Source organism: Nocardioides sp. CCNWLW216 (genome assembly GCF_037120545.1).
GTDB lineage: Bacteria > Actinomycetota > Actinomycetes > Propionibacteriales > Nocardioidaceae > Nocardioides > Nocardioides lianchengensis.
In genome coordinates, this window is record NZ_JBBBBJ010000013.1 from 57,672 (window position 1) to 107,749 (window position 50,078).

A 50,078-nucleotide genomic window follows, 5' to 3' on the forward strand; every position below is an offset into this window, starting at 1 on the left:
GAGGGACCTCCTTCAGGGGTCAGGGTGGGTACACGACAATTGTCGGGCCGCTGCTCTCATAGGGGTAGCCTCACTTGCCTGCAGAACCCATAGGCTTTCCCTATGCTTTCGTTGCACCAGCTGACCTGCTTCCTCGCGACCTACGAGCACCGGTCGCTGACCCGGGCCGCCGAGGAGCTCGGCTACTCGCAGCCGAGCGTCTCCGAGCAGATCCGCACCCTCGAGAAGTCGCTCGGCGTCCAGCTCTTCCGGCGGGTCGGCCGCGGCGTCATCCCCACGACCGTCGCCGACACCTTGCGCCCGCACGCCGAGCGGACGCTGGCCGCGGCGGACGAGACCCGGCGCGCAGTGCAGTCGGTGAAGGCGTTCGAGACCGGGACCATCCGGTTCGGGATGTTCGGCATCGCCCGCCTGTACGCCGGCGCCGGGCTGATCGCCGACGTACTCGCTCGGTATCCCGGCGTCCGGGTCGAGCTGGTCGGCCAGAACTCGACCGAGGTCGCCGAGGACCTGCGGCGTGGCCGGCTGGAGGCGGCGATGCTCGCCCTCTCGACGGTGGGCAGCGAGGGGCTGACCCTCACCCCGGTCGCCCGCGAGGAGCTGGTCTACGTCAGCGCCGATCCCGCCCACGTGGCCGCGCCGGTCACGGCGCACCGGCTCTCCCTCGCCTCGCTGGTGATGGCGGAGACCACCTTCCGCTCGGTCGACTCGACCCGGCACACCCTGCGTCAGATGCTGCACGAGACCGGCCGCAATCCGCAGACCCGGATCGAGGTCGAGGACATCGAGACCGCCGTCGAGCTGGTCGGGATGGGCTACGCCGACACCGTCATCCCGCTCGGCGCCGCGCGCCAGCTGATCCCCCGCCTCGCCCCCGGCGCGACGTGGGCGTCCCTGCGGCCGCGGCAGTACGACACCTTCGCCGTCGTGCACCGCAAGGACGCGGTCCTCTCCCCCGCCGCCCGGCTGATGATCGAGCTGGCCACCCGCCGCATCCAGGCGATCGCCGAGCCGGTCTGAGACGCCAGGCTGCGAGGGACCCCGGTTCGGTCCCGACACGCTCCGTCGCGACCTCGGCCCTCGTTCCTCGGGCCGCGTCGATCAACAGCTGAGCCCGTCCTCCGGCACCGTGCCGTCGACCAGGAAGTCCTCGACCGCGTCGTCGACGCACGGGTTGTCGGAGCCGTAGCCGGTGTGGCCGTCGCCGTCGCGGCTCACCAGCACGCCCGACTCGAGCTGCTCGGCCAGCGCCACCGACCACTCGTACGGCGTCGCCGGGTCCCGGGTCGTGCCGACGACGACGATCGGCGCGGCCCCTTCGGCCCGGATCGTCGGGGGTGGCTCGGCCGTGCGCGGCTCGAAGCCGAGGCAGCCGACCTGGCTCCAGACGAACTGGGGCGCCAGGGTCGGGGCCGCCTCCTCGAAGGCCGGCAGCTGGTCGAGCACCCGGTCGACCGGGGTGGTGGCCGGGTCGTCGAGGCAGTTGATCGGGACGATCGCCTCGACGCTGTTGTTGAGGAAGCTGCCGTCAGGTCCCCGCGACGCGTAGGCGTCGGCCAGCAGGGCCAGCACCGACCCGTCGCCGTCGAAAGCCGACTCCAGCCCGCGGTCCAGCAGCGTCCAGTAGTCGCGGACGTAGAGCGGGGTGATGATCCCGGTGAAGGCCAGCCCCTCGGTGAGCTCGCGGTCGCCGCCGGCGGGCAGCGGCTCCTCGTCGACCGTCCGGAGGAAGGACGCGATCCGGGCCAGACCCTCGTCGAGGGAACGACCCAGGAAGCAGTCGCCGCCGTCGACGCAGTCGGTGACGTAGGAGCGCAGCGCGGTCTCGAACCCGCCGGCCTGGGCCAGCGACTGCTCGAGGGCGGAGAGGGTTGGGTCGACCGCCCCGTCGAGGACCAGCCGGCCGGCCCGGTCGGGGAAGAGCTCGGCGTACGTCGCCCCGAGGAAGGTGCCGTACGACGCCCCCAGGTAGAGCAGCTCCGGCTCGCCCAGGGCCGCACGCAGCACGTCCATGTCGCGAGCCGCCTCGACGGTCGAGACATGGGCCGCCAGCTCGCCCGACAGCTCGGAGCAGCCGCGGGTCATGGCGGTGACGTCGGCGGCCGTCGCCTCGATCTCGGCCTGGTCGTCCGGCGACGGGTCGGCCGCGAGGTAGGCCTCCAGGTCGTCGTCGGACAGGCAGTCGACCGGGGCGCTCTGGCCGGTGCCGCGGGGGTCGAAGCCCACGATGTCGAAGCCCTCGGCCAGCCGCTCGCCGAACTGGCCGCTGGCGGCGTAGTCGGTGCCGGGCGCGCCCGGGCCGCCCGGGTTGACCACCAGCGAGCCGACCCGGCCGTCGGGGTCGCCCGCCGGCACCCGCAGCAGCGCGAGGTCGATCGTCTCGCCCGTCGGCCGGTCGTAGTCGAGCGGCACGGTCAGGGTGGCGCACTCGTACTGCTCGCGGCAGACGTCCCAGCTCAGCTGCTGGGAGTAGTACGGCGCCAGCGCCGGCTCGGGGGCGCCGGTGGCGCCGGCGGGCGGTGGCGTGGGCGGGTTGGCCCGGGCCGGACCGTCGCTGCGCCCGGCGCCACCACCACCGCCGTCGTCGGAGGCCAGGGTGGAGATCGCCGCCCCCAGCGCACCGAGGACCAGCAGGGCGACCAGCACCAGCACCACGACCCGGACCGCGCGCGGCCCCATCATCCGTGCACGCTGTCCGGCGACTGCAGGGCCACCATCATCGACTCCAGGGCGAGGGCGGGCGGCACGTTGAACTCCAGCATCTGCTCGCGGGCCTCGAAGATCCAGCCGATCCGGCGCAGGTTGAGCTCGGGCGACGCACTGGCGGCGACCTTCTCGACGTCGGCGCGGATCTCGGCGTTGACCAGCTCGCCCGGCGCCCCGGTCGCGAGGGCGACCGCGTCGCGATAGACCGAGACCAGGTCCATCAGGCTGCGGTCGACGACATCGAGATGGCGGCGCTTGGCCCGCGACTTCTGCTCCTTCAGCAGGGTCGCCAGGGCCGGCGCGTACTCCCGCGGACGACGGCCGCGCTCGACCACGCCGTACGCCGAGTCGAGGTCGACCTTCTCGCGGGCGTCGAGGTCGCCGGTCACGACGTCGGCCTCCTCCTTGGTGACCTCGGCGAGCCGCTGGGCGGCCTTCATGCACCGCCCGAGGCTGGTCAGCCCGGCCGGGATCGAGACGACGTCGCGGCGGCGGTTGCGGGTCGCCTCGTCGCGCGCCAGCGCCCGGGCCCGACCGATGTGGCCCTGGCTGGCGCGGGCGGCGTACGACGCCAGCGCGTCCGGGACGTCGTCGACCCGGGTCAGGAAGGCCGCGACGTCGGCGGCGGTCGGCGTGGTGAGCGTGACGAGCCGGCAGCGGGAGCGGATCGTCGGCAGCACGTCCTCGACGGTCGGGGTGCAGAGCATCCACACGGTGCGCTCGGCCGGCTCCTCGATGGCCTTGAGCAGGGCGTTGACCGCCCGCTCGGTGAGCCGGTCGGCGTCCTCGACGATGATGATCTGCCAGCCCCGGCCGACCGGCGAGAGGGCCGACGCCCGGACCAGGTCGCGGATGAAGTCGACCCCGAGCGAGAGGCCCTCGGTGCTGACCCGCTTGACGTCGGCGTGGGACCCGGCGAGCACGGTGTGGCAGGCGTGGCAGACCCCGCAGCCGGCCTCGGCCTCGGTGCACTGGAGCGCGGCCGCGAAGGCGACGGCGGCGTTGGAGCGCCCCGACCCGGGAGGTCCGGTGAACAGCCAGGCGTGGCTCATGCCGTGACCGGCGGCGGCCTCGCGCAGGGCCACGGCGGCGCGGTGCTGGCCGACCAGGTCGTCCCAGACGGTCACGGCGCCACCGCCCGGTCGAGCAGCGGGCGGACCCGGTCGAGCACCTGGCCGGCGATCTCGTCGACCGGCAGCCGGGCGTCGACCACGAGGTAGTGGTCGGGGGCGGCGGCGGCCATCCGCTGGAAGGCCGTGCGCACTCGCTGATGGAACTCCAGGGACTCGCCCTCGATCCGGTCGCGCCCCTCGAACCGACCCAGCCCGGCGTCGGGCTCCAGGTCGAGGACCACGGTGAGGTGGGGCCGCAGGTCACCGGTCGCCCAGCGCATGACCTGCTCGACCTCAGCGACGTCGAGCGCGCGCCCGGCCCCCTGGTAGGCCAACGCCGAGTCGACGTAGCGGTCGGTGACGACCACCTCGCCCCGCTCGAGCGCCGGGCGGACGACGGTGTCGACGTGCTCGGCCTTGTCGGCGGCGTAGAGGAGCGACTCGGTCCGGTCGGACAGCTCGCCGGTCTCGGGGCTGAGCACGATCTCGCGCAGCGTCCGCCCGACCGGGGTGTCCCCGGGCTCGAAGGTCAGCAGCACCGTGTGGCCGCCCGCCTCCAGGGCCTCGCGCAGCCGCCGCGACTGGGTGGACTTGCCCGACCCCTCGCCGCCCTCGAAGCACACGAAGACGCCGGTGTCGGCGTACACCCCGGAGCTGCTCACGCAGAGAACCTACGGGGGGCCGCCGACACCGACCAAGACGGGTCGCCTCAGAGGGAGAGCTCGTTCCAGTCCATCTCGGCGACGGTGGTGGCGTTGCACCGCAGCCGGGGGCTGGCCAGCACCAGGTCGGTGTTCGGGGCGTCGGCCACCATCACCTCACCGAACCCGTAGCGCTGCCCGGTCAGATCGAGGCTCACCCGGACGGCCGGGCCCACGGGGGTCGAGAACGACACCTGGGACTGGGCCGGTCCGCCGTACCCTCCGAGGCCGCCGTTCTGGCGGGCCGTGGCTGCCAGCCCGGAACGCTGGCTGTCCAGGAACCCGGTCCAGAACTCGAGCGAGGTGCAGAGCCCGTTGGTCTTGACCGCCAGGCCGCCGTTGCCCTGGGGGAGCTGGATGCTGTTCGGGAAGGCGCGGCCGCCGATCCTCGCCACCCGCCGTATCTCCACCGCGCCGCCGCCCACGAGGAAGGGCACGTCGACCAGGTTCAGCCACTGGTAGACCGCCAGCGAGTCAGCCGCGGTCGTGCCACCGCCGGCCCGCTTGACCCGGAACGACGTCGTCCCGCCCCGGGTCAGCGCGACCTTGACGGCGTACTTCCCCTTCTTGTTGGTCCGCGCCGTGGCGACCTTCTGCCACGAACCGTCGGCGTAGAGCCGCTCGACGGTGACCTTGACCTTCTTGCCCTTCCGAGCCAACTTCGCGGTGCCCGCGAGGGTGACCTTCCTCCCCACCTCGGAGGAGGCCGGCAGGTCCTTCAGCGTCACCTTCGCGGCACGGTGGGCAGGGGCGGCGGCGTGGGCCGACGTCATGGCGAGACCGGGGAGCAGCACCGCGAGCGAGGCCGCGGCGGCGAGGGAACGGAAGCGCATGGACCGACGCTAGTCACCGGGTACGGCGGCCGCTGGCGAATCCTGGAGACCGTGACAACCTGACGGCGTGGGTCGGAGTTCTGGGGGGTGTGACAAGACGGAGCCACCAGTGATCAGCAGGGCCGACCAGCGCTCGTTCGAGACCTTCGTGCACGACGCGTCCGACCGACTGCTGCGCACGGCGTACCTCCTGACCGGGGACCGCGGCCACGCCGAGGACCTCGTGCAGACCGCCCTGCTGCGGACCGCCCGCCGATGGTCCACCGCCCGGCGCGACCCGGCGGCGTACGCCCGCCGGGTCGTGGTCAATCTCGCCAAGGACCGGTGGCGCGACCTGCGCCGTCGACCCGGCGAGGCGCCCCTCGAGGTCGATGTGGCCGTCCCGGTGACTGACGGGGTCGCCGACCGCGACCGCCTCCTGCGCGCGGCCCGGCAGCTGCCGGCCGGGCAGCGGGCGGTGCTGGTGCTGCGGTACTTCGACGACCTCGGCGTCGCCGACACCGCGGCGGCCCTCGGCTGCTCCGAGGGGACCGTCAAGTCGCAGACCGCCCGCGCGCTGGACCGCCTCCGGTCCGTGCTCGCCCCGACCAAGGAGAACGCCGATGCTGACCGACGCTGACCTCACCCGCGACCTGCGGGTCGCCTTCCACGACGCCGCTGCCGACCTGACGTACGACGGCCCGGTGCCGACCGTGCGCGCGACCCCGCTGTGGGGCCGGATCGGCATGGTCACGCTGCCCGCCGCGGCCGCCGTCGCCGCCGCGGCCGTCGTGGTCGGCGGCTCGGCCCCCGATGCCCCCACCCCGCCACCCTCGGCCGCGCCGTCCGCCCCTCCCTCGACCGCCCCATCCTCCGCCGGGGAGGTCGTGACCGAGGAGTTCCAGGTGATGGGGATGACCCTGTCGTACGAGCGCGGCCTCAGCGAGCAGCCGATCAGCTTCACGCTGGCCTCGCCGGCATCGGTGCCCGAGGGCGCGAGCGAGGTCGACTTCCCGGAGATGGACCCGGCCCGGGCCTGGGTCACCACCGACGGGTCGGGCGAGGCGGTGCTCTACCTGAAGGCGCCCACCCGCAACGAGGGCCGGCTGATGTCACTCACCGCTCCCGGTGCGGGACTCAGCGAGCAGGACATGGTCGATCTCCTGAAGGGCGTCGGCTGACGCCCTCCGGCGCCGGCGAGAGTTTCATCGGCTGGCCGACAAAACTCACGCCGGGACGACAAAGCTTCATCGTCCCGGCAGGAGCTTCATCGGCCAGCCGATGAAACTCTCCCGAGGCCGCTGCGGCGGCCCCGGCCACCGCGGCCCGGTCTAGCTCTTCTTGGCCGCGGCCTTCTTGGTCGTCTTCTTGGCGGTCGTCTTCTTGGCCGCGGCCTTCTTGGCGGTCGTCTTCTTGGCCGGCGCCTTCTTCGCGCCCTTCTTGGCCGCCTTCTTGGCCGGACCCTTCGCGCGCCGCTCCTCGAGCAGCTCGGCCGCACGCTCGATGGTGATCGACTCGACGCTGTCCTCCTTGCGGAGGGTGGCGTTGTACTCGCCGTCGGTGACGTACTCGCCGAACCGGCCGGCCTTCACGACCACCGGCTGCCCGGAGACCGGGTCGTTGCCGAGCTCCTTCAACGGCGCGGCGGCCGCGGCCCGGCCGCGCTGCTTGGGCTGGGCGTAGATGCGCAGCGCCTCGTCGAGACCGATCGTCAGCAGCTGGTCCTCGGAGGTGAGGGAGCGCGAGTCGGTGCCCTTCTTCAGGTAGGGCCCGTAGCGCCCGTTCTGGGCCGTGATCTCCTCGCCGTCCTCGCCGGCGCCGACCACACGGGGCAGCGACAGCAGCTTGACGGCGTCCTCGAGCGAGACCGTGTCGAGGGTCATCGACTTGAAGAGCGAGCCGGTGCGCGGCTTGGCCGACTTCGGCGCGTCGTCGGGCAGCACCTCGGTGACGTAGGGCCCGAACCGGCCGTTCTTGGCGACCACGTGCAGCCCGCTCTCGGGGTGCACGCCGAGCTCGATCTCCTCGCCCGCCGGGTTGGCGAACAGCTCGGTCGCCTTCTCCAGGGTCAGCTCGTCGGGCGGCAGGTCGTCGGGGACGTTGGCGCGCTTGCCGATCGGGTTGCCCTCGTCGTCCGGGCCCTCGAGGTAGGGCCCGTAGCGGCCGACCCGCAGGTTGATGCCGGAGTCGGGACCGCCGACCGGGAAGGTCGCCAGCTCGCGGGCATCGATGTCGCCCAGCTCGTCGACCAGCTTCTTGAGGCCCTCGACGTCGCCGGAGCCGAAGTAGAACTCCGCCAGCTCCTCCGCGCGGGTCTTGCGACCGGCCGCGATCTCGTCGAGCACGTCCTCCATCTGCGCGGTGAACTCATAGGAGATCTGCCGCGGGAAGTGCTCCTCGAGCAGCCGGGTGACCGAGAAGGCCAGCCAGGCCGGCACCAGCGCGGTGCCCTTCTTGTAGACGTAGCCGCGGTTGAGGATCGTCCCGATGATCGAGGCGTACGTCGAGGGCCGCCCGATCTCGCGCTCCTCGAGCTCCTTGATCAGCGTGGCCTCGGTGTAGCGCGCCGGCGGCTTGGTCTCGTGGCCGTTCGCGGCCACCGAGGCGGCGGAGACGGCGTCGCCCTGGGTGAGGTTCGGCAGCCGGGTCTGGGCGTCGTCCTTGGCGGCGTCGTCGTCGGTGCCCTCGACGTAGGCCTTCAGGAAGCCGTGGAAGGTGATGACGCGACCGCTGGCCGAGAACACGACGTCCTCGCCGGTGGCCGCGGCGCCGCCGAGGCGGATGGTGACCGAGTTGCCGACGGCGTCCTTCATCTGGGACGCGACCGTGCGCATCCAGATCAGCTCGTAGAGCCGGAACTGGTCACCGGTCAGGCCGGTCTGCGCCGGGGTGCGGAAGGTGTCGCCGGCGGGCCGGATCGCCTCGTGCGCCTCCTGAGCGTTCTTGACCTTCGAGGCGTAGACGCGGGGGCTGTCGGGGACGTACTCGGCGCCGTACAGCTCGCGGACCTGCGCCCGGGCCGCGCCGACGGCGCTGTCCGACAGCGTCGTCGAGTCCGTACGCATGTAGGTGATGAAGCCGTTCTCGTAGAGCCGCTGCGCGACCGACATCGCCACCGACGCGCTCATCCCGAGCTTGCGGCCGGCCTCCTGCTGCAGGGTGGTCGTGCGGAACGGCGCGTACGGCGAACGCCGGTAGGGCTTCGACTCCACCGAGCGGACGTCGTACGTCGTGTCCTGCAGCGCGGAGGCCAGCGCCTCGGCGCGGGTGCGGTCGAGGTGGACGACGTTCGCGCTGCCCTTCAGCTGCCCGTCCTGGCCGAAGTCGGAGCCGCGGGCGACCCGCACGTCGTCGACGGAGTGCAGCTTGGCCGGGAACATCCGCTGCTCGTGCTTGCTGCCGGCGTCGAAGGTGCCCTCGAGGTCCCAGTACGACGCGACGCGGAAGGCCATCCGCTCGCGCTCCTTGTCGACGACCAGCCGGGTCGCGACCGACTGGACGCGACCGGCGGACAGGCCGGACATGACCTTCTTCCACAGCACCGGGCTGACCTCGTAGCCGTAGAGGCGGTCGAGGATCCGGCGCGCCTCCTGGGCCTCGACGAGGTCGTCGTTGATCTGGCGCGGGTTCTCGACGGCGGCCAGGATCGCCGGCTTGGTGATCTCGTGGAAGACCATCCGGTGGACCGGGACGCCCTTCTTGGGCTTCAGCTCGTCGAGGAGGTGCCAGGCGATCGCCTCGCCCTCGCGGTCCTCATCGGTGGCGAGGTAGAGCTCGTCGGCGTCCTTGAGCAGGGTCTTGAGCTTGGCGATGTGGGCCTTCTTGTCGCGCGGCACCACGTAGTAGGGCTCGAAGCCGTGGTCGACGTCGACCGCCAGCCGACCCCACGGCTTGTCCTTGATCTTGGCCGGGGTGTCCGCCGCGCTCTGCGGGAGGTCCCGGATGTGGCCGATGGAGGACTCGACGACGTACCCCTGACCGAGGTACCCGCCGATCGTGCGGGCCTTCGCCGGGGACTCGACGATCACCAACTTGTGTGCCACTGCTGCTCTTTCCTCGAACGTCCTGGATCCCCACGAGGGGGCTCACGGCCAGTCACGGTAGCGCGTGCCGGCGACGGAGCATGCCGCGAGACCGTTCGACGACTGGTCTAGTCCTCCCTGGGCAACTCCTCCAGGATGGGCTCGCGGGCCCGAAGGTGTCGCCAGCATGGGTCAGTCCGTGCCACGACCGAGGAGACCCCCTCCATGCCTTCCCCCCGCCGCTCCCTCCGCGCCCTGGTGCTCCTGCTGGCCACCGTGCTCGCCGTCCCTCTGACCTCCCTCGTCGGCGTCGCACCCGCCCACGCCGTCCCCGGCGCCGCGAGCGGCTCGGTGTCCGACAGCCTCGGCGACGCGCTGAACGGCGTCACCGTGACCGCGCTGGCGGCGCCGGCGTTCACCACCAGCGCCGGCCAGACCACCACCGCGGGCGGCGGCGCCTACACGCTGCCGCTGGCCGAGGGCAGCTACCGGCTGCAGTTCGCCAAGACGGGCTACACCACCGCCCTGTACGGCGGCAGCGAGGAGCCGCTGCAGGTCGACGTGGACGACGAGGGCCAGCTCTCGGTCGACGGCGAGCCGCTCGAGGGCAACGAGCTCGAGGAGGTCCAGCTCTCCAGCACCCAGACCTACTCCGTCACGGGCGTCGTCCAGAACGCGGGCAGCACTCCGCTCACGGGGATCCACGTCGCGGCGTACCACCCGGGCGACGAGGAGGACGCGGTCGCGACGGCGACCACCAACGGCAGCGGCGCCTACACCCTGACCCTGTCCCCCGGCGTCTACCACGTCCGCTACACCGACCCCGGCAGCACCTACGTCCCCGCCTGGTACGACGGCACCGGCACCGAGCCGGACGACGTCACCGTCACCGGCAACCGCACGCTCACGACGGTCCGGCTCGCCACCCCGCCCGCCGACGCCGAGTTCCCCATCGCCGGTGCGGTCGTGGACGCCAACGGCGACCCGGTCAGCGGCGTCGACGTCAGCGTCACCCCGATCGGCGGCAGCACCGACTCCGGCACCGGCACCACGGCCCCCGAGGGCGACGACGCCGGTCGCTACACCGTCTCGGTGAAGCCCGGCACCTACCGGGTCGCCTTCGCCAAGACCGGCTGGGTCTCGACCCGGTACGGCGGCCAGACCACGCCTGCGACCGTCACCGTCGGCCCAACCGGCGCCCTCTCCGCCAGCGCCGGCGAGCCGCTGGTCGCCAACCAGCTCAACGACGTCCTCCTGGTGAGCAACCCGTACGCCGTGACCGGCCTGGTCCAGGTCTCCGGCGACACCACCCCGATCGCCGACATCACCGTCCGCGCCTTCCCGACCGGCTCGACCGACGCCGGCGACGTGGTCGACACCGACACCACCGACAGCACCGGCTCCTACACGCTGAACCTGCCCGTCGGCACCTACGACCTCGAGTACGTCGACGACGTCCCGACGCCCACGACGTACTCCTCCACCTCGCTGGTCGAGGTGCAGGTCGGCCAGGGCGGCGCCCTGAAGGTCGGCGGCACGGCGGTCGACGCGCTCGACCCGGTCAAGCTCTCGCTCTCCAGCGCCGACACCACCCACCCCGTGCTCGGCTCGGTGATCGACGTCAACGGCGCCGAGATCGACGGCCTCTCCGTCAGCGCCGTACCCCAGGGTGCCGGCACCGGAGACGTCGACGAGAGCGGCGACGACGGCGCGGCCGGCGCGCACGGCCGCTACCGGCTGCAGCTGAAGCCGGGCAGCTACGAGATCCACGTCGCCGGCGGGGCCGACTGGGAGAACGCGACGTACCAGGGCGGCGGGGACGCCACCGCCGTCGTCACCGTCGCCGCCAACGGCACGATCTCGGTCAACGCGACCCCGATCGCCGGCCGCGACCTCGGCGAGACCGAGGTCGCCGGCAAGACCGAGTACGCGCTGAGCGGCACCGTCACCGACGGCACCACCGGCCTGCCCGGCATCACCGTCAAGGCCTACCGCGAGGGTGACCTGACCACCGCGGTCGCCAGCACCACCAGCACCGGCGCGACCGGCGCCTGGTCGCTCAGCGGCGTCGACGGCCTGGTCGTCGGCACCTACGTCGTCGAGTTCTCCGGCGCCTCGGGCGCCAACACCTACGACAAGGCCTGGTACGGCGGCGCCACCGCCACCCCGGTCGAGATCGCCCAGGGCGGCGTGGCCAAGGTCGCCGGTGTCCCGGTGGCCGAGAACAGGCTGGGCGCGATCACCGTGTCCCGCTCCTCCGCCGACACCCCGCACCCGGTGACCGGTGAGGTCACCGACGCCAACGACGACCCGCTCGACGGCGTCACCGTCACCGCCAAGCCCCAGACCGGCACGCCGTCCGGCAACCAGGTCGCCGTCCAGACTGGCGCCGACGGCGAGCTCGGCGACCACGGTCGCTACCGGCTGCTGCTCAAGCCCGGCACCTACCGCGTCACCTACACCCGTTCGGGGTTCACCGACGCGACCTACCCCGGCGGTGACCAGACCCCGGTCGACGTGAAGGTCAACCTCGACGGCACCGTCCTGATCGGGACCACCCCGTCCCCCGAGGCCGAGCTGGCCCCGGTCGAGCTGGCCGACGCCACCGGCGACGCGGTCCTCTCCGGGCGCGTCGTGTCCGGCGGGGCCGGCGTCAACGGCATCACCGTCGAGGTCTTCCCGTACGGCGACGTTTCCGGCACCCCGGTCGCCACGACGACGACCGCGACCAACGCCGGCACGCTCGGTGCCTGGTCGGTCAACACCCTGAAGATCGGCACCTACACGGTCCGGTTCACCGACAAGGTGGCGGACGCGAACACCTACATCCAGACCTTCCTCGGCGGCAGCGAGCTCGGGACGGCAGCGCCGGTCAAGGTCGGCCAGGGCAACGCGGTCACGGTCGCCACCGTCCCCGCCCCCGGCGGGACCGTGGGCGAGACCGAGATGGCCAAGGAGGGCACGGACACGACGTACCCGGTCGTGGGCGAGCTGCTCGACGAGGCCGGCGACCCGATCGACGGCGCGACCGTCACCGCGACGCCGCAGAACGGATCCGGCACCCTCGCCAGCGCCGTCACCGGCGCGGACGGCGAGCTCGGCGACCACGGTCGCTACCGGCTGCTGCTGAAGGTCGGCACCTACCGCCTCACCTTCGCCAAGACCGGGTTCACGACGGCCGTCTACCCCGGCGCCGGCGAGCCCGAGGTCCTGGTGACCGTCGCCTCGGGCGGCATCGTCACCCCGGCCACCCTGGAGTCGATGACCCTCGCCGACGCCGTCGGTGACGCCACCATCAGCGGCCGCGTCGTGACCGGGTCCACGCCCACCGGAGTCGCCGGCATCGTGGCCGAGGTCTTCCCCGCGGGCGACCTCGCCCCGGAGAGCCGGGTCGGCTTCTCCGCCGCGACCACCGCCAGCGGTGCCTGGTCGGTCTCCGGCCTGAGGATCGGCGAGTACACGGTCCGGTTCACCGACAACGGTGCGGCCGCTCCGGCCTACGTCCAGACCTACTACGGCGGCGCGACGCTCGCGGAGTCCACCCCGGTCAAGGTCGGCCAGGGCAACGCCGTCTCCGTCAACGACGTCCCGAAGGCGGGCGGCGCGCTCGGCGACACCACCCTCAGCGTGGCGACCGCCGACACGACGTACCCGCTCTCGGGCGACGTCGCGGACGCCAACGGCGACCCGCTCAGCGGCGTCAGCGTCTCGGTCGAGGTCGTCACCCCCGGCGCCGCCGTCACCCCGGTCCTCACCGACGACGAGGGCGCGTACGCGCTGGCCCTGCGGGCCGGCACGTACCGGATCAAGTTCACCCGCACCGGCTTCGCCACGGCGTACCTGCTCAACGGCGACGGCGCGACCGCCCAGGTCGTGGTCGCCGTCGGAGGCGCGGTCAGCATCGTCGGGGGCGACCCCGTCCCCGGTGGAGCGCTGGAGGGCGTGACGCTGCGCGGCACGACCACCTACGACCTGACCGGTCGGGTGCTCGGCGCCGGCAACCCGCTCGCCGGCATCACCGTGCGGGCGAGGAACACGGACACCGAGGTGCCGGCGATCGCCACGACCACGGCGGCCAACGGCACCTTCACCCTGAAGCTGCCCGTCGGGACCTACACGATCGAGTACGTCGGCCGCGCCGTCGGCGGCACCACCTGGGACGGCACCTTCTACGGCGGCACGACCACGCCGACCTCGATCAAGGTGGCGAACGACGGCACCCTCTCCGAGGTGGACGGTGAGGTCCTGACCTCGGGCCTCGAGGACGTCGTGCTGGCGAAGTCGACCGGCGTCTACGCGATCCGTGGCACGGTGAGCGACCAGACCGGGGAGCCGCTGGCCGGTGCGGTGGTCCGGGCCTTCAAGGCCGGGACCGGCACCCAGGCCGGGGTCGGCACCTCGGACGCCGAGGGGGCCTTCACCATCAACGTCCCGGTCGGCCGCTACAACCTGCGCTACGAGAAGGCCGGCAAGGCCACGACGTGGCTGCTGAACGCCGACGCCGACACCCCGACGTACGCCGTCGTGACGGTCGCCGCGGGCGGCGCCATCACCGCACCGGGCGTGGGGATCGAGGCCGGTGTCCTGGAGGACGTGCAGCTGCTGCTCCCGGCCCCGCGGATGGTCGCGGCACCGAAGGTGAGCGGCAAGGTACTGGTCGGCAGGACCATCACCACGAGCCTCGGCACCTGGAGCCCGGACTTCCGGTCCACCCCCGGGTGGCAGGACTACGTCACCATCGAGTGGTTCATCGACGGCCGGCCCGCCGACGACTACAGCGACGGCGACCTCTTCGAGAAGTTCGCGATCCCGGCCGTCGCCGGCGGGCGCACGGTCAGCTACCGGATCACCATCGAGGACCCGAACCCCGACGGCGCGACCCGGGCCCCGATCGTCTTCACGAGCAAGGGGATCAAGGTCCCGAAGGCCAAGCCCAAGCTGGTCGCCACCTACAAGGGCGGCAAGCTCACCGTCGTCGTCAAGGTCCCGGGCCTGAAGCGGCCGCTGGGCTCGATCGTGGTCAAGGACGGCAAGAAGAAGGTCGGCGCGACCACGCTGAAGGCCAAGAACAAGGGCAAGGTCGTCGTCAAGCTGAAGAAGCTCAAGAAGGGCAAGCGGAAGCTGACGATCACCTACAGCGGCGACGCCAACGTCGCGCCGGTGAAGGCGACGGTGAAGATCAAGGTCTGATCCTTCAGGCCTGTGGAGGAGCTCCACGCGTCAGGGGCGGGTCGTGCCACGGTGGCACGGCCCGCCCCTGCCCTTTCCCCCTGCTCCTTCTCGGAGGCTCCCGTGCACGACTGGTACGACGACCGCTACGACCCCTACCCCTCCCCCTACGCCGAGCCGCCGATCGACCTCGCCGACCGCGTCACCCACCTGGTCTACGTCGGCGGCCGGCTCGTCGAGACCCGCCACGAGCACGCCCGCGACACCGCGTGGGAGCAGTACGTCGAGCGACCGGCCCCGCCGCCCCCGCCGCCCGAGCCGCCCCAGCACGTGCGCGTCCTCGACTGGCTGACCTACCTCTGCGGCGGAGCGGCCGCCGTGGATGCGCTGGACGCCGAACCCCTGGGCGACGAGACGACCGACCTCCCCACGGACTTCCCGGACGAGAGGTCGCGGCAGTGGGTCGAGACCACCGCCACGCTCCTCGACGTCGTGGCCGACCGGTGGTTCGACCCCGAGACGTCCGTCGCGCTCCGGCACGCGCTGCTCGCCCTGTGGGTCGAGGACCCGACCCGGGTCACGCGGCCCAAGTCCGCCGCGCACCTGGCCGGTGGCCTGGTCTGGGCGGTCGGCAAGGCCAACGGTCTCTTCCAGCCCACCGGTCCACGCCGGATCGGCACCGTGCAGGACACGCTGGGTCTGAGCGGCGGCCTGTCGACCGCGGGCAACGAGGTCGCCGCGGCGCTGCGCGGCTTCCGCGGCCAACCGTGGAGCGGTCGGCCCGCCGGCGTGCCCGACCTGCTGCCGCTCGGACGCGCCGACGTCCTGCTGGGCGCGACCCGCGAGCAGCTGGTCCGGCTGCGCGACCGCGCCCGAGCGGCCGCCGACTAGTCGTCCTAGGCCGGCTCGAGGAAGCCCTGGGCGACCAGCTCGCGCACGGCCGGGAGGTAGGTCGCCCGGGTCTCCTCGGCGTCGCGCTCGAGCAGCTGGGCGACCGCGTCGAGGATCTGGCCGACGGCGAGCTCGCCGTCGCACGCACCGACCAGCGCCGCCTCCACGGTGTCGGCCTGACGGGCCCGGCGCAGCCCGCGCTGCTGGCGCAGCACGACCGCCTCGGGGTCCTCGGCGCCGGGGGCGCCGACGGTCTCCTGACGGACGTCGTTGCGCACGACCAGCCGCGAGTCGGGTCCGACCCCGTCGGCCAGGGCGTCCACGGCGTCGCCCCAGGCGCCCAGCGCGGGCGCGATCGGCTGCTCGACGTCGTACGGCCAGTCGAGGAGCTCGCGAGCCGGAGCCCCGGTGTCGGATCCGGAGCGCTTGCGGAGGTTGACCCAGCCGAAGCCGACCGCCTCGATGCCCTGCTCGTCGAACCAGGACAGCCAGGTGTCGTAGCGGTGCGCGTAGTCGGGTCCCCCGTGGTGGCCCGCGTCCTTGAGCCAGAGCTCGACGTACCGGGCCGGGTCGACGACTTCGCGCTGCACCACGAGCGCGTCGCAGTCGTCGGCCAGCCAGCCGGTGAGCCGCTCGTCCCACGGCCGGTCGCGGTCGATGACCCAGTTGGCCAGCACCTGGCACCAGCCACCGGGCGTGAGGTGGTCCGGGGCGGCCCGCACGATGTCCTCGACCACCCGGTCGCCGGGCAGCCCGGAGTCGCGGTAGACCAGGCGCTCCCCCGTCGCCGGCGAGATCACGAACGGCGGGTTGGTGGCGATCAGGTCGTACCGCTCACCCCGCACCGGCTCGAAGAACGACCCGTCGCGCACCTCGACCTTCTCGGCGACGTCGTTGAGCGCGGTGTTGAACCGGGTGACCCACAGGGCGCGCGGGTTGACGTCGGTCGCCACGACCGAGGTGCTGTGCGCGGCCAGGTGCAGCGCCTGCACGCCGCAGCCGGTGCCGAGGTCGAGGGCCCGGGCGACCGGGTCGCGCAGCGTCAGCTGGGCCAGCGACGTCGACGCCGGGCTGATGCCCAGCACGTGCTCGGGCCCGACCCGCTGCGGTCCGCCGTCCAGCCCGGGGGTCAGGTCGCTGACCACCCAGAGATCGAGCCCCTCCGTCGCGTACGGGCGTACGTCGAGCCGCGCGGCCACCTCGCCGATCGACTGCTCGAGGATCCCCTCGACGGCCAGCCGGTCGACCAGCCCCGGGAGCGCGGCCTCGGCCTGGCTCGCGGACACCGGTCGCTGCAGCAGGAACAGCCGCACCAGCGTCTCCAGCGGCGACCCGCCCGCGGTCCGTCGTACCCCGGGACGGGTCTCGTTGCGCGCAAGCGCGTCGTGGGCCAGCGGGCCCAGGAGCTCGGCGACCGCGTCGTAGGTGAAGGACGCCGCGGTCAGCGCGTCGCGGAGCCGATGGGGCAGGTCGCTGGAGGTCACCCGCACAGCCTAGGAGCCGGTCCGTGCGGCCCGACTATCCGGGAAACCCGGCGGACAGGGGCCCGGCCGACTTAAGGTCCTCCGGAACAGAAGAGAGGTCCCATGTCTCCGGCCGCTGGCGCGCGCACGCGCACTGCCACCACCCTCGTCGCCCTCGCAGCCCTGCTGCTCGGCACCCTCGTCGCCGTCCTGGGCACGCACACCCCCGCGGACGCGGCGGACCCGCCCGCGCCGGGTGGGTCCGAGCGGCGCTACGCCCCCGGCATCGACCCCACGCTCCCCGCCGACGCGACCGTCCGCGGCACGGTGCTCGGCCCCGACGGTCAGTTGCGCGACTACGTGCTCGTCGAGGCCTTCTCCGTGCTCGACCCCGGCGGTGAGCCGGTGGCCAGCGACCTCACCTACGAGGTCGGCGACCTCGCCTCGCACGGCGCCTACACGCTGCACGTCCCGGCCGGCGACTACCTCGTCCGCTTCTCCTCGCCCGACGGGGTGGCGCCCGCCCTCGAACCCGCCTACTACGGCAACGGCGCCGGTACGACGGTCACCGTCGCGCCCGCGCAGGACCTGCTCCTGGACCCCGTCGCACTGGAGCGCGACCGGGGCGTGCCGGTCACCGGACGGGTGCTGGACCAGGACGGACGTCCGATGGGAGGCATCCGGGTCAGCCTGGTCCGACCGGTGAGCGACCTGGAGTACTCGGTGCGGTCCCAGGTCTGGACCGACGACGACGGCGCCTTCACCTTTCCGGTCGTCGACCGCGGCCGGACCTTCACGATCTCGGTCTACGGGGCCTACGACATCGACGAGACGCGCCTCGGCCTGCCGACGACCTGGTTGGGCGGCGCACCCAGCATCATCGATGCCGAGACCTTCACCCTCGGCTCTCGTTCCCCCGGGCGTAGCGTCGGTGATCTCGTGCTCCGTCCGGGCACGCCGGTGACCGGGACGATCACGCTGCGGGACACCTACGCCCAGGGCGTCGACGTCGCCCTCGTCCATCTCAACGCCGAGGGCGATCGCGGCTGGGTCGTGGCCTGGGCCTGGCTTCCCAACGGTGTCCGGCGCTACCGCTTCTCGGCTCTCCCCGGCCGCTACACCCTCGCCGCCATTCCCGCCGACGGACCCGATGAGGGTGAGACCTTCTTCCTCGGTGACACCACCGACCTCGGGGAGGCACAGAGCTTCCTCGTCGGGGACCAGGCGTACGACGCGGGGTCGATCCCAGTCGGACCGGGAGCCACCCAGGTCACGTTCCAGCTGTTCGACCGCGACGGCGGGCCGGCCGACGGCGACCAACTGTGGGCCGGCTTGGTCGATCGCGACGGCACGGTGCTCAGCCGAGCGACCGGTCTCGGCGGCGGGCGCTACCAGGCCAAGGTCCGGTGGAACACCGAGTTCACCGTCTACGTCTACGACCAGGTCCGGAAGGAACGCCGCTATCTGGGCGGCGGCACCGTACGCCGCGAGGCTCGGTTCCTGTCGGCCTCCCCCGAGTCCGCGACGCTCGACGTCGGCGTGATCTCGTTCCAGCTGCCGGCGCCCACCGCCGCGACTCCGACTGTCCGCGGCACAGCACGCGCGGGCCAGCGCCTCGCCGTCGACGTCCCGACGTGGTCGACCAGCGAGGTCAGGTCGGCCTTCCAGTGGCGGCGCGACGACGTCCCGATCGACGGCGCCGTCGATGCGTCGTACCAGCTGACGAGCGCCGACGTCGGGCACGTCGTGTCGGTACGGATCACCGGATCGGCCTCGGGTCGAGCACCGGGGGTCGTGACGTCACCGGGTCTGCTCGTCGGCGCAGGAGAGGCACCTACGGCCACGACCCCGGCGCCGACGGGGACCGCGCGCAACGGGCACGTCCTCACCGCGCCCTCACCGGACTGGTCGCTTCCTGAGGTGAGCTCGACCTACCAGTGGCTGCGAGACGGTCAGCCAATCCGCGGCGCCACGTCCGACTCCTACCTGCTGCGGACCCCGGACGTCGGCCACCGGATCTCCGTGCGCATCACCGGACACCGGCCGGGGCACGAGACCGGCACCGTCACCTCGGCGGCTGTGCCCGTCGGGCTGGGCGACCCGCCGCCGGTCCTCCAGCGGGGCTTCATCAGGGGGTCGTCCGACCCGGATGGCGGGATCGTGCGCCTGAGCCCCACGATCTGGCCAGCGGACGTCACCTCGACCCTGCAGTGGTACGCCGACGGTCGCCGCGTGCCCGGCGCCACAAGCACCACCCTGCGGCTCAGCCCTCGACTCGCCCGGACCACCCTGACGGTCGTCTCGACCGCGACCCGGGTCGGCTCCGTCTCGGCGACCAGCACCAGCTACTCGTTCCGGGTCGGGTTCGCTGCGCCGCGCATCCGACTGACCGCGCGAGGCAGCAAGGTGACCCTGCGGGTGAGCGCACCGGGCGGCCTGCCCACGACCGGGCGCGTCGTCATTCACCACGACCGGCGGATCGTCGCGCGCACCATGCTCACCGCTCGGCAGCACGGCGTGACGACCATCGACCTGGCCCGGCTTGGTCGTGGCCGGCACACCGTCCGGGTGAGCTACGGCGGCAACGACCTCGTCGGAGGCACCGGTGGAAGACCGCTGAAGGTCGACATCGAGTAGCCGCAGACGCAGAACGGCCCGCCCGGATCGCTCCGGGCGGGCCGTTCGTCGTACGTCGTCGGCTAGAACTGCGCCGTCGGCGTGGGGTCGACCTGGGTCGTCGGCGGCCCCGCGGGCGGGGCCGGCGGCACGTCGTCACCGAGGGTGACCTCGCGCTGCTTGGAGACGTAGACCGCGACCGCGATGATCGCCACCGCCACCAGGGCGATGAGGATGCGGACGATGTCGTTCTGGTCGTCGCCGACGCTCAGCGACACGACGGCGCTGGCGATGAGCAGCGACACCAGGTTCATCACCTTGATCAGCGGGTTGATGGCCGGGCCGGCGGTGTCCTTGAACGGGTCGCCGACGGTGTCGCCGATGACGGTCGCCTCGTGAGCGGGCGAGCCCTTGCCGCCGTGGTTGCCGTCCTCCACGAGCTTCTTCGCGTTGTCCCAGGCCCCACCGGCGTTGGCGAGGAAGACCGCCATCAGGGTGCCGGTGCCGATCGCGCCGGCCAGGAAGCCGGCCAGCGCCGTGACGCCGAGGCCGAAGCCGACGGCGATCGGGGCGAGCACCGCCAGGATGCCGGGCGTGATCAGCTCGCGCAGCGAGTCGCGGGTGACGATGTCGACGACCTTGCCGTACTCCGGCCGGCCGGTGCCCTCCATGATGCCCGGGATCTCGCGGAACTGGCGTCGCACCTCGTAGACGACGGCGCCGGCGGCCCGCGCCACGGCGTTGATGGCCAGGCCCGAGAAGAGGAACACCACGGCCGCGCCGAGCAGGACGCCCACGATGACCGCGGGGTTGAAGACGCTGAAGTCGAGCAGGTAGAACTCGTCGTCCGCCACGTTGGCGTCGGCGAGCGACTCGGCGACCGCGGTGGCGTAGGAGCCGAAGAGCGCCGTCGCGGCGAGCACGGCCGTCGCGATCGCGATCCCCTTGGTGATCGCCTTGGTGGTGTTGCCGACCGCGTCGAGTTCGGTGAGGATCTGCGCGCCGGCGGGGCTGACGTCGCCGGACATCTCGGCGATGCCCTGGGCGTTGTCGGAGACCGGGCCGAAGGTGTCCATGGCGACGATGACGCCCACGGTGGTCAACAGACCGCAGCCGGCGAGCGCGACGGCGAACAGCGAGACCGTGAGCGCGGCGCCGCCGAGCAGGTAGGCGCCGAAGACGGCGGCCCCGATCACCAGGGTCGTGTAGACCGCGGACTCGAAGCCGACCGACAGGCCCGAGAGGATGACCGTCGCCGCGCCCGTGAGCGAGGTCTTGCCGACGTCCTTGACCGGCTTGTACTCGGTGCCGGTGTAGTAGCCGGTCAGGGCCAGGATGCCCGCAGACATCACGATGCCGATGACCACGGCGGAGGCGGCGATGAAGCGCGGATCCCCGTCGGCGTTGACCAGGTCCGCGGAGATGTTGTCGAAGTCCGCGAAGCTGCCCGGGAGATAGACGTAGGACAGCACGACGCTGGCGACGGCCGCGATGCCGGAGGAGAGGTAGAAGGATCGGTTGATGGTCTTCAGGCCGTTCTCGCCGGCCTTCGGGGTCGTCAGGTAGACGCCCGCGACCGCGGTCAGGGCACCGATCGCCGGGATCAGCAGCGGGAAGACCAGACCGGCGTCGCCGAAGGCCTGCGAGCCGAGGATCAGGGCCGCGACCAGCGTGACGGCGTACGACTCGAAGAGGTCGGCGGCCATGCCCGCACAGTCGCCCACGTTGTCGCCCACATTGTCGGCGATGGTGGCCGCGTTGCGCGGGTCGTCCTCAGGGATGTTGTTCTCGACCTTGCCGACCAGGTCGGCACCGACGTCGGCGGCCTTGGTGAAGATCCCACCGCCGACCCGCATGAACATCGCGAGCAGCGCGGCACCGAAGCCGAAGCCCTCGAGCACGTCGGGCGCCTCGTCCTGGAAGAACAGCACGACCAGGCTGGCGCCGAGCAGGCCGAGGCCGACGGTGAGCATGCCGACCATGGCCCCGGTCCGCAGGCCGATCCGCATGGCCGGCTCGCGTCCGGTGGTCTCGGCCGCGGCCGCGACCCGGAGGTTGGCGCGCACGGCGAGGTTCATGCCGAGGTAGCCGACGGCTGCGGAGAATCCCGCCCCGACGATGAAGAACACGGACCGGAAGATCCGGACCACGGCGTCGTCGGCCGGCAGCACCAGGAGCGCGAAGAACGCGATCCCCGCGAAGATCGCGAGGGTCCGGAACTGTCGCGTCAGGTACGCGTTCGCTCCTTCCTGCACGGCCTGGGCGATGGCCTTCATGTTGTCGGTGCCTTCACCGGCAGCAAGCACTTCCTGGCGGAACATCGCCGCCATCGCCAGCGCGCCGAGCGCGATGAGGGCGACGACGATGACCAGGACGAGGTTGCCGCCGGAGACTTCCACGACAGCGGGAGCGATCCCCGTCATGTGTTTCCTCCTGCAGTAGCTGGGTGGCGTGACTCAGGTCAGAACGAGCCGGAGTCTACGCAGATGAGACCTGCGTCACGCACGTTCGTGTGACCTGGACCACACGGCGAGTCGTCGGCGGCACCTCCCGGCACGACGTCCGGGTACGACGAACGCCCCGACGTCCGCGGTGGACGACGGGGCGTGCTGGCTGAACGGGTCAGCTGCTGGCGAGGGCGGCGTCGGCGGAGTCGTGGATCACGAACACCTTCGCGAGGCCGGTGATGCGGAAGATCTTGAGCAGGCGGTCCTGGGTGCAGACGAGGTGGAGCGAGCCGTCGTGGGCGCGCACCTTCTTCAGTCCACCGACCAGCACACCGAGGCCGGTGGAGTCGAGGAACTCGACGGCCTCCATGTCGATCACGATGTCGTAGACGCCGGCTGCGACGAGCTCGGTGATCTTGTCGCGCAGCTTGGGCGCGGTGTAGACGTCGATCTCGCCGCCGACGGCAACGATGGTCTTCCCATCGACGTCGCGCGTTGCAAGAGTGAGGTCCACGTGTACTCCCCTGGAGGATATTTCCGACCGGCACCTGGGTGGCGGAACGACACGCGCCCGACACCCGGCCTGGACAATGAAACCATGCCGAACGCTCGCGCGCACAAAGAAGTAAACAGTGCGGGACGACGGACGGCCAGGTGAACCCCTCCGGGCGGCACCGGTGTCGGTGCCCTTTGCCAGGATCGGGAGCGTGACGACGACGGCCACCACCCCCCGCAGCAGGACCCTCCTGCCCGGCCTCGTCGAGCGTCTCGCTGCCGTGCCGGGCCGCGAGGACCGGCTCACCCACGTCGAGGTGCTGCCGGCCCGGACCGGCGTGCGGGCCGACTGGCCGGAGTGGGCCGCCGCCGACGTGGTCGAGGCGTTCCGTCGCCGCGGCATCACCAGCCCCTGGCGTCACCAGGCGGTGGCCGCCGACGCGGCGCACGCGGGTCAGCACGTCGTCCTCGCGACCGGCACCGCCTCCGGCAAGTCGCTCGCCTACCAACTGCCCGCGCTCTCCCGGGTCCGCTCCGCGCGGGGTGCCCGCGGCCAGCGCGGCGCCACGGTGCTCTACGTCGCGCCGACCAAGGCCCTGGCCCAGGACCAGCTGACCTCGCTCACCGGGCTCGGCCTCGACGTGCGGGTGGCCACCCACGACGGCGACAGCCCGCGCGACCAGCGCGACTGGACGCGCGACCACGCCGAGTACGTCCTGACCAACCCCGACATGCTCCACCGATCGCTGCTGCCCGGCCACGCGCGCTGGGCGGCGTTCTTCGGCTCGTTGAGCTACGTCGTGGTCGACGAGTGCCACCACTACCGCGGCGTCTTCGGCGCCCACGTCTCCCACGTGCTGCGACGACTGCGGCGGGTCTGCGCGTCGTACGGCGCGCACCCGACGTTCGTGCTCGCCTCCGCGACCGTCGCCGAGCCGGAGGTGGCGGCCGGCCGACTCACCGGCCTCGACGTGCTGGCCGTGACCGGCGACGACTCCCCGCGCGGCCAGGTCTCGCTGGCCCTGTGGGAGCCGCCCTTCACCGCCCACACCGGCGAGAACGGCGCCCCGGTCCGCCGGGCCGCCTCCTCCGAGACCGCCGACCTGCTGGCCGACCTGGTCCTCGCCCAGGTCCGCACCCTCGCCTTCGTCCGCTCCCGTCGCGGCGTCGAGCACGTCGCCCTGACGACCGCCGAGCTGCTCGCCGAGGTGGACCCGTCCCTCCCCGGTCGGGTCGCGGCCTACCGCGGCGGCTACCTGCCCGAGGAGCGGCGGGCCATCGAGGCGGCGCTGCGCCGCGGCGACCTGCTCGGGCTGGCCGCCACCAACGCCCTCGAGCTCGGCATCGACGTCGCCGGCCTCGACGCCGTGCTGATGGCCGGATTCCCGGGGACCCGGGCCGCCCTGTGGCAGCAGCTCGGCCGGGCCGGCCGCGACGGCCAGGACGCGCTCGGGGTGCTCATCGCGCGCGACGACCCGCTCGACACCTACCTCGTCCACCACCCCGAGGCGCTGCTCGGGCAGCCGGTCGAGGCCACCGTCTTCGACCCCGGCAACCCCTACGTCCTCGGCCCGCACCTCTGCGCCGCCGCCCAGGAGCTCCCGCTCACCGAGGCCGACCTTCCGCTCTTCGGTCCGGGCGCCCGCGAGGTCCTCGACGGACTGACGGAGGCCGGGCTGCTGCGCCGCCGCCCGCACGGCTGGTTCTGGACCGACCGTCGCCGCGCGGCCGACCTGGCCGACATCCGCTCCGCCGGCGGCGCGCCCGTCCAGCTGGTCGAGGCCGGCACCGGCCGGGTGATCGGCACCGTCGACGCCTCCAGCGCCCACTCGACCGCGCACGCCGGCGCGGTCTACGTCCACCGCGGTGAGACCTGGCTGGTCGACTCGCTCGACCTCGACGAGCACGTGGCCGAGATCCGCCGGGCCGATCCCGACTACTCCACGTCGGCGCGCGAGGTCACCGAGATCACCGTGGTCGGCGAGCGCGAGCACCGTGACTGGGGCGGCTGCCGGCTCTCGTTCGGCGACGTCGACGTCAGCCATCAGGTGGTGTCGTTCCTGAAGCGGCGCCAGCCCAGCGGCGAGGTGGTCGCCGAGGAGCCGCTCGACCTGCCGGTCCGCACGCTTCGCACTGCCTCGGTCTGGTGGACCGTGCCCGGTCACGTGCTCGCCGAGTCCGGGCTCGCGGCGAGCGACCTGCCCGGCTCCGCCCACGCGGCCGAGCACTGCTCGATCGGCCTGCTGCCGCTCTTCGCGACCTGCGACCGCTGGGACATCGGCGGCGTCTCGACCGCGCTCCACCCCGACACCGGGATGCTGACCGTCTTCGTCTACGACGGCCACCCCGGCGGCGCGGGCTTCGCCGAGCGGGGGTTCCGGGCCGCCCGGTCCTGGCTCTCGGCGACCCGTGAGGCGATCGCCTCCTGCACCTGTCTGGAGGGCTGCCCCTCCTGCATCCAGTCGCCCAAGTGCGGCAACCAGAACAACCCTCTCGACAAGGCCGGCGCGACCGCCCTCCTCGACGTCCTGCTCCAGGGCGCTCCGCCGGACCTCACGGAGCAGTAGCCTCAGCGCATGCTGCTTCTGGGTCTCATCCTCATCGGCGCCGGCGCGCTGGTCATCGTCGCCACGGTCTTCACCGCCGAGATCGACGGACGACACCTCGAGGTCCTGGGCGTGACGTTGAGCCCGCTGGCCCTCTTCCTGCTCGGTGTCGGCGCCGGTCTGGCCGTCCTGTGGGGCTTCGGCATCCTGAAGTACGGCACCAAGCGCTCGCTGCGCCAGCGCCGGGAGTCGAAGAAGCTCGAGGAGCTGTCGGAGAAGCTCGAGATCGCCGACCGCGAGCGGCACCGCGACAACGACGACGCCGACCACGACCGCAGCTGATCCACCCCGCACCGATCTGACCGCTCACGCCGGCCCGGCCCGGGCCTCGGCCTCCGGGTCGGTCGCGAGCACCCGCCACCGCGGACCGTCGACGCGCAGGCCGACCGTGGCCTCGAACCCGTCGACGGCACACCGGGTGATCTCCGCCCCGTTGGCGCCGGCCACCCGGTCCGCGGCCGCGCAGCCGTCGCCACCCTCGGCCAGTGCGGTGGCGGCCGCCAGCGCCGCCAGGTCGGCCGCCGACTGCGCCGACCGGTGGGCCACGACCAGGGCCGCCACCGCGCCGAGCGCCGCGCCGAGGAGCAGCAGCACCCCGAGGAACGCCAGCGCCGGCACGGTGGCCGAGCCCCGCTCGTCGCGAGCGTCGCTCACGGCCCCTCCTCCTCGGCGGCGGCGACCGCCTCGGCCCGGACGGTGACCCCCGGCAGGAACCCGAAGAGCCCGCCCGGGCCGTGCACCTCCCCCGACGCGACCACCCGCACCTCGTCGCCGGAGCGACTCAAGGTGACCGTGGCTCCGGCCGGCGCCACCCGGCGTCCCCGGGCCACCGCCTCGCCCTCGGCGTCGCCCCGGGCCGCGGCCCGGGCGGTCTCCCGCGCGGCGTCGACGACCCGGACCTGAGCCGCCCCCACCGCGAGGAGCCAGACCAGGCCGATGGTGACCGCGACCAGGATCGGCAGGGTCATCGCCAGCTCGGCCGTCGCCGCCCCGCGGTCGGTACGTCGGGGGCGGCGGGTCATCCGATGCCCAGCAGGCCAAGCACGTGGTCGAACAGGGTCTGCAGCAGCTGGTCGCCGAAGCCGCCGGTCAGCATCTTGTAGAGCAGGCCCGCCAAGCCCGCTCCAGCCGCGGTGCCGACGGCGTACTCGGCGGTGGTGATCCCGCGCTCGTCGCGGATCGGGTGGACGGGCCGGGCGGGGGACGTGTGGTCGTCGTGCATGAGGTCTCCTCCTCGTCGTGGCCACGGGGGTGCGGCCGGTGGACCGAGCCTGCGGCGCGGACCGGGTACGGCGCCGCCCTCGTCGTCAGCCCTGTGGAACGTCGTGCCGGAGCAACACCGGTGGACGGTTCGTGGCCCGCCGCTCACAGCCCGACCGTCCCGAGGAGCCCAGCGACGAGCGGCACGATGCCGATCAGCACGAAGGCCGGCAGCAGGCAGAGCCCCAGCGGGAGCGCGGCCTTGACGCCGACCGCGCGAGCACGGTCCTCGACCTCGGCGCGAGCGGTCGCGGCGAGCTCGTCGGCCAGCCTCTCGACCGAGCGGACCACCGGCGCTCCGGTGACCTGGGCCCGCGCCAGCGCACGGCCGAGCGGGCCCAGGGCGTCGTCGGCCGCCAGCTGCTCCCAGACCCGCACCGGGTCGGCGCCGAGCGCGAGCCGCGCCGCCACCGGCGCCAGCCGGTCGGCCGCCGCTCCCGGCAGCGCGGCGCACACCACGCCCACCGCCTCGCCGGTCGCCGCGCCCGACCGGAGCGCCGACGCAAGCAACCCGACGACGTGGGGCAGGTCGGCGCGGGTCTGCTCCCGTCGCCGGCGGACCTCCGCGGGCTCGGCCCGACCGATCACCACCCAGACCCCCACGCCGGCGACCGCGCCGGCGACGGGCCCCGCCGGACCACCCACGAAGACGGCGCCGGCCAGCCCGGCGAGCAGGCACCAGAGCGGGCGGTAGCGCAGCATCCAGTCGCGACCGGTGTCCCCGGCCGGCTGCGGGACGGCCGGACCGTCCCGCAACCGGGGGCGCGCCGGGACCAGCAGGGCCACGGCCAGTGCGGCGGCGAGGGCGGACAGCGTGGCCAGTGCCACGGTCCCCGGCACCGTGCTCACCCGACCCGGTCGACGTCGCGGGCGAGCGCCTCGATCCAGGCCAGCCCGGCGACCCCGAAGCCGAGTCCTCCCGCGAGGCAGGCCAGGCCGACCGGCTCGCCGAGCAGGAAGCCGAGCGGGTCGCCGCCGGCGCCCGAGCCCATCAGCAGCGCGACCACCGGGAGGCCGGCGACCAACCGCGCCGTGGACCGGGCCGAGGCCAGTTCGCCGCGCACGACACGTCGGGTCGCCTGGCCCGCCCGCAGCCGCTCGGCGACCCGGTCGACGGCCTCGGCCAGGCCCTGGCCGGTGCGGTGCGAGACCTGCCAGGCCGCCGCGAGGTGGCGGAGGTCGCCCGCGCCGGGCCGGCCCGCCACCTCGCGCCAGGCGTCGGGGACGTCGGCGCCCACCGTGAAGGCCCGGGCCACCGGATCGAGCTCGGGCCAGCCTGCGGCGGCCCGCGAGAGCGCGGGGCCGGGCGGCTGACCGACCCCCAGGTCGCCGGCCAGCTGCTCGCAGGTCTCCAGCACCCGGACCGCCGTACGCTCCGCCGCCAGCCGCGCCCGGCGCTGGCGCCACAGCGCCGCGCCCGCGAACCACGCCGCGCTGGCGACGACCGCGAGGGCCAGCACCGGCGGTGAGGCACCGGCCACCAGCACCACCGCCGGCAGTACGCCGAGCGGCAGCAGGGTGCGGACGCCCGGTCGTCGGTCAGGCGGGCGCGGGAGCCGGGCCGGACGACCGACCAGCAGCCCGGCCGCGAGCGCGGCCGCGAGGACGGCGACGGCCGTCACGACGCGTCCGCCAGGGCCCGCTCGAGCCGGGCCGCCGCCGGGCCCGTCACCTCGCGTCCGTCGGCCTCGAACCGCACGGCGGTCTCCATCCGCACCAGCCCGCTCTCGGCCCGAGCCGGGACCGCGACCTCCCGCAGCCGACGGGTGCCGTCCCGGTCGCGGACCAGGTGGAGGACTAGGTCGACGCCGGACGCCAGCTGACTGTGGGCGGCGTGGCGCCCGAGCCCGGCGGCCAGGGCCAGCGCCTCCACCCGAGCGGGTACGTCGGCCGCGGAGTTGGCGTGCAGGGTGCCGCAGCCGCCCTCGTGGCCGGTGTTGAGCGCCGCCAGCAGGTCGACGACCTCGCCGCCCCGTACCTCGCCGACCACCAGCCGGTCGGGCCGCATCCGCAGCGCCTGGCGGACCAGCGTGCGGACGTCGATCGCACCGGCTCCCTCGATGTTGGGCGGGCGACCCTCCAGGCCGACCACGTGCGGGTGGTCGGGCCGCAGCTCTGAGGCGTCCTCGACGACGACCAGCCGCTCCTCGTCCGGGACGGTCGCCAGCAGCGCGGCGAGCAGGGTGGTCTTGCCGCTGCCGGTGCCGCCGCTGACGAGGAACGCGAGCCGCGCGGCCACCACGGCGGCCAGCAGCCGGGCCGCTCCGGGACCGAGCATCCTGGCGCCGACCAGCCCGGTCACCGTGAATTGGCGCGCGCTGGGCACACGGAGGGAGAGGACCGTGCCGGGCCGGGCCACCGGAGCCAGGACGGCGTGGAAGCGGGTGCCGTCGGCGAGCCGGACGTCGGCGTACGGCGAGGCGTCGTCGAGTCGTCGCCCGGCGGTGGCGGCCAGCCGCTGGGCCAGCCGTCGGACCGCCTCGTCGTCGGGGAAACGTACGTCGGTCGCCTCCAGCCCGTCGCCCCGGTCGACGTGGACCGCGCCCGGACCGTTGACCAGCACGTCGGTCACGCCGGGCAGCCGGAGCAGCGGCTCCAGCGGCCCCGCGCCCAGGACGTCGCGCCGCAGCGCGTCGTGGACGGCCAGGACGGTCGCGTCGCCCACCGGCCGGCCGGCGCGCCGCAGGGCCTCGGCCACCCGGTGCGGCGTCAGGTCACCGGCCCGGCTGACCAGGTCGTCGCGGACCGCCTCGAGGACGCCGGCCGGCAGGTCGGCCGTCACGCGGCGGCCCGGGTCAGGGCCATCCGGTCCAGGACCGCGCCGGCGCTCCGGCCCAGCGGCCCGCGCCAGGACCGCACCGGGCCGAGCCCGAGGTCGATCGCCTCGTCGAGCCCGCGCTGGTGGCCCATCTGGGTGAGCACGGGGACGCCGGTCGCCCGCGCCACCTCCGCGGCGTCGAGGCCGCTGCCGCGGACCACCAGCCGGACCGCGCCCCGGTCGGGCAGCCGCCCGCAGACCCGGCCTGCCGAGGCCACCCCCGCCACGGTCGGCGCGACCAGCACGAGCACCAGGTCGCAGCGGGCCGCGACCTCGTCGATCACCGGGTCGGCGACCCGGGGCAGGTCGACGACGACCGTGTCGTGGCCGCGCTGGGCCGCCGAGAGGGCCTCGCGCACCGCGAACGCCTGGAGCGTGCCACGGGAGCCGGCGTGCCAGGTCAGCGCCCCGACGCCGTCGCGGCGCGGCAGCGCCTCGCGCAGGGAGCGGGCGCTGAGCCGCCCGGTCGTCTGGCAGAGCGCGTCCCAGCGGATGCCGTCGCGCGACTCCACCCCGAGCACCCGGTCGATGCCGGGGCCGAGCGGGTCGGTGTCGACGACGACCGCGGGACCGCCGCGGCCCGCCACCTGGCCGAGCGCGCAGGCGAAGGTGGTCGCCCCCGCCCCGCCGGACCCGCCGGTGACCCCGATCGTCAGGCCCCGGGCCGGCCGGTCGTCGCCGAGGTCGGTGAGGACCTCCACCAGCCAGGCGTCGGAGCGCGGCAGGTCCGTGACGCTCTCGGCGCCGACCTCGAGGGCCAGCCGGAACAGGCCGTCCGGAGAGGTGCCCCAGGACATCAGGTGCAGGCCGCTGCGGCGGGGCGGGCCGAGGCGGGCCATCTCCAGGGCCAGGTCGGCCCCGAGCAGCACGAGCGGAGCGGCGGTCCAGGCGCGCAGCGCGGCGCCGACGTCGGAGGCGACCTCCGGGGTGACGCCGGCGGCCGCGGCCAGCCGGAGCAGCTCGTCGAGGAGGGTGTCGTCGCGGGTGACGAAGAGGGGTGGGTTCATGGCGAGGACGTTCCCCGCCCACACCGACCGGTCATGCCGGTCCCGGGTGGGCCTGGGGACGACGCCTGCGGGAGCGCCACCTGTGCACGGTTCGTGGCCCGCTCCGTGCCCCGGGTCTCTACGATGAGGGCATGACCGCCCCGGTGCCGAAGCCCACCGCCGCGTTCTTCGACCTCGACAAGACGATCATCGCCAAGTCGAGCACCCTGGCGTTCAGCAAGCCGTTCCAGGCCGGCGGACTGATCTCCCGGCGGGCCGTGCTGCGCTCGGCGTACGCCCAGTTCGTCTACCTGGTCGGCGGCGCCGACCACGACCAGATGGAGAAGATGCGGCAGTTCATGTCGCAGCTCTGCGCCGGCTGGGACGTCGCCACCGTGCGCGAGATCGTCGCCGACACCCTCCACAACATCGTCGACCCCCTCGTGTACGACGAGGCCGTCTCGCTCATCGAGGAGCACCACGCGGCGGGTCGCGACGTCGTCGTCGTGTCCGCGAGCGGGGTCGAGGTGGTGGAGCCGATCGCCGAGATGCTCGGCGCCGACCTGGTCATCGCGACCCGGATGGAGATCGCCGACGGCAAGTACACCGGCGAGATCGCCTACTACGCCTACGCCGAGGAGAAGGCCCGCGCGGTCAGCGAGCTCGCGGAGCGCCGCGGCTACGACCTCGCGCAGTCCTACGCCTACAGCGACTCGGTCACCGACGTCCCGATGCTCGCGGCCGTCGGTCACGCCTTCGCGGTCAACCCCGACCGCGACCTGCGGCGCGCCGCCCAGGACCGCGGCTGGCCGGTCCTCGTCTTCACCCGGCCCGTGACGCTGCGCAGCCGGGTCCTCCCGCCGCGACCGGCGCTGGCCGCGCTGGCCGTCGGCGGGGTCGTCGCCGTCGGCGGCGTCATCTGGGCCAACGCCCGCAAGCACCGCCGCTAGCGGCGAAGAGGCAGGAACCTTCCACCTGCCGCCACCCCCGCAGGCGCGCCTAGCGTCCCCGTATGGAGACGATCGACGCCCCGGGTGAGCAGGGTCCGCAGGTCGGCCTGCGCCTCGTCACGACGTACGACGACACGACGCGTCGCGTCGACCTCGCACTGCGCGGGAGTCGCGGTCTGCTGGTCGAGGACGGCGTCGCGACCCCGTTCCCGGTCGAGCAGCTGTGGCCGGTGGTCCGCGACCTGCTGCCGCCGCTCGAGCACCTGCGCGCCGACCCGCCGTCGACGCGGCACCGCCCCGGCGGCCCGCCCGGTCCGAGCTTCGTCGAGGACTGCCGCGCGTCGGTGGTGCTGGCGACGGTGGCCGGCGGCGCGGAGTCCGAGCACGTCAGCGTCCGCACCTGGCTCGCGACCGGCACCGAGCTCTGGTCGGTCACGCCGGGCGCGTCCGGCAACGACGTCCGGCAGGCCCAGCCCGGCAGCCTCGCCGAGCTCCTCGTCTGGGACGTCACCGCCGCGATGGAGGCCCTGGTCCGGGCCCTAGAGGCGGCGTCGTGACCACCCTCGGGATGGACACCGACGCCGCCCGCCACGCCAGCAACGACCTGCAGGGCGGCGCCGACCAGATCACCGGCCTGGCCCAGCGCCTGGACGGGCTGCTGATGCAGCTGGAGTGGAACGGCCCCGACGCCGAGCGGGTCCGGGCCAGCTGGCAGGAGCAGGAGCGCCGCCAGCTCGACTCCACCGCCGAGCACCTCACCTCGCTCGTCACGCTGATCCGCCAGGAGGCCGACGCCCAGGACCAGGCGTCCGGCCAGGCGTCCGGCCAGGCGTCCGGCCAGGCCTCCGGTGGTACGACGGGCGGCGGCGTCGACGGCACCCTCGAGCAGGAGCAGGCCGGCGGCGGGATCACCGGCTGGCTCGGCGCCCACCTCGGCGCGTTCTTCCAGGGCGTCGGCCGCACCCTCGACGGCGCCGGCGACCTGGTGGGCAAGCTCGGCGACGTCCTGTCCGGCGAGGACGTCCCGGTCGCCGCGATCGCGGCCAGCGCCCTGACCACCGTCGGCTCGGCCGCGGGCGCGATCTACAACGGCCTCACCGGCGAGGACCAGGGCTGGTTCAAGGAGGGCCCGGGCCTGGCCGGCACCCCGACCGCCGTACCGACCGACCCGACGCAGGCCAGCCAGTTCCAGCCCGCACTCACCACCCCCACCGACCTGCCGTCGCTGATGCAGGGCGTCTCCGACGGCTACCAGGTCGGCGAGGGGCCGGGCAGCACCGGCGACGTGCGGATCACCCGCGTCGACAACGGCGGCACCCCGGCGTACGTCGTCGCGATCCCCGGCACCGAGAACTGGTCCCCGGCCGGCGGCGGCCAGCCCCGCGACCTCACGGCAAACCTCTCCCTGGTGGCGGGCAGCCCGTCGGCGGCGAGCGAGTCGGTCGAGCAGGCGATGCAGGCGGCGAACATCCCGGCCGGCTCCCAGGTGCTGCTCGTCGGCCACAGCCAGGGCGGCATCATCGCCGCCAACCTGGCCAGCGACCCCGCGTTCGTGGAGCGGTACGGCGTCACCAACGTGCTCACGTACGGCGCCCCGATCGACCACGTCGCCGTCGCGCCGGGGGTCGGCGTGCTGCAGGTCCAGCACGGCGCGGACGTCGTACCCCGCCTCGACCTGGGGGGCGTCGGCACCTCCCACCCGCAGGCGCCGACGGTGACCCTGGACAGCCCCGGCGGCTTCTGGCAGCCGGGCGTGAACCACAGCTACACCGAGTACGCCCAGTCGGTCCGCGACGAGCTCGGGGCCGACACCGACGCGGGCCGTATCCTCCGGGAGTACCAGGCCACGCTCGCGCCGTTCCTGGTCGGTCCCGGGGGCTCGGCGAGCGCGGTGGACGTCCCGGTGAGCAGAGGAGACTGACGTGTCGGCGCTGTCGCGGCTCTTCGGCACCCGCCCCGACGCGGCGACCGTCGCGGAGCGGCTGGCCGCGGCCGTCAGCGCGGTCCCGGGGGTCGGCGCCCACGACGTCTCCTACAACCACCAGCAGTACGCCGGCGGCGCCGTCAGCGGCACCGTCGACGTGCCCGACAGCGAGACGTTCGTGGTGGTGCTGCGGGCCGTGACGAGCACGCTGGTCGGTCAGCTGGGCAAGGACGCGGACCGGGTGACGGTCTACCTCGCGGGCCGCACGCCGGACGGCGACAGCGTCGTCCCGGGCGACCTGGGGTTCTCCCAGCCACCACTGGGACGCGAGCTGGTCCGCCGCTTCTCGGGCTGAGGCCTCCCCCTCCGACGGACGAAAGTCAAGGGTTGAACCCCCGGGTCGAGGGGCGTAGACAAGGACTCACACAACTCCAGAGACGTACACGTGAGCCGGGGTACCCACGCGGCGACCTACCCTTCCTACAGGGTGCTCGCCAACCGGATCTGCCGGTGGCAGCAATTGGAATGTGCACGCTTGGTAGCCCACGGTCTCTCGTGTCAGCGGTGGCGTCCGAGTCGGTCTCGACTCGGGCGCCACCTGCATCTCGAGGACTACTCCGCGGCCCGCCTCAGCGGGCTGGCCTCCGCGGCCGCGGCGTACGCCTCGGCGGCGTAGAGCAGCCATGCGTGCACGCCCGCCTGGGTGGCGCCGGCGTACCCGCGCAGGTTGGACTCGTACGCCGGCCGCAGCGCCAGGTGCGCCGCCTCGGGCACGATCAACGACTTCTCGTCGACCCCGCGGGTCACGAGCACCAGCCGCTCGGCGGCGCGGGCGATGATCCCGTTGTGGGAGGCGAACGGCGCCGTCGTCGCGAGGCCCGCGTGCACGACCGCGGCGACGACCAGCGCCGGCACCTCGGTGGGAGCGGTCAGCATCCCGGCCAGGTCGCGCAGCCGGCCGGCGGACTCCGCGTCCCGGGGCCGCCCGAGCCGCTCGGGCTCCACCGAGCCGGACGCGGCCACGGCGTGCAGCCGGGCCAGCGCCTGCAGCGGGGCGGTCCGCAGGGTCGGCACCAGGCCGAGCAGCTGCGTCGAGAGGCGCACCGCGTCGCGCGCGACGTCGTCGCCCCGGCCCTCGCGCACCTCGGCGAGCGACGAGGCCGACCCCTCCAGGACGGCGCTCGCGTGGGCGCCGCGGAGCAGCGACTCGGCCGTCGTCTCCGGAGAGGTACGCCGGAGCCCGCGATCACGCAGCACCACGTCGATGCCGTCGCGGGCGGCGGCGTACGCGCTCGGGACGCCCTCCAGGGACACCAGCCACGCAAGGGGATCGGCGGTCACGGACGGGAGGCTACCCGCGCGTTAGCCTGGACCGGATGAGTGACCTCCACGCCCGTTCCTTCGGCGCCGTGGCCGACGCCTACGACCGCGGCCGGCCGTCGTACCCGCGCGACGCCGCGGCGTGGCTGGTCGGCGAGCAGCCGACCACCGTCCTGGAGCTGGGCGCCGGCACCGGCAAGCTCACCGGGCAGCTCGTCGACCTCGGCCACGACGTGCACGCCACCGATCCCGACGAGGCGATGCTGGCGATCCTGCGCCGCGACCTGCCCGACGTGCGCACCACCGTCGGCGGCGCGGAGGAGATCGCCGCCCCCGACGCGTCGTACGACGTGGTGGTGAGCGCGCAGGCCTTCCACTGGTTCGACCTCGACCGGGCGCTGCCCGAGATCGCGCGCGTCCTGAAGCCCGGCGGCCGGCTGGCGCTGGTGTGGAACGAGCGCGACGAGCGGATCCCGTGGGTGAAGAAGCTCGGCCGAATCATCGGCACCCAGGACGGGGCGACCGACCCGACGGAGCCGGTGTCGACCTGCGGGCACTTCGGCTTCGTCGAGGATGCGGCCTTCAAGCACTGGCAGGGCGTCGACCGCGAGTCGATCATCGACCTGGTCCGCTCGCGCTCGAACGTCGCGGTGCTCGACGAGGAGGCGCGGGCCGCCAAGCTCGAGGAGGTTCGCGCGTTCTACGCCGACTACGGCCGCGGCATGGACGGGATGCAGCTCCCCTACGTCGTGCGCTGCTTCCGCTCGGTCGTGGCCGACCGGATCGTGCGGCACGCGCCCGTGGTCGAGGAGCCGGTGTCCTCCGACGACGCGACCCCGATGGAGACCACCTCGGACGGCACCGACACCGACATGCTGCTCATCGACTTCCGCTGAGGGGGCACTCCCTGGGGGCGAACACGTCGCTCCACGCTCGGTATCGCCGGGATCAGGCGACGTTCGCCCCCGGGGAGTGCCCCGCTCCGATCCGACGCAGGCAGGCTCGCACCCAGTCCGGCTCGTGCATGACCTGCCACCAGGTGAACCGGAGCACCGTCCACCCGGCGACGACCAGGTCGGTGTAGCGGCGGCAGTCGCTCTGGAACGCGTCCTTCCCCGCGTGGAACTCCCAGGAGTCGGCCTCCAGGACCAGCCGACGCTCGCGGTCGACCAGGTCGGGTCGCACCGTGCGGTCACCGAGGTCGATCTCCCCCTGCGGCAGCACGTCGAGCCCGGCCTCGACCGCGAGACCACGCAGCACGGACTCGAACGTGTTGGCGGCCAACGGCGACGCGAGCTCGGCGACCCGGACCGCCCGGGCGGCGCCCTTGCCCCGCACGGCCCGAGCAGCGCGGACGACGAGCTCGTGGTCCACCCCCGCGCGCAGGGCGGAGTCGGCCACGGCGAGCGCCTCCGGGAAGGCGCAGCGCCGGGCGCAGTCGACGACGGTGCGCACCGGCGAGGTCACGAACCCGGACTCCTCGGACAGGTCCGCCCAGAGGACCTGGGCGCGGCGCTCTGCGGGCACCTGCCGGTTCCGCGGCACCGTGACCCACGGCGACGACGGCGCGTGCGGGATCTCCCAGCCATGCAGCTGCGCGGCGCTCAGGTGCGAGGCCATGCCGCGCAGCTCGACCGCGCGTCGCAGCGCCCGGTCCGCGTCGGAGGTGCGGTAGCGCCCGCGTCCCACGCGGACGATGTCGCCGCGTTCCTCAGCGAGACGGACCCGCTTGGGCGAGGTCAGCCGGACCAGTACGGCGGTCGTCGCCACGCCGCCCAGCTCGGCCATCGCCTCCAGGACCTCCATCCGTCCACCCTCACGCGGATCCGCGGCCGACGCGCGCCACTCTCCACAGGGCGGTGATCGCGGTCACCCGTCGGCGATGATGTCGCCATGGGTCGGGCCTGGCGTCGTACGCACCTCGGGAGCGAGTCGGACCGCGCCACCTTCCGGACGCTGCACACCGCCTCGCTGGCCAGTCCGGCGCTGCGGGAGGGACTGACCACCTCCAGCGCGGAGCGCTCGATCCGGCACCTGCGCGCGCTGCTCGGCACCCCCGCGCTGGCGCTGACCGACACGGCGGGGCCGCTGGCCTGGGACGGCGGCGGCCAGCAGCACCACGAGCGTCGTACGGCGGCGCTGGCGGTCGCGACCATCGAGGCCGGCGGGACCCGCAGCTTCGACCGGAGCGAGGTGGGCTGCGAGGTCGGCGGCTGCCCGATCCGGACGGCGATCGCCAGCCCGCTGGTGGTCGACGAGCGGGTGGTGGGGACGCTGCAGGCGTTCGCGCCCTCCCCGACGGCCGGACTGGCGCGGGCCACCGACGAGGTCGCCGGCTGGGTGTCGGGGCAGCTGGAGCTCGCCGAGCTGGACGCGAGCCGGACCCGGCTGATGGAGGCCGAGGTCCGCGCCCTGCGGGCGCAGATCAGCCCGCACTTCATCTACAACTCGCTCGGGGCGATCGCCAGCTTCGTGAGGACCGACCCCGACCGGGCCCGCGAGCTGCTGCTGGAGTTCGCCGACTTCACCCGCTACTCGTTCCGCCGGCACGGCGAGTACACGACGCTGGCCGAGGAGCTGCGGTCCATCGAGCGCTACCTGCTGCTCGAGGAGGCGCGTTTCGGTGACCGGCTGCGGGTCACCCTGAACGTGGCGCCGGAGGTGCTGCCGGTGGTCGTGCCGTTCCTGTGCATCCAGCCGCTCGTCGAGAACGCCGTGCGCCACGGGCTGGAGGCGCGCGGCGAGGGCGGGCACATCCGGATCAGCGCGCGCGACCAGGGCCAGGAGGCGGTGATCGAGGTGGAGGACGACGGGATCGGCGAGGACCCCGAGCGGGTACGACGGGCGCTGGCCGGCGACGCCTCGCTCGACTCGGTCGGCCTCGGCAACGTCGACGCCCGGCTGCGCAACGCCTACGGCGACGAGCACGGGCTGGTCGTCGAGACCGCGCCCGGAGCGGGCACGCGGGTGGTCGTGCGGGTGCCGAAGTTCGCGCCGGGGGTGAGCGTGTGAGAGTCCTGGTCGTCGACGACGAGAGGCCGGCCCTGGACGAGCTGGCCTACCTGCTCGGGCAGGACCCCCGGGTGGCCGCGGTGCTGACCTGCGACAGCGCGACCGAGACGCTACGGGTGCTGCAGGAGACCGAGGTGGACGCGCTGTTCCTCGACGTGCAGATGCCGGGGCTGAGCGGACTCGAGCTGGCCCAGGTGCTGGCCCGCTTCAAGGAACCGCCGCCGATCGTCTTCGTGACCGCCCACGAGGAGCACGCGGTCGAGGCGTTCGAGCTGCGGGCGGTCGACTACGTCCTGAAGCCGGTGCGCGCCGACCGGCTCGCCGAGGCCGTACGACGGATCGCCGACGGCGCCTCCGACCGCGGCCCGGCCGGCGACCTGCAGGTGCCGGTCGAGCTGGGCGGGGTGACCCGGTTCGTGGCCCGGTCGACGATCTCGCACGTCGAGGCGCAGGGCGACTACGCGCGGCTGCACACCGCCGACGGGTCCCACCTGGTCCGCGTCCCGCTCTCGCAGCTGGAGGAGGAGTGGGCGCCGGCCGGGTTCGTCCGGATCCACCGCTCGCTGCTGGTCTCGCTGGCCCACGTCGACGAGGTGCGGATGGACGCGGGGCGGTGCACGGTGGTGGTCGCGGAGACCGAGCTCCAGGTCAGCCGGCGGCACACCCGGCAGCTGCGGGACCTGCTGCTGAAGCGGGCCGGGTCGTGACCGAGCGGGTGCGGGTGACCGGACCGCCGCGCCGTCGTACCGCTGATGCGACCGCGCGCTCGTCGCGCGCGCGCGACATCGACACCGACACCCGACTCGGCGAGATCTACCTGGGCTCGCTGCTGCGCGCGCAGCTCGGCCTGGCCGCGCGGGTGCTCGGGGTGCTGGCGGTGACGGTCGGGTCGTGGCCGCTGGTCTTCCACGTCTGGCCCGGCCTGGCGGCGGTGGAGGTGGCCGGGGTGCCGGTCGCCTGGCTGGTGCTGGGGGTGCTGGTCTACCCGTTGCTGGTCGGCCTGGGCTGGTGGTACGTCCGCCGCGCGGAGCGCAACGAGCGGGCCTTCGTCGATCTCATGGACACCCGACCGTGAGTCCGGCCCCGGGGATCGTCGCGATCGTGCTGGTCACCCTGGCCACGCTGGCGATCGGCACCTGGGGCCTGCGGTTCTCGCGGACGACCAGCGACTTCTTCGTCGCGTCGCGCTCGGTCAACCCGCGGCTCAACGCGAGCGCGATCGGCGGCGAGTACCTCTCCGCCGCGTCCTTCCTCGGCGTCGCCGGGCTGGTGCTGACCTTCGGCGCGGACATGCTCTGGTACCCGATCGGCTGGACCGCGGGCTACCTGGTGCTGCTGGTCCTGGTCGCGGCCCCGCTGCGCCGCTCGGGCGCCTACACGCTGCCCGACTTCGCCGAGGCCCGGCTCGGCTCGCGCGGGGTACGGGCGGTCTGCTCGGTGCTGGTCGTGGCCATCGGCTGGCTCTACCTGCTGCCGCAGTTCCAGGGCGCCGGGCTGACCCTGCGCTCGGCCGTCGGTGCGCCCGTGTGGGTCGGCCCGGTGATCGTCGGGCTGGTGGTGCTGGTCAACGTGACCTCGGGCGGGATGCGCTCGATCACCTTCGTGCAGGCCTTCCAGTACTGGCTGAAGCTCACCGCCCTGCTGCTGCCGCTGATGGTGCTGCTGGTCGTCTGGGCCGGCGACGGCACCCCGCCCGCGGCGCGCGAGGTCGCCGGCTGGTCGGTGCCGCTCGCCGACGGGGGCGGGCAGGGGCTCTACCTCACCTACTCGCTGATCGTCGCCACGTTCCTCGGCACCATGGGCCTGCCGCACGTGGTGGTCCGCTTCTACACCAACCCCGACGGGCGTGCGGCCCGCCGTACGACGCTGGTGGTGCTGGCGCTGCTGGGCGCCTTCTACCTCCTGCCCCCGGCGTACGGCGCCCTCGGGCGGGTCTACGCGCCGGAGCTGGCCTCGTCCGGGCGGTCCGACGTCCTGGTGCTGGAGCTGCCGCGGCTCGTCGTGCCGGGACCACTCGGGGAGGTGCTGACCGGACTGGTGACCGCCGGCGCGTTCGCCGCCTTCCTCTCGACCTCGTCGGGCCTGGCCATCGCGGTCTCCGGGGTGCTCACGCAGGACGTCACCCAGCGCCGGCTGCGCGGCATCACGGCGTTCCGGGTGGCGGCGGTGGTCGCCGTGCTCGTCCCCGTCCTGGTCGCGCTCGCGGTGCCGAACGTGGGCGTCGCCCGGGCCGTCGGGCTGGCCTTCGCGGTCGCGGCCTCGACCTTCTGCCCGCTGCTGCTGCTCGGCATCTGGTGGTCCCGGCTGACCGCGGTCGGCGCGGTGGCCGGGCTGGTGGCGGGCGGGGTCGGCTCCGGCGCGGCGGTGGCCTGGACGCTGGCCCCGGCGTCCGCCTCCGGGTGGGTCGGGGTGCTGCTCGAGCAGCCGGCGGCCTGGTCGGTGCCGCTGGCCTTCGCGACCATGGTCGGCGTCAGCCTGCTCACTCCCGGCCGGATCCCTCCGCACACCCGCCGGCTGATGGTGCGCCTGCACACGCCCGAGGCGGTCGAGCTCGACCGGGGCTAGCGCTGGTTGAGGCCTCGAAACCCCCGCAGCCCGACCAGCGGCAGGCTCAGGCGCTCGCCCGGACCTCCAGCAGCGCCGTCGCGCGGGCGACGACCAGGTCCACGACCAGCGGGTGCGGGCCGATGACGTCGGCGACGACGGACGCACCCACCGACTCCCGGCGGGCGCGCGCGGCGAAGAACCCCTCCGCCAGCAGGTACGGCGAGACCGCGTCCCCGGGCCGGACCACCTCGGCGGGGCGGAGACCCTCGCCGGTGAGCGTGGCCAGTCGCACCGGGCCGCCCCAGGCACCGGCGAGCAGGTCGCGGGCGCGGACCAGGTCACGCATCGCCAGCGGATCGGTCGATCCGGCGGCCACCATCGTGACCGGCTGACCGGCCCGGGCACCGGCGGCCAGCAGCCGGACGACCTGGGCGGAGGCGAGCAGCGGGTCGGGGCCGAGCGGTCGGGCGCCCCCGAGGTCCTCGCGCACGTGGTAGCCGGTGGACAGCAGCAGCGGGACGACGAGCGACGGCTCGTCCGGCAGCGAGGCGAAGATCGGCTCGCAGAGCTCGACGTACGACGCCACCGCGGGGAGCCCGAGCCGTTCGCCGGCCGCGGCGGTGAGCGAGCGCGCGACCTCGTTGCCGGTCGCGTGCCGGGTGCCGTGGGCGACGGTCACGAGCCTCACGAGTCGTCCACCGCCAGCCGGTAGCCGCGCTTGACGACGGTCTGCACGGCCTTGGTGCCGAGCGCCGCGCGGAGACGGGCCACCGCCATCTCGACCGCGTGCTCGGAGCCGGCGGTGCCGCTGGGCAGCATGGCCAGCAGGGCGCGGCGGGAGACGACGTTGCCGGGGTTGGCGACGAGGGCGTGCAGCACGGCGGTCGGGGCGGGAGAGAGCTTGACCTCGAGTCCGTCGAGCAGCACGTCGTCGCCGTGGAGGAGCAGCAGCGCCCCGCCCTGCAGGCTGACCGACAGCCCCTCACGGCGCGAGGGCAGCTCGACCTCGAGCTGCTTGACCATCGCGGCCAGCCGGGACCGCTCGGGGAAGATCGTCGGCACGCCCCACAGCTCGAAGGCGGCCGCGGTGACGGGCCCGACGCAGGAGGCGATCACGTCGGCCTGGAAGGCGGTGATCACGTCGTCGCGCCGGCCGACCGGGCCGGCGGCGTCCATCAGCGCGGCGACGGCCGGCGCGGAGGTGAAGGTGACCGCGTCCAGCCGGCGGTCGGCGATCAGCTCGATCATCCGGAACATCGGCTCCGGGTCCTCGGCGCCCGCGACCCGGTAGACGGTCACGACCGTGACGTCGGCCCCGCGCCGGCGCAGCGCGTGGGCGACCATGGACAGCGACTGGCCGTGCTCCTGCACGACGATCCGCAGGCCGGTGAGGTCGCGGCCGCGCAGGTGCTCCAGGACGTCCTCGAAGCACTCCGACTCCGGCGCCCACATCTCCCGCAGCCCGCGGCGGCGCAGCGCGCCGACCGACTTCGGGCCGCGCGCCAGGATCTCGGCCGAGGACAGGGCGGCGACGAGCGGGTCGGCCAGGCCCCACCCGTCCGCGGCGAGGAACCAGGTCCTCATCCCGATGCCGGTGGTCGCGAGGAACATGTCGACCGGGCGGGCCAGCACCTCCTCGGTCGCCGCGCGCAGCGAGGCGTCGTCGACCTGGTTGGGGTCCTGCGAGAGCGCCGGCGCCCACTCGACGGTGGCGCCCCGGCGCTCGAACAGGGCGATCTGCTCCTCCACCTTGCGCGCGGCGGTGACGCCCACGCGGAAGCCGCTGAGGGGCAGGTCAGTCATGCGATTCCCTCCTGCCCCCCACGGAGACCACGCCGTCGGCGACCAGGACGTCGTACGTCGGAACCCGGACCGCCGCGTCGTCGAGGCACTGTCCGGTGCGCAGGTCGAACCCCTGCTTGTAGATCGGCGACGCCACGAACGGGATCTCGCCCCGGGTCCCGACGATGCCACGGGCCAGCACCGAGGCCCGTGAGAAGGGATCGTAGTTGGAGATCGCGAGGACCTCGTCGTCGTAGGTCCGGAAGACCGCGACCGCCTCGCCGTCGACCAGGGCCGCGACCCCGCCCTCGACCTCGATCTGGTCGAGCCGGCAGACCGTGGTGAAGGTGGTCATCGCGGCGCTCCCACCGGGATCGTCGAGCCGAGCGAGACCGGGCCGTCGCTGTCGGCCGGGGCGATCTGGTCGCGCTCGGCGCGGAAGGAGATGTTCGGGTCCGGGGTGTCGGGGGCGTTGACGAACGACACGAACCGGGCGAGCTTCTCCGGGTCCTCGATCGTCTCCTTCCACTCGTCGAAGTAGGAGTCGACGTGGCGGGCCATCGCCGCCTCCAGCTCCGAGCCGAGCCCGAGCGCGTCGTCGACGACGACCTCCTTGACCCGGTCCAGGCCGCCGTCGAGGGAATCGACCCAGGGGGCGGTGCGCTGGAGCCGGTCGGCGGTGCGGATGTAGTACATGAGGAACCGGTCGAGGTAGCGGACCAGCGTCTCGGTGTCGAGGTCTCCGGCCAGCAGCCGGGCGTGGGCGGGGGTGGCACCGCCGTTGCCGCCGACGTACAGGTTCCAGCCTTTCTCGGTGGCGATCACGCCGAAGTCCTTGGACCGGGCCTCCGCGCACTCCCGGGCGCAGCCGCTGACGCCGCCCTTGAGCTTGTGGGGCGAGCGCAGGCCGCGGTAGCGCAGCTCCAGGTCGATGGCCAGCTGGACGGAGTCCTGGACGCCGTACCGGCACCAGGTCGACCCGACGCACGACTTCACGGTCCGCAGCGACTTGCCGTAGGCGTGGCCGGACTCGAAGCCGGCGTCGACCAGCCGCCGCCAGATCTCGGGCAGCTGCTCCATCCGGGCCCCGAAGAGGTCGATCCGCTGGCCGCCGGTGATCTTCGTGTAGAGCCCGTAGTCGCGGGCCACCTCGCCGATCACGATCAGCTTGTCGGGGGTGATCTCGCCGCCGGGGATGCGCGGCACCACCGAGTAGGTGCCGTTGCGCTGGATGTTGGCGAGGTAGGCGTCGTTGGTGTCCTGCAGGGTGCGGTTGCCCTCGGCGAGGACGTGCCCGTTGAGCTGGCTGGCCAGGATCGACGCGATCGCCGGCTTGCAGACGTCGCAGCCGCGGCCGGTGCCGTGCGCCTCGACGACCTGGTCGAAGCGGGTGTGCCCGTGCACCGCGACGACGTCGAAGAGCTCCTGCCGGGTGAGCGCGAAGTGCTCGCAGAGGCTCTTGTCGACGACCTGCCCGACCGAGGTGAAGTAGTCCTCGATGATCTTCTTGACCTGCACCTTGCAGGACCCGCAGGTCGAGCCCGCCCGGGTGGTCTCCCCCGCCGCGGCCGCCGCGACGATGTCGCCCTTGGTCACGTCGTTGCACGAGCACACCTGGGCCTCGTCGGGCAGCGTCACCCCGGCGCCCGACCCGCTCGTGACCGGGAGGATCAGCTCCTCCGGGTTGGCCGGCAGCTCGATGCCGCTGGCGACCATCGGCCGCAGCACGCCGTACGCCGAGGCGTCGCCGACCAGGATCCCGCCGAGCAGCTGCTTGCCGTCGTCGGAGACCACCAGCTTCTTGTAGACCCCCGCGACCGCGTCGGCGTAGACCAGCTCGAGCGCGCCCGGCATGGTGGCGAACGCGTCGCCGAAGCTGGCCACGTCGACGCCCATCAGCTTCAGCTTGGTGGACATGTCGGCGCCGGTGAACGAGCCCGGCCCGCCGAGGAGCGCGTCGACCACCACCTCGGCCATCGCGTAGCCCGGGGCGACCAGGCCGTACATCCGGCCGGCGGGCGCCGCGCACTCCCCGATCGCCCACACGTGCGGGTCGGAGGTCCGGCACTGCCCGTCGACCAGGACGCCGCCGCGCTCGGCCAGGTCGAGGCCGGCGGTCCGGGCGAGTGCGTCGCGCGGACGGATGCCGGCGGAGAAGACCACCACGTCAACGGGAAACTCGGTCCCTGAGGAGGCGAGTGACGAGCCGTCTCGAAGGGCGGCCGCCTCCTTCAGGGCCAGCCCGGCCGCGCGGCCGTCCCGCTCGACGACGGCGGAGGTCATCGCCCCGGTGTGCACCGAGAGGCCCAGCTTCTCGATGTGCCGGGTCAGGACGGCGCCGCCGGCGTCGTCGACCTGCACGGCCATCAGCCGCGGCGCCATCTCGACCACGTGGGTCTCCAGCCCGAGCTGGGCGAGCGCGTTGGCCGCCTCCAGCCCGAGCAGCCCGCCGCCGATCACGGCCCCGACCGTCGCCGTCGCGGCGGCCTCGCGGATCGCCTCCAGGTCCTCGATGGTCCGGTAGACGAAGCAGCCCGGCAGGTCGTGGCCCGGGATCGGCGGCACGAACGGGGCGGCGCCGGTGGCCAGCACCAGCTCGTCGTAGGCGAGCACCTCGCCGCTGCTCAGCAGCGCGGTGCGCGTCTCGGGGTCGAAGCCCTCCACGGTGGTGTCGAGCAGGAGCCGGACCCGCGGGTCGTCGTACGCGCCCTCGGGGAGGAACGACAGCTCGTCGGCCCCGCGCTCGAAGAAGGAGGTCAAGGCGACCCGGTCGTACGCCGGCCGCGGCTCCTCACCCACCACGACGAGGTCGTGGGTCTCGGTCAGGCCGCGCTCGATCGCGGCCTGCACGAACCGGTGGCCGACCATCCCGTGGCCGACGACGACCAGCTTCTTCCTCAGGTGCGGGCTCATGCGTGTGCTCCTTCCGTGACGAGCTGCTCGACCGCGGCGGCACAGCCGCCGCAGCCGGTGGTGGCGCGGGTGGTGGTGCGGACGTCGTCGTACGACGAGCAGGCGCGGATCCGGCCCGCGGTGACGCCCGCGCAGGAGCAGACCTCGGCGTCGTCGGGCAGCCGCTGCGGGACCTCCGCCGTCGCCCGGTCGGGCATCAGCAGCAGGCCGGGCTCGCGGGCGCCGAGGACGGTCTGCCGGTCGTAGTGCTGGGTGATCAGGCCGATCCGGGACAGGTCGCCGACCAGGGTGCCGGCGACGATCCGGCCGTCGCGGACCACCAGCCGCCGGTGCGAGCCGACGATCGGGTTGGTCACCTCGACCACCTCGCCCGCGGCGGTCTGAGGGTCGCCGAGCACGGCCACGTCGAGGCCGGTCGCGCGCAGCCGGGCGACCGAGCGGGTGCCGGTGTAGACGACCTCCTCGCCCGCGAGGTGCCGGGCGAGCAGCCCGGCCTGCTCCCAGGCGGGCGGGACGAAGCCCGTCGTACGGCCGCGGTGCTGGGCGCAGTCGCCGATCGCGAAGACGCGCTCGTCGTCGGTGCGGAGCCGGTCGTCGACCACGATCCCGCGCCGGACCTCCAGCCCCGCGCGGCGCGCGAGCGCGGTGCTCGGCCGGCCGCCGGCGGTGAGCACCACGAGGTCGGCGTCGAGCGTATAGCCGTTGTCGAGGACCAACCCGTCCTCGGCGAGCCGGACGGCGCGCGCGCCGGTGTAAACCGTCGCGCCCAGCCGCCGGAGGTCGCGGGCCAGGATCCCCCCGGCCTTCTCGTCGACCTGGCTGCGGAGCAGGTGCTCGCCGCCCTCGACGACCTCGACCGCCAGCCCGCGCACCCCCAGCGCGCGGGCGACCTGCAGGCCGAGCAGCCCGCCGCCGACGACCACCGCGGTCCGCGCGCCGGCCGTGACCGCCCGGTCCAGCCGGGCGCAGTCGTCGAGGCTGCGGAACGCGTGCACCCGCTCGTGCAGCCGCCCGTCGACCCGGACCAGCCCGCGGATCGGCGGCAGCGTGGGGATGCTCCCGGTGGCGAGCACCAGGGCGTCGTACGGCACCCGGCTGCGGTCGGCCAGCTCGACCTCGCGCTCCTCGCGGTGGATCTCGACCGCCCGGGTCCCCAGCCGCAGGTCGACCTCCGGGCGCAGGCCGAGCCCGATCGCGCCGACGTCGTGGGTGCCCTCCAGGACCGCCGAGAGCAGGATCCGGTTGTACGGCGGGTGCGCCTCGTCGCCGAGCAGCGTCACCTCACCGCCCCGCGCGACCAGGTCGTCCGCCAGCCGCGCCGCCGCCATCCCGGCCCCCACCACCACGGTCCTCATGCGGGTCCCCCGCCGCTGGTTGAGGTGCGAGCGAAGCGAGCCTCGACACCCGGTGACCCGAGAGTCGGCCCCGATCCAGGTCGCTGGTGGGATGCGGGGGTCTCGATACGCTCGCTGGCGCTCGCTACTCGACCAACGACAGCACCCTCGCTGGCGCTCGCTACTCGACCAACGACAGCACGCTCGCTGGCGCTCGCTGCTCGACCAGCGACAACACCCTCGTTGCTCGCTACTCGACCAACGACAACACCCTCGCTGGTCGAGTAGCCGTCGCGAGGGACGAGCGACGGCGTATCGAGACCCACCGCCGCCGCGCACACCTTGAACTCCGGCATCCGCGAGGACGGGTCGAGCGCGTCGTTGGTGAGCCGGTTCGCACCGACCCAGTGGAACGGCACGAAGATCGTGTCCGGCCGGATCGTGTCGACGATCCGCGCGGGCGCACGCAGCGACCCGCGCCGGGTGGTCACCACGACCGGCTCCCCGTCGCGGGCGCCGATCCGGGCGGCGAGCATCGGGTGCAGCTCGACGAAGGGGCCGTCGTCGGGGAGGTCGCGGACCCGGCGGGTCTGGGCGCCGGACTGGTACTGCGCCAGCACCCGGCCGGTCGTCAGGTGCACGGGGTAGTCGGCGTCGGGCTGCTCGGCCGCGCCGGCGTGCTCGACGTCGACGAAGCGGGCCCGGCCGTCGGGGGTGGCAAACGAGTCCGCGAACATCCGCGGGGTGCCGGGGTGGTCCACGGCGGGGCACGGCCAGAAGACCCCGTCCTCGGCGCGGATCCGGTCGTAGGTGATGCCCGCGTAGTCCGCGCGCCCGCCGGCCGAGGCGAGCCGCAGCTCGGCGAACGCCTCCTCGGGGTCGGTCGGGAAGGCGGCCGTCGATCCCAGCCGCGACGCCAGGCCGGCGTACACGTCGAGGTCGCTGCGGACGCCGTCGGGCGGGGTCACGGCGCGCTCGCGCAGGATCACCCGGCCCTCGAGGTTGGTCATGGTGCCGCTCTCCTCGGCCCATTGGGTCACCGGCAGCACGACGTCGGCCATCGCGGCGGTCTCGCTGAGCACGATGTCGGCGACCACCAGCAGGTCGAGCGCGGCGAGCCGCCCGGTGACGCGGGTGGCGTTCGGCGCGGAGACCACGATGTTGGAGCCGAACACCAGCAGCGCCCGCGAGCCGGTGCCCAGCGACTCCAGCAGCTCGTACGCCGACAGCCCCTTGCCCGGGATCGACGCCGGGTCGACGCCCCACACCCGCGCGACGTGCTCGCGCGCGGCCGGGTCGTCGATCATCCGGTAGCCGGGCAGCTGGTCGGACTTCTGCCCGTGCTCGCGGCCGCCCTGGCCGTTGCCCTGCCCGGTCAGGCAGCCGTAGCCGGCGTGCGCCTTCCCCGGCATCCCCAGCGCCAGCGCCACGTTCAGCCAGCCGAGCACGGTCGCCGTGCCCTGACTGTGCTGCTCGGCGCCGCGGGCGGTCAGCACCGTGACCGTCCCGGCGCCGGCGAGCAGGTCGGCCAGCGCGCGCAGCTCCCCCGCCGACACCCCGGTCACCCGCTCGACCCGCTCCGGCCACCAGGCCGCAGCGGTACGACGGACCGCGGCGAAACCGGTCGTGCGCGACGCGACGTACTCCTCGTCGACCGCGCCGGCGGCGTCGAGCAGGTGCAGGACACCCAGGGCCAGCGCCAGGTCGGTGCCGGGCACCGGCTGGAGGACCGTGTCGGCCCGGGCCGCGGTCGCCGTACGGCGGGGGTCGATCACCACGACGTGCCCGCCGCGCTCGCGGAGCCGGTCGAGGTGTCGCGCAGCCGGCGGCATGGTCTCGGCCAGGTTGGAGCCGACCAGCACCAGCACGTCGGTCTGCTCGATGTCGGCCAGCGGGAACGGCAGCCCGCGGTCGATCCCGAGGGCCTGGTTGGCGGCCGACGCGGCCGAGGACATGCACCAGCGCCCGTTGTAGTCGATCCGGCTGGTCCGCAGCGCGACCCGGGCGAGCTTGCCGAGCAGGTAGGCCTTCTCGTTGGTCAGCCCGCCGCCCCCGAAGACGGCGACCGTGTCGGGGCCGTGCGCCTCCTGCAGCGTCCGGAGGCGGGTGGCCACGACATCGAGCGCCTCGTCCCACGACGCCGCCCGCAGCTCGCCGGTCGCACGATCGCGCAGCAGCGGCGTGGTCAGCCGCTCGCGGTGGCCGCGGAGCCCGGTGGCCGTCCAGCCCTTGCGGCACAGCGCGCCCTCGTTGACCGGGAAGTCGCGCGCCCGGACTTCCAGGGCGCGGCTCCTGCTGGAACCTGCTTGCCCTGAGGAGGCGAGAGACGAGCCGTCTCGAAGGGTCATGCCGCACTGCAGGGAGCAGTAGGGGCAGTGGGTGTCGGTCAAGGCCGGTCAGATCCCGGCGTTGGCGAGGCTGGTCGCCGCCTTGGCCGGTGCCGGCTTGCGGAGGAAGACCGCCCAGGTCACGACCGCGCAGACGACGTAGAAGGCGGTGAAGACCACGAACGCGCCCTTGGTCGCCTCCATCGGCTGGTCGACCCACGGCGAGCTGAAGGCGATCGGGATCAGGAACCCGCCGACCGCGCCCACCGCGCCGATGACGCCGATGGCGGCCGAGGCCTTCTTGGTGCCGGCGTGCAGCGCGGCGCCGCGCTCCGGGGTGCCGGGCGTCGTGGCCCGCTCGGCCTGGGTCCGGAAGATCGCCGGGATCATCTTGTACGTCGACCCGTTGCCGATGCCGGTGCTCGCGAAGACGCAGAGGAAGAACGCGAGGAACCAGGGGAACCAGGACTGGTTGTCGTCGGCGATCGCCGGGCTCTGGCCGGGGTTCGGCGTGAGCTGCGTCAGCGTCCAGAGGACGGCGAGCGTCGAGACGATCATCCCCGCGAAGGCGCCGAGGGTGACGCGGGCGCCGCCGTACTTGTCGGCGAGCCAGCCGCCGAACGGCCGGGTCGCGGAGCCGACCAGCGCGCCGAGGAAGGCGAAGTAGGCGAAGTAGATGCCGGTGCCGAGCGGCGCCGGGTCCGGCACCCAGAAGTTGAGCTTGATCAGCAGGGGCATCGCGGCGGAGTAGCCGATGAACGACCCGAACGTGCCGATGTAGAGGAACGCCATCACCCAGGTCTGCTTCTCCTTCACGACCGCCAGCTGCTCGCGCGGCCTCGACTGCGCGGAGGTGAGGTTGTCCATGAAGAGGTACGCCGCCAGGGTCGCCGCGACCGCGAGGCCGGCGTACACGTAGGCCGCCCGCTCCAGGCTGATCCCGCCCTCGGCCGCCTTGACCAGCCCGAAGATGCCCGCGCCGCCGATGATCACCGGCAGGAAGAGCTGGATCAGCGCGACGCCCAGGTTGCCGCCGGCAGCGTTCAGTCCGAGCGCCGCCCCCTTCTTGTCACTCGGGTAGAAGAAGTTGATGTTGGCCATCGAGCTGGCGAAGTTGCCGCCGCCGAGGCCCGCGGTCGCCGCGATCAGGCAGAACAGCCAGTACGGCGTACCCGGGTTCTGCACCGCCACCGCGAAGCCCAGCGTCGGGATCAGCAGCAGCGCCGCGCTGGCCATCGTCCAGTTCCGGCCGCCGAACCTCGGCACCGCGAACGTGTACGGCAGCCGCAGCAGCGACCCGACCAGGTTGGGCAGCGCCACCAGCAGGAAGAGCTGCTGCGGCGAGTAGCTGAAGCCCATCGACACCAGGAAGGCCGAGCTGACGCTCCAGATCAGCCAGACCGAGAAGCCCAGGTGCTCCGCGAAGATCGACCAGACCAGGTTGCGCCGGGCCACCCGCTTGCCCGTGCTCTCCCAGAACTCCGGCTCCTCCGGCCGCCAGTCGTCGATCCAACGCCCGGTACGGCGGGCGGCGGGCACGGTCTCGGCGGCCGCGCGGCTCTCGGTCATCGTCATGTCGCTGCTCCTGATGGGGTGAGGTGCCTCCACCCTCGACAGCCGCCGTAACACCGGCGACATGACGCCGTACCGATGTCGTCAACTTCTCCTCACAACCTCACGCCCCTCACGACCTCACGGCGGCGACCCCGCTGGTCGAGGCGCGAAGGCCGCCAGGCCCGACCCGTCCCCCGCTGGTTGAGGTGCGAAGGCCGCCAGCCCTGAGCCGTCCCCCGCTGGTCGAGGCGCGAAGGCCGCCAGGCCCGACCCGTCCCCCGCTGGTTGAGGTGCGAAGGCCGCCAGCCCTG

41 protein-coding genes are annotated in these 50,078 nt (G+C 73.7%); 17 read left to right on the top strand and 24 right to left on the bottom strand.

The window, feature by feature from the left end:
• Positions 1 to 102 precede the first annotated feature (102 nt).
• Positions 103 to 1,020: a LysR family transcriptional regulator gene (locus V7S47_RS22925; protein ID WP_090853934.1), complete on the top strand. Its 918-nt coding sequence runs from the start codon at positions 103 to 105 to the stop codon at positions 1,018 to 1,020.
• 81 nt (positions 1,021 to 1,101) lie between these two features.
• On the opposite strand, the gene V7S47_RS22930 is transcribed toward V7S47_RS22925, so the two are convergent.
• Genes V7S47_RS22930 through V7S47_RS22945 form a run of 4 tightly spaced genes read right to left on the bottom strand, consistent with a single transcriptional unit; the run spans position 1,102 to position 5,352 of the window.
• A complete protein-coding gene (locus V7S47_RS22930) occupies positions 1,102 to 2,682 on the bottom strand; it encodes an alpha/beta hydrolase (protein WP_336563743.1) in 1,581 nt (526 codons plus the stop codon).
• On the bottom strand, positions 2,679 to 3,833 hold the full coding sequence (locus tag V7S47_RS22935) for a DNA polymerase III subunit delta' (protein ID WP_336563744.1): 1,155 nt from the start codon (positions 3,831 to 3,833) through the stop codon (positions 2,679 to 2,681). Before V7S47_RS22935 ends, V7S47_RS22930 begins: the two co-directional genes overlap by 4 nt.
• On the bottom strand, positions 3,830 to 4,480 hold the full coding sequence (gene tmk, locus V7S47_RS22940) for a dTMP kinase (RefSeq protein WP_336563745.1): 651 nt from the start codon (positions 4,478 to 4,480) through the stop codon (positions 3,830 to 3,832). The genes V7S47_RS22935 and tmk overlap by 4 nt, the downstream gene beginning before the upstream one ends.
• Positions 4,481 to 4,527: 47 nt before the next feature.
• Positions 4,528 to 5,352 carry a hypothetical protein gene (locus tag V7S47_RS22945; RefSeq protein ID WP_336563746.1) on the bottom strand — a complete coding sequence of 275 codons (825 nt, stop codon included), beginning with the start codon at positions 5,350 to 5,352 and terminating at the stop codon, positions 4,528 to 4,530.
• Positions 5,353 to 5,461: 109 nt separating this feature from the next.
• Here V7S47_RS22945 and V7S47_RS22950 point away from each other — a divergent pair, with 109 nt between their 5' ends.
• Both V7S47_RS22950 and V7S47_RS22955 read left to right on the top strand, forming a co-directional pair.
• Positions 5,462 to 5,971, top strand: a complete 510-nt coding sequence (locus tag V7S47_RS22950) for a SigE family RNA polymerase sigma factor (RefSeq protein ID WP_336563747.1) — start codon at positions 5,462 to 5,464, stop codon at positions 5,969 to 5,971.
• Positions 5,955 to 6,512 carry a hypothetical protein gene (locus V7S47_RS22955; protein ID WP_336563748.1) on the top strand — a complete coding sequence of 186 codons (558 nt, stop codon included), beginning with the start codon at positions 5,955 to 5,957 and terminating at the stop codon, positions 6,510 to 6,512. Before V7S47_RS22950 ends, V7S47_RS22955 begins: the two co-directional genes overlap by 17 nt.
• 150 nt (positions 6,513 to 6,662) lie before the next feature.
• Here the strand turns inward: V7S47_RS22955 and topA are convergent, their stop codons facing one another.
• Complete coding sequence (gene topA, locus V7S47_RS22960; RefSeq protein ID WP_336563749.1) at positions 6,663 to 9,374, bottom strand: type I DNA topoisomerase; 2,712 nt, start codon at positions 9,372 to 9,374, stop codon at positions 6,663 to 6,665.
• Between the two features lie 204 nt (positions 9,375 to 9,578).
• On the opposite strand from topA, the gene V7S47_RS22965 reads away from it, so the two are divergent.
• Both V7S47_RS22965 and V7S47_RS22970 read left to right on the top strand, forming a co-directional pair.
• Positions 9,579 to 14,543, top strand: a complete 4,965-nt coding sequence (locus V7S47_RS22965) for a beta strand repeat-containing protein (protein ID WP_336563750.1) — start codon at positions 9,579 to 9,581, stop codon at positions 14,541 to 14,543.
• Between the two features lie 102 nt (positions 14,544 to 14,645).
• Complete coding sequence (locus V7S47_RS22970) at positions 14,646 to 15,413, top strand: hypothetical protein (RefSeq protein ID WP_336563751.1); 768 nt, start codon at positions 14,646 to 14,648, stop codon at positions 15,411 to 15,413.
• 5 nt (positions 15,414 to 15,418) lie between these two features.
• Here the strand turns inward: V7S47_RS22970 and V7S47_RS22975 are convergent, their stop codons facing one another.
• The gene (locus tag V7S47_RS22975; RefSeq protein ID WP_336563752.1) at positions 15,419 to 16,897 is read right to left on the bottom strand and encodes a DUF7059 domain-containing protein; all 1,479 of its coding nucleotides are present in this window, start codon (positions 16,895 to 16,897) and stop codon (positions 15,419 to 15,421) included.
• A 102-nt stretch (positions 16,898 to 16,999) separates the two neighbouring features.
• Between V7S47_RS22975 and V7S47_RS22980 the strand changes: the two genes are divergently transcribed.
• Positions 17,000 to 19,513 (top strand): hypothetical protein, encoded by a 2,514-nt coding sequence (locus V7S47_RS22980; RefSeq protein ID WP_336563753.1) that lies wholly within the window; start codon positions 17,000 to 17,002, stop codon positions 19,511 to 19,513.
• Between the two features lie 62 nt (positions 19,514 to 19,575).
• On the opposite strand, the gene V7S47_RS22985 is transcribed toward V7S47_RS22980, so the two are convergent.
• Together V7S47_RS22985 and V7S47_RS22990 are read right to left on the bottom strand one after the other, a co-directional pair.
• Positions 19,576 to 21,915 carry a sodium-translocating pyrophosphatase gene (locus V7S47_RS22985; RefSeq protein ID WP_336563754.1) on the bottom strand — a complete coding sequence of 780 codons (2,340 nt, stop codon included), beginning with the start codon at positions 21,913 to 21,915 and terminating at the stop codon, positions 19,576 to 19,578.
• Positions 21,916 to 22,114: 199 nt separating this feature from the next.
• The gene (locus V7S47_RS22990) at positions 22,115 to 22,453 is read right to left on the bottom strand and encodes an anti-sigma factor antagonist (protein WP_090853966.1); all 339 of its coding nucleotides are present in this window, start codon (positions 22,451 to 22,453) and stop codon (positions 22,115 to 22,117) included.
• 193 nt (positions 22,454 to 22,646) lie between these two features.
• Here V7S47_RS22990 and V7S47_RS22995 point away from each other — a divergent pair, with 193 nt between their 5' ends.
• Together V7S47_RS22995 and V7S47_RS23000 are read left to right on the top strand one after the other, a co-directional pair.
• A complete protein-coding gene (locus V7S47_RS22995; RefSeq protein WP_336563755.1) occupies positions 22,647 to 25,001 on the top strand; it encodes a DEAD/DEAH box helicase in 2,355 nt (784 codons plus the stop codon).
• Positions 25,002 to 25,010: 9 nt separating this feature from the next.
• Positions 25,011 to 25,322, top strand: coding sequence for a hypothetical protein (locus V7S47_RS23000; protein ID WP_336563756.1), 312 nt, complete (start codon positions 25,011 to 25,013; stop codon positions 25,320 to 25,322).
• A gap of 24 nt (positions 25,323 to 25,346) precedes the next feature.
• Here V7S47_RS23000 and V7S47_RS23005 read toward each other — a convergent pair whose 3' ends face one another.
• The 7 genes from V7S47_RS23005 to ssd all read right to left on the bottom strand — a co-directional run bounded on the left by V7S47_RS23005 (position 25,347) and on the right by ssd (position 30,125).
• Positions 25,347 to 25,694, bottom strand: coding sequence for an Rv3654c family TadE-like protein (locus tag V7S47_RS23005; RefSeq protein WP_336563757.1), 348 nt, complete (start codon positions 25,692 to 25,694; stop codon positions 25,347 to 25,349).
• Positions 25,691 to 26,062, bottom strand: coding sequence for a TadE family type IV pilus minor pilin (locus V7S47_RS23010; RefSeq protein ID WP_090853974.1), 372 nt, complete (start codon positions 26,060 to 26,062; stop codon positions 25,691 to 25,693). Before V7S47_RS23010 ends, V7S47_RS23005 begins: the two co-directional genes overlap by 4 nt.
• Positions 26,059 to 26,262, bottom strand: a complete 204-nt coding sequence (locus tag V7S47_RS23015) for a DUF4244 domain-containing protein (RefSeq protein ID WP_336563758.1) — start codon at positions 26,260 to 26,262, stop codon at positions 26,059 to 26,061. The genes V7S47_RS23010 and V7S47_RS23015 overlap by 4 nt, the downstream gene beginning before the upstream one ends.
• Positions 26,263 to 26,405: 143 nt before the next feature.
• Positions 26,406 to 27,149 carry a type II secretion system F family protein gene (locus tag V7S47_RS23020; protein ID WP_336563759.1) on the bottom strand — a complete coding sequence of 248 codons (744 nt, stop codon included), beginning with the start codon at positions 27,147 to 27,149 and terminating at the stop codon, positions 26,406 to 26,408.
• Positions 27,146 to 27,922 carry a type II secretion system F family protein gene (locus V7S47_RS23025; protein WP_336563760.1) on the bottom strand — a complete coding sequence of 259 codons (777 nt, stop codon included), beginning with the start codon at positions 27,920 to 27,922 and terminating at the stop codon, positions 27,146 to 27,148. Before V7S47_RS23025 ends, V7S47_RS23020 begins: the two co-directional genes overlap by 4 nt.
• Complete coding sequence (locus V7S47_RS23030) at positions 27,919 to 29,082, bottom strand: TadA family conjugal transfer-associated ATPase (RefSeq protein WP_336563761.1); 1,164 nt, start codon at positions 29,080 to 29,082, stop codon at positions 27,919 to 27,921. The genes V7S47_RS23025 and V7S47_RS23030 overlap by 4 nt, the downstream gene beginning before the upstream one ends.
• Complete coding sequence (ssd, locus tag V7S47_RS23035; protein WP_090854520.1) at positions 29,079 to 30,125, bottom strand: septum site-determining protein Ssd; 1,047 nt, start codon at positions 30,123 to 30,125, stop codon at positions 29,079 to 29,081. Before ssd ends, V7S47_RS23030 begins: the two co-directional genes overlap by 4 nt.
• Positions 30,126 to 30,256: 131 nt before the next feature.
• On the opposite strand from ssd, the gene V7S47_RS23040 reads away from it, so the two are divergent.
• The 4 genes from V7S47_RS23040 (at position 30,257) to V7S47_RS23055 (ending at position 33,333) form a co-directional block, all read left to right on the top strand.
• Positions 30,257 to 31,054: an HAD family hydrolase gene (locus V7S47_RS23040; RefSeq protein WP_336563763.1), complete on the top strand. Its 798-nt coding sequence runs from the start codon at positions 30,257 to 30,259 to the stop codon at positions 31,052 to 31,054.
• Positions 31,055 to 31,116: 62 nt separating this feature from the next.
• Positions 31,117 to 31,611 (top strand): hypothetical protein, encoded by a 495-nt coding sequence (locus tag V7S47_RS23045; protein ID WP_336563765.1) that lies wholly within the window; start codon positions 31,117 to 31,119, stop codon positions 31,609 to 31,611.
• A complete protein-coding gene (locus V7S47_RS23050) occupies positions 31,608 to 32,975 on the top strand; it encodes a hypothetical protein (protein WP_336563766.1) in 1,368 nt (455 codons plus the stop codon). Before V7S47_RS23045 ends, V7S47_RS23050 begins: the two co-directional genes overlap by 4 nt.
• 1 nt (position 32,976) lies before the next feature.
• Positions 32,977 to 33,333 carry a hypothetical protein gene (locus tag V7S47_RS23055; RefSeq protein ID WP_336563767.1) on the top strand — a complete coding sequence of 119 codons (357 nt, stop codon included), beginning with the start codon at positions 32,977 to 32,979 and terminating at the stop codon, positions 33,331 to 33,333.
• 257 nt (positions 33,334 to 33,590) lie between these two features.
• Here V7S47_RS23055 and V7S47_RS23060 read toward each other — a convergent pair whose 3' ends face one another.
• The gene (locus V7S47_RS23060) at positions 33,591 to 34,319 is read right to left on the bottom strand and encodes an oxidoreductase (protein ID WP_336563768.1); all 729 of its coding nucleotides are present in this window, start codon (positions 34,317 to 34,319) and stop codon (positions 33,591 to 33,593) included.
• Between the two features lie 35 nt (positions 34,320 to 34,354).
• Here V7S47_RS23060 and V7S47_RS23065 point away from each other — a divergent pair, with 35 nt between their 5' ends.
• The gene (locus V7S47_RS23065; RefSeq protein WP_336563769.1) at positions 34,355 to 35,194 is read left to right on the top strand and encodes a class I SAM-dependent methyltransferase; all 840 of its coding nucleotides are present in this window, start codon (positions 34,355 to 34,357) and stop codon (positions 35,192 to 35,194) included.
• A gap of 52 nt (positions 35,195 to 35,246) precedes the next feature.
• Here V7S47_RS23065 and V7S47_RS23070 read toward each other — a convergent pair whose 3' ends face one another.
• Positions 35,247 to 36,104, bottom strand: coding sequence for a DUF559 domain-containing protein (locus tag V7S47_RS23070; RefSeq protein ID WP_090854002.1), 858 nt, complete (start codon positions 36,102 to 36,104; stop codon positions 35,247 to 35,249).
• 87 nt (positions 36,105 to 36,191) lie between these two features.
• Here V7S47_RS23070 and V7S47_RS23075 point away from each other — a divergent pair, with 87 nt between their 5' ends.
• The 4 genes from V7S47_RS23075 to V7S47_RS23090 are packed head-to-tail and all read left to right on the top strand — an operon-like array spanning position 36,192 to position 39,875.
• A complete protein-coding gene (locus V7S47_RS23075) occupies positions 36,192 to 37,310 on the top strand; it encodes a sensor histidine kinase (RefSeq protein ID WP_336563770.1) in 1,119 nt (372 codons plus the stop codon).
• Positions 37,307 to 38,017 carry a LytR/AlgR family response regulator transcription factor gene (locus V7S47_RS23080; protein ID WP_336563771.1) on the top strand — a complete coding sequence of 237 codons (711 nt, stop codon included), beginning with the start codon at positions 37,307 to 37,309 and terminating at the stop codon, positions 38,015 to 38,017. The genes V7S47_RS23075 and V7S47_RS23080 overlap by 4 nt, the downstream gene beginning before the upstream one ends.
• Positions 38,014 to 38,385: a hypothetical protein gene (locus tag V7S47_RS23085; protein WP_336563772.1), complete on the top strand. Its 372-nt coding sequence runs from the start codon at positions 38,014 to 38,016 to the stop codon at positions 38,383 to 38,385. The genes V7S47_RS23080 and V7S47_RS23085 overlap by 4 nt, the downstream gene beginning before the upstream one ends.
• Positions 38,382 to 39,875, top strand: coding sequence for a sodium/solute symporter (locus V7S47_RS23090; protein WP_336563773.1), 1,494 nt, complete (start codon positions 38,382 to 38,384; stop codon positions 39,873 to 39,875). Before V7S47_RS23085 ends, V7S47_RS23090 begins: the two co-directional genes overlap by 4 nt.
• Positions 39,876 to 39,921: 46 nt before the next feature.
• Here the strand turns inward: V7S47_RS23090 and V7S47_RS23095 are convergent, their stop codons facing one another.
• Genes V7S47_RS23095 through V7S47_RS23125 form a run of 7 tightly spaced genes read right to left on the bottom strand, consistent with a single transcriptional unit; the run spans position 39,922 to position 49,788 of the window.
• Positions 39,922 to 40,545, bottom strand: a complete 624-nt coding sequence (locus V7S47_RS23095) for a sirohydrochlorin chelatase (RefSeq protein ID WP_336563775.1) — start codon at positions 40,543 to 40,545, stop codon at positions 39,922 to 39,924.
• Positions 40,542 to 41,660, bottom strand: a complete 1,119-nt coding sequence (locus V7S47_RS23100) for a uroporphyrinogen-III synthase (RefSeq protein WP_336563776.1) — start codon at positions 41,658 to 41,660, stop codon at positions 40,542 to 40,544. Before V7S47_RS23100 ends, V7S47_RS23095 begins: the two co-directional genes overlap by 4 nt.
• Positions 41,653 to 41,994, bottom strand: coding sequence for a nitrite reductase small subunit NirD (gene nirD / locus V7S47_RS23105; RefSeq protein WP_336563777.1), 342 nt, complete (start codon positions 41,992 to 41,994; stop codon positions 41,653 to 41,655). The genes V7S47_RS23100 and nirD overlap by 8 nt, the downstream gene beginning before the upstream one ends.
• The gene (gene nirB, locus V7S47_RS23110) at positions 41,991 to 44,552 is read right to left on the bottom strand and encodes a nitrite reductase large subunit NirB (RefSeq protein ID WP_336563778.1); all 2,562 of its coding nucleotides are present in this window, start codon (positions 44,550 to 44,552) and stop codon (positions 41,991 to 41,993) included. The genes nirD and nirB overlap by 4 nt, the downstream gene beginning before the upstream one ends.
• Positions 44,549 to 45,907, bottom strand: a complete 1,359-nt coding sequence (locus tag V7S47_RS23115; RefSeq protein WP_336563779.1) for an FAD-dependent oxidoreductase — start codon at positions 45,905 to 45,907, stop codon at positions 44,549 to 44,551. Before V7S47_RS23115 ends, nirB begins: the two co-directional genes overlap by 4 nt.
• Positions 45,904 to 48,276 (bottom strand): molybdopterin oxidoreductase family protein, encoded by a 2,373-nt coding sequence (locus tag V7S47_RS23120; protein WP_336563780.1) that lies wholly within the window; start codon positions 48,274 to 48,276, stop codon positions 45,904 to 45,906. Before V7S47_RS23120 ends, V7S47_RS23115 begins: the two co-directional genes overlap by 4 nt.
• Positions 48,277 to 48,282: 6 nt before the next feature.
• A complete protein-coding gene (locus V7S47_RS23125; RefSeq protein WP_336563781.1) occupies positions 48,283 to 49,788 on the bottom strand; it encodes an MFS transporter in 1,506 nt (501 codons plus the stop codon).
• Positions 49,789 to 50,078 lie beyond the last annotated feature (290 nt).

Coding starts and splice junctions, on each gene's coding strand:
- V7S47_RS22930 (WP_336563743.1), bottom strand. CDS start 2,682: ATGATGGGGCCGCGCGCGGTCCGGGTCGTGGTGCTGGTGCTGGTCGCC.
- V7S47_RS22985 (WP_336563754.1), bottom strand. CDS start 21,915: ATGACGGGGATCGCTCCCGCTGTCGTGGAAGTCTCCGGCGGCAACCTC.
- V7S47_RS22925 (WP_090853934.1), top strand. CDS start 103: ATGCTTTCGTTGCACCAGCTGACCTGCTTCCTCGCGACCTACGAGCAC.
- V7S47_RS23115 (WP_336563779.1), bottom strand. CDS start 45,907: ATGAGGACCGTGGTGGTGGGGGCCGGGATGGCGGCGGCGCGGCTGGCG.
- V7S47_RS23075 (WP_336563770.1), top strand. CDS start 36,192: ATGGGTCGGGCCTGGCGTCGTACGCACCTCGGGAGCGAGTCGGACCGC.
- V7S47_RS23065 (WP_336563769.1), top strand. CDS start 34,355: ATGAGTGACCTCCACGCCCGTTCCTTCGGCGCCGTGGCCGACGCCTAC.
- V7S47_RS23070 (WP_090854002.1), bottom strand. CDS start 36,104: ATGGAGGTCCTGGAGGCGATGGCCGAGCTGGGCGGCGTGGCGACGACC.
- V7S47_RS22980 (WP_336563753.1), top strand. CDS start 17,000: ATGTCTCCGGCCGCTGGCGCGCGCACGCGCACTGCCACCACCCTCGTC.
- nirB (WP_336563778.1), bottom strand. CDS start 44,552: ATGAGCCCGCACCTGAGGAAGAAGCTGGTCGTCGTCGGCCACGGGATG.
- V7S47_RS23125 (WP_336563781.1), bottom strand. CDS start 49,788: ATGACGATGACCGAGAGCCGCGCGGCCGCCGAGACCGTGCCCGCCGCC.
- V7S47_RS23000 (WP_336563756.1), top strand. CDS start 25,011: ATGCTGCTTCTGGGTCTCATCCTCATCGGCGCCGGCGCGCTGGTCATC.
- V7S47_RS23045 (WP_336563765.1), top strand. CDS start 31,117: ATGGAGACGATCGACGCCCCGGGTGAGCAGGGTCCGCAGGTCGGCCTG.
- V7S47_RS23015 (WP_336563758.1), bottom strand. CDS start 26,262: ATGCACGACGACCACACGTCCCCCGCCCGGCCCGTCCACCCGATCCGC.
- V7S47_RS22945 (WP_336563746.1), bottom strand. CDS start 5,352: ATGCGCTTCCGTTCCCTCGCCGCCGCGGCCTCGCTCGCGGTGCTGCTC.
- ssd (WP_090854520.1), bottom strand. CDS start 30,125: ATGAACCCACCCCTCTTCGTCACCCGCGACGACACCCTCCTCGACGAG.
- V7S47_RS22955 (WP_336563748.1), top strand. CDS start 5,955: ATGCTGACCGACGCTGACCTCACCCGCGACCTGCGGGTCGCCTTCCAC.
- V7S47_RS23040 (WP_336563763.1), top strand. CDS start 30,257: ATGACCGCCCCGGTGCCGAAGCCCACCGCCGCGTTCTTCGACCTCGAC.
- nirD (WP_336563777.1), bottom strand. CDS start 41,994: ATGACCACCTTCACCACGGTCTGCCGGCTCGACCAGATCGAGGTCGAG.
- V7S47_RS23010 (WP_090853974.1), bottom strand. CDS start 26,062: ATGACCCGCCGCCCCCGACGTACCGACCGCGGGGCGGCGACGGCCGAG.
- V7S47_RS22965 (WP_336563750.1), top strand. CDS start 9,579: ATGCCTTCCCCCCGCCGCTCCCTCCGCGCCCTGGTGCTCCTGCTGGCC.
- V7S47_RS23100 (WP_336563776.1), bottom strand. CDS start 41,660: ATGACTGACCTGCCCCTCAGCGGCTTCCGCGTGGGCGTCACCGCCGCG.